Origin of the sequence: Vibrio nereis NBRC 15637 (assembly GCF_001591105.1) — a bacterium.
Lineage (GTDB): Bacteria > Pseudomonadota > Gammaproteobacteria > Enterobacterales > Vibrionaceae > Vibrio > Vibrio nereis.
Genome location: NZ_BCUD01000016.1, coordinates 1 through 57,241 on the forward strand (window position 1 = coordinate 1; position 57,241 = coordinate 57,241).

At 47.6% G+C, this 57,241-nt stretch carries 58 protein-coding genes, 1 pseudogene and 1 riboswitch (1 of these 60 cut by a window edge); of the genes and pseudogenes, 18 read left to right on the forward strand and 41 right to left on the reverse strand.

Annotated features, from left to right (window positions below):
- A partial coding sequence (locus tag VNE01S_RS14835) for a glycosyltransferase family 4 protein (protein WP_061781652.1) occupies positions 1-766 on the forward strand: 766 nt, incomplete at its 5' end.
- The gene (locus tag VNE01S_RS14840) at positions 759-1,343 is read left to right on the forward strand and encodes a YrbL family protein (RefSeq protein ID WP_053396305.1); all 585 of its coding nucleotides are present in this window, start codon (positions 759-761) and stop codon (positions 1,341-1,343) included. The genes VNE01S_RS14835 and VNE01S_RS14840, both read left to right, overlap by 8 nt.
- On the opposite strand, the gene VNE01S_RS14845 is transcribed toward VNE01S_RS14840, so the two are convergent.
- The 3 genes from VNE01S_RS14845 to VNE01S_RS14855 are packed head-to-tail and all read right to left on the reverse strand — an operon-like array spanning position 1,340 to position 4,037.
- Complete coding sequence (locus VNE01S_RS14845) at positions 1,340-2,038, reverse strand: 3-deoxy-D-manno-octulosonic acid kinase (RefSeq protein ID WP_053396304.1); 699 nt, start codon at positions 2,036-2,038, stop codon at positions 1,340-1,342. The genes VNE01S_RS14840 and VNE01S_RS14845 overlap by 4 nt on opposite strands.
- Positions 2,035-3,099, reverse strand: a complete 1,065-nt coding sequence (locus VNE01S_RS14850; protein ID WP_053396303.1) for a glycosyltransferase family 9 protein — start codon at positions 3,097-3,099, stop codon at positions 2,035-2,037. The genes VNE01S_RS14845 and VNE01S_RS14850 overlap by 4 nt, the downstream gene beginning before the upstream one ends.
- A 17-nt stretch (positions 3,100-3,116) precedes the next feature.
- Positions 3,117-4,037, reverse strand: a complete 921-nt coding sequence (locus VNE01S_RS14855; RefSeq protein WP_156309892.1) for a glycosyl transferase family 90 — start codon at positions 4,035-4,037, stop codon at positions 3,117-3,119.
- A gap of 149 nt (positions 4,038-4,186) precedes the next feature.
- On the opposite strand from VNE01S_RS14855, the gene coaD reads away from it, so the two are divergent.
- Together coaD and VNE01S_RS14865 are read left to right on the forward strand one after the other, a co-directional pair.
- Positions 4,187-4,675, forward strand: a complete 489-nt coding sequence (gene coaD / locus VNE01S_RS14860; protein WP_053396302.1) for a pantetheine-phosphate adenylyltransferase — start codon at positions 4,187-4,189, stop codon at positions 4,673-4,675.
- An 87-nt stretch (positions 4,676-4,762) separates the two neighbouring features.
- Complete coding sequence (locus VNE01S_RS14865; protein ID WP_053396301.1) at positions 4,763-5,743, forward strand: glycosyltransferase; 981 nt, start codon at positions 4,763-4,765, stop codon at positions 5,741-5,743.
- 131 nt (positions 5,744-5,874) lie between these two features.
- On the opposite strand, the gene VNE01S_RS14870 is transcribed toward VNE01S_RS14865, so the two are convergent.
- The 8 genes and pseudogenes from VNE01S_RS14870 to VNE01S_RS14905 all read right to left on the reverse strand — a co-directional run bounded on the left by VNE01S_RS14870 (position 5,875) and on the right by VNE01S_RS14905 (position 12,959).
- Entirely contained in the window at positions 5,875-7,779 is a 1,905-nt protein-coding gene (locus VNE01S_RS14870) for an acyltransferase family protein (protein ID WP_053396300.1), read from the reverse strand.
- Positions 7,780-7,855: 76 nt separating this feature from the next.
- A pseudogene (locus VNE01S_RS14875) lies at positions 7,856-8,146 on the reverse strand (transposase); the annotation flags it as partial.
- A gap of 204 nt (positions 8,147-8,350) precedes the next feature.
- Entirely contained in the window at positions 8,351-9,157 is an 807-nt protein-coding gene (mutM, locus tag VNE01S_RS14880; RefSeq protein WP_053396299.1) for a bifunctional DNA-formamidopyrimidine glycosylase/DNA-(apurinic or apyrimidinic site) lyase, read from the reverse strand.
- Positions 9,158-9,177: 20 nt separating this feature from the next.
- Positions 9,178-9,660, reverse strand: a complete 483-nt coding sequence (locus tag VNE01S_RS14885; RefSeq protein WP_053396298.1) for a hypothetical protein — start codon at positions 9,658-9,660, stop codon at positions 9,178-9,180.
- A 146-nt stretch (positions 9,661-9,806) separates the two neighbouring features.
- Complete coding sequence (gene rpmG, locus VNE01S_RS14890) at positions 9,807-9,977, reverse strand: 50S ribosomal protein L33 (RefSeq protein ID WP_004410866.1); 171 nt, start codon at positions 9,975-9,977, stop codon at positions 9,807-9,809.
- 13 nt (positions 9,978-9,990) lie between these two features.
- On the reverse strand, positions 9,991-10,227 hold the full coding sequence (rpmB, locus tag VNE01S_RS14895) for a 50S ribosomal protein L28 (RefSeq protein WP_004410867.1): 237 nt from the start codon (positions 10,225-10,227) through the stop codon (positions 9,991-9,993).
- Between the two features lie 276 nt (positions 10,228-10,503).
- On the reverse strand, positions 10,504-11,178 hold the full coding sequence (radC, locus tag VNE01S_RS14900; protein ID WP_053396297.1) for a RadC family protein: 675 nt from the start codon (positions 11,176-11,178) through the stop codon (positions 10,504-10,506).
- Positions 11,179-11,291: 113 nt separating this feature from the next.
- On the reverse strand, positions 11,292-12,959 hold the full coding sequence (locus VNE01S_RS14905) for a methyl-accepting chemotaxis protein (protein WP_053396296.1): 1,668 nt from the start codon (positions 12,957-12,959) through the stop codon (positions 11,292-11,294).
- A gap of 208 nt (positions 12,960-13,167) precedes the next feature.
- Between VNE01S_RS14905 and coaBC the strand changes: the two genes are divergently transcribed.
- The 3 genes from coaBC (at position 13,168) to VNE01S_RS14920 (ending at position 16,031) form a co-directional block, all read left to right on the forward strand.
- Entirely contained in the window at positions 13,168-14,373 is a 1,206-nt protein-coding gene (coaBC, locus tag VNE01S_RS14910) for a bifunctional phosphopantothenoylcysteine decarboxylase/phosphopantothenate--cysteine ligase CoaBC (RefSeq protein WP_053396295.1), read from the forward strand.
- Between the two features lie 110 nt (positions 14,374-14,483).
- On the forward strand, positions 14,484-15,074 hold the full coding sequence (gene slmA, locus VNE01S_RS14915) for a nucleoid occlusion factor SlmA (protein WP_053396294.1): 591 nt from the start codon (positions 14,484-14,486) through the stop codon (positions 15,072-15,074).
- Positions 15,075-15,080: 6 nt separating this feature from the next.
- A complete protein-coding gene (locus VNE01S_RS14920; protein ID WP_053396293.1) occupies positions 15,081-16,031 on the forward strand; it encodes a Kdo(2)-lipid IV(A) acyltransferase in 951 nt (316 codons plus the stop codon).
- A gap of 62 nt (positions 16,032-16,093) precedes the next feature.
- On the opposite strand, the gene pyrE is transcribed toward VNE01S_RS14920, so the two are convergent.
- Both pyrE and rph read right to left on the reverse strand, forming a co-directional pair.
- Entirely contained in the window at positions 16,094-16,735 is a 642-nt protein-coding gene (gene pyrE / locus VNE01S_RS14925) for an orotate phosphoribosyltransferase (RefSeq protein WP_053396292.1), read from the reverse strand.
- 87 nt (positions 16,736-16,822) lie between these two features.
- Positions 16,823-17,539, reverse strand: coding sequence for a ribonuclease PH (rph, locus tag VNE01S_RS14930; protein WP_053396291.1), 717 nt, complete (start codon positions 17,537-17,539; stop codon positions 16,823-16,825).
- A 168-nt stretch (positions 17,540-17,707) separates the two neighbouring features.
- Here rph and VNE01S_RS14935 point away from each other — a divergent pair, with 168 nt between their 5' ends.
- Positions 17,708-18,574, forward strand: coding sequence for a YicC/YloC family endoribonuclease (locus tag VNE01S_RS14935; RefSeq protein ID WP_053396290.1), 867 nt, complete (start codon positions 17,708-17,710; stop codon positions 18,572-18,574).
- A 37-nt stretch (positions 18,575-18,611) separates the two neighbouring features.
- Here the strand turns inward: VNE01S_RS14935 and VNE01S_RS14940 are convergent, their stop codons facing one another.
- From VNE01S_RS14940 to VNE01S_RS14980, 9 genes are all read right to left on the reverse strand, one after another.
- Positions 18,612-19,037, reverse strand: coding sequence for a phosphate-starvation-inducible protein PsiE (locus tag VNE01S_RS14940; protein WP_053396289.1), 426 nt, complete (start codon positions 19,035-19,037; stop codon positions 18,612-18,614).
- Positions 19,038-19,170: 133 nt separating this feature from the next.
- Complete coding sequence (locus VNE01S_RS14945) at positions 19,171-20,541, reverse strand: NCS2 family permease (RefSeq protein WP_053396288.1); 1,371 nt, start codon at positions 20,539-20,541, stop codon at positions 19,171-19,173.
- Between the two features lie 63 nt (positions 20,542-20,604).
- Positions 20,605-20,704, reverse strand: a riboswitch (purine riboswitch).
- Positions 20,705-20,804: 100 nt separating this feature from the next.
- Positions 20,805-21,728 carry a TonB family protein gene (locus VNE01S_RS14950; protein WP_082331708.1) on the reverse strand — a complete coding sequence of 308 codons (924 nt, stop codon included), beginning with the start codon at positions 21,726-21,728 and terminating at the stop codon, positions 20,805-20,807.
- Positions 21,728-22,159, reverse strand: coding sequence for a biopolymer transporter ExbD (locus VNE01S_RS14955; RefSeq protein ID WP_053396287.1), 432 nt, complete (start codon positions 22,157-22,159; stop codon positions 21,728-21,730). The genes VNE01S_RS14950 and VNE01S_RS14955 overlap by 1 nt, the downstream gene beginning before the upstream one ends.
- A gap of 13 nt (positions 22,160-22,172) precedes the next feature.
- Positions 22,173-23,066 (reverse strand): tonB-system energizer ExbB, encoded by an 894-nt coding sequence (gene exbB / locus VNE01S_RS14960; protein ID WP_169773950.1) that lies wholly within the window; start codon positions 23,064-23,066, stop codon positions 22,173-22,175.
- A gap of 129 nt (positions 23,067-23,195) precedes the next feature.
- Complete coding sequence (locus VNE01S_RS19725) at positions 23,196-23,477, reverse strand: surface lipoprotein assembly modifier (protein WP_082331707.1); 282 nt, start codon at positions 23,475-23,477, stop codon at positions 23,196-23,198.
- Positions 23,478-23,610: 133 nt separating this feature from the next.
- Positions 23,611-26,700: a TonB-dependent receptor gene (locus VNE01S_RS14970; protein ID WP_053396285.1), complete on the reverse strand. Its 3,090-nt coding sequence runs from the start codon at positions 26,698-26,700 to the stop codon at positions 23,611-23,613.
- A 96-nt stretch (positions 26,701-26,796) separates the two neighbouring features.
- Entirely contained in the window at positions 26,797-27,741 is a 945-nt protein-coding gene (locus VNE01S_RS14975) for a FecR domain-containing protein (protein WP_053396284.1), read from the reverse strand.
- A 2-nt stretch (positions 27,742-27,743) separates the two neighbouring features.
- Entirely contained in the window at positions 27,744-28,262 is a 519-nt protein-coding gene (locus tag VNE01S_RS14980; RefSeq protein WP_053396283.1) for a sigma-70 family RNA polymerase sigma factor, read from the reverse strand.
- A 444-nt stretch (positions 28,263-28,706) separates the two neighbouring features.
- On the opposite strand from VNE01S_RS14980, the gene gmk reads away from it, so the two are divergent.
- The 5 genes from gmk to recG all read left to right on the forward strand — a co-directional run bounded on the left by gmk (position 28,707) and on the right by recG (position 34,759).
- Positions 28,707-29,330, forward strand: a complete 624-nt coding sequence (gmk, locus tag VNE01S_RS14985) for a guanylate kinase (RefSeq protein WP_053396282.1) — start codon at positions 28,707-28,709, stop codon at positions 29,328-29,330.
- A 76-nt stretch (positions 29,331-29,406) separates the two neighbouring features.
- Positions 29,407-29,679: a DNA-directed RNA polymerase subunit omega gene (gene rpoZ, locus VNE01S_RS14990; protein WP_004410883.1), complete on the forward strand. Its 273-nt coding sequence runs from the start codon at positions 29,407-29,409 to the stop codon at positions 29,677-29,679.
- A 40-nt stretch (positions 29,680-29,719) separates the two neighbouring features.
- Positions 29,720-31,840, forward strand: coding sequence for a bifunctional GTP diphosphokinase/guanosine-3',5'-bis pyrophosphate 3'-pyrophosphohydrolase (gene spoT / locus VNE01S_RS14995; RefSeq protein ID WP_053396281.1), 2,121 nt, complete (start codon positions 29,720-29,722; stop codon positions 31,838-31,840).
- A 62-nt stretch (positions 31,841-31,902) separates the two neighbouring features.
- Positions 31,903-32,586, forward strand: a complete 684-nt coding sequence (gene trmH / locus VNE01S_RS15000; RefSeq protein WP_053396280.1) for a tRNA (guanosine(18)-2'-O)-methyltransferase TrmH — start codon at positions 31,903-31,905, stop codon at positions 32,584-32,586.
- 94 nt (positions 32,587-32,680) lie between these two features.
- On the forward strand, positions 32,681-34,759 hold the full coding sequence (gene recG / locus VNE01S_RS15005; protein ID WP_053396279.1) for an ATP-dependent DNA helicase RecG: 2,079 nt from the start codon (positions 32,681-32,683) through the stop codon (positions 34,757-34,759).
- Between the two features lie 63 nt (positions 34,760-34,822).
- On the opposite strand, the gene cysQ is transcribed toward recG, so the two are convergent.
- The 4 genes from cysQ to VNE01S_RS15025 all read right to left on the reverse strand — a co-directional run bounded on the left by cysQ (position 34,823) and on the right by VNE01S_RS15025 (position 37,746).
- Positions 34,823-35,650, reverse strand: a complete 828-nt coding sequence (gene cysQ / locus VNE01S_RS15010; RefSeq protein ID WP_053396278.1) for a 3'(2'),5'-bisphosphate nucleotidase CysQ — start codon at positions 35,648-35,650, stop codon at positions 34,823-34,825.
- Between the two features lie 25 nt (positions 35,651-35,675).
- The gene (gene nudE / locus VNE01S_RS15015) at positions 35,676-36,227 is read right to left on the reverse strand and encodes an ADP compounds hydrolase NudE (RefSeq protein WP_053396277.1); all 552 of its coding nucleotides are present in this window, start codon (positions 36,225-36,227) and stop codon (positions 35,676-35,678) included.
- 131 nt (positions 36,228-36,358) lie between these two features.
- Positions 36,359-36,946: a Fe-S biogenesis protein NfuA gene (gene nfuA, locus VNE01S_RS15020; RefSeq protein ID WP_053396276.1), complete on the reverse strand. Its 588-nt coding sequence runs from the start codon at positions 36,944-36,946 to the stop codon at positions 36,359-36,361.
- A 92-nt stretch (positions 36,947-37,038) separates the two neighbouring features.
- A complete protein-coding gene (locus VNE01S_RS15025; protein WP_053396275.1) occupies positions 37,039-37,746 on the reverse strand; it encodes an amidophosphoribosyltransferase in 708 nt (235 codons plus the stop codon).
- A gap of 56 nt (positions 37,747-37,802) precedes the next feature.
- Between VNE01S_RS15025 and bioH the strand changes: the two genes are divergently transcribed.
- Together bioH and VNE01S_RS15035 are read left to right on the forward strand one after the other, a co-directional pair.
- Entirely contained in the window at positions 37,803-38,600 is a 798-nt protein-coding gene (bioH, locus tag VNE01S_RS15030) for a pimeloyl-ACP methyl ester esterase BioH (RefSeq protein WP_053396274.1), read from the forward strand.
- 117 nt (positions 38,601-38,717) lie between these two features.
- Positions 38,718-39,188 carry a hypothetical protein gene (locus tag VNE01S_RS15035; protein ID WP_053396273.1) on the forward strand — a complete coding sequence of 157 codons (471 nt, stop codon included), beginning with the start codon at positions 38,718-38,720 and terminating at the stop codon, positions 39,186-39,188.
- A gap of 100 nt (positions 39,189-39,288) precedes the next feature.
- Here VNE01S_RS15035 and VNE01S_RS15040 read toward each other — a convergent pair whose 3' ends face one another.
- The 4 genes from VNE01S_RS15040 to lhpI form a co-directional block, all read right to left on the reverse strand.
- The gene (locus tag VNE01S_RS15040) at positions 39,289-41,610 is read right to left on the reverse strand and encodes a Tex family protein (protein WP_053396272.1); all 2,322 of its coding nucleotides are present in this window, start codon (positions 41,608-41,610) and stop codon (positions 39,289-39,291) included.
- 169 nt (positions 41,611-41,779) lie between these two features.
- Positions 41,780-43,063 carry an NAD(P)/FAD-dependent oxidoreductase gene (locus VNE01S_RS15045; protein ID WP_053396271.1) on the reverse strand — a complete coding sequence of 428 codons (1,284 nt, stop codon included), beginning with the start codon at positions 43,061-43,063 and terminating at the stop codon, positions 41,780-41,782.
- A 42-nt stretch (positions 43,064-43,105) separates the two neighbouring features.
- A complete protein-coding gene (gene nhaC / locus VNE01S_RS15050; protein WP_053396270.1) occupies positions 43,106-44,590 on the reverse strand; it encodes a Na+/H+ antiporter NhaC in 1,485 nt (494 codons plus the stop codon).
- A 133-nt stretch (positions 44,591-44,723) separates the two neighbouring features.
- Positions 44,724-45,683, reverse strand: coding sequence for a bifunctional Delta(1)-pyrroline-2-carboxylate/Delta(1)-piperideine-2-carboxylate reductase (gene lhpI, locus VNE01S_RS15055; RefSeq protein WP_053396269.1), 960 nt, complete (start codon positions 45,681-45,683; stop codon positions 44,724-44,726).
- A gap of 168 nt (positions 45,684-45,851) precedes the next feature.
- Between lhpI and VNE01S_RS15060 the strand changes: the two genes are divergently transcribed.
- Entirely contained in the window at positions 45,852-46,634 is a 783-nt protein-coding gene (locus VNE01S_RS15060) for an AraC family transcriptional regulator (protein ID WP_053396268.1), read from the forward strand.
- 28 nt (positions 46,635-46,662) lie between these two features.
- Here the strand turns inward: VNE01S_RS15060 and greB are convergent, their stop codons facing one another.
- Positions 46,663-47,136, reverse strand: a complete 474-nt coding sequence (greB, locus tag VNE01S_RS15065) for a transcription elongation factor GreB (protein WP_053396267.1) — start codon at positions 47,134-47,136, stop codon at positions 46,663-46,665.
- Between the two features lie 169 nt (positions 47,137-47,305).
- Between greB and ompR the strand changes: the two genes are divergently transcribed.
- A complete protein-coding gene (ompR, locus tag VNE01S_RS15070) occupies positions 47,306-48,025 on the forward strand; it encodes an osmolarity response regulator transcription factor OmpR (protein WP_053396266.1) in 720 nt (239 codons plus the stop codon).
- A gap of 69 nt (positions 48,026-48,094) precedes the next feature.
- Positions 48,095-49,402 carry a two-component system sensor histidine kinase EnvZ gene (gene envZ, locus VNE01S_RS15075; RefSeq protein WP_053396265.1) on the forward strand — a complete coding sequence of 436 codons (1,308 nt, stop codon included), beginning with the start codon at positions 48,095-48,097 and terminating at the stop codon, positions 49,400-49,402.
- A gap of 74 nt (positions 49,403-49,476) precedes the next feature.
- Here the strand turns inward: envZ and VNE01S_RS15080 are convergent, their stop codons facing one another.
- The 10 genes in view from VNE01S_RS15080 to gspE are tightly spaced (at most 46 nt apart) and all read right to left on the reverse strand, a layout consistent with a single transcriptional unit that may run on beyond the window.
- On the reverse strand, positions 49,477-50,241 hold the full coding sequence (locus VNE01S_RS15080; RefSeq protein WP_053396264.1) for a type II secretion system protein N: 765 nt from the start codon (positions 50,239-50,241) through the stop codon (positions 49,477-49,479).
- 3 nt (positions 50,242-50,244) lie between these two features.
- A complete protein-coding gene (locus tag VNE01S_RS15085; RefSeq protein WP_053396263.1) occupies positions 50,245-50,736 on the reverse strand; it encodes a type II secretion system protein M in 492 nt (163 codons plus the stop codon).
- 10 nt (positions 50,737-50,746) lie between these two features.
- Positions 50,747-51,958, reverse strand: a complete 1,212-nt coding sequence (gene gspL, locus VNE01S_RS15090) for a type II secretion system protein GspL (protein WP_053396262.1) — start codon at positions 51,956-51,958, stop codon at positions 50,747-50,749.
- On the reverse strand, positions 51,927-52,943 hold the full coding sequence (gspK, locus tag VNE01S_RS15095) for a type II secretion system minor pseudopilin GspK (RefSeq protein ID WP_053396261.1): 1,017 nt from the start codon (positions 52,941-52,943) through the stop codon (positions 51,927-51,929). Before gspK ends, gspL begins: the two co-directional genes overlap by 32 nt.
- Positions 52,930-53,577, reverse strand: a complete 648-nt coding sequence (gene gspJ / locus VNE01S_RS15100) for a type II secretion system minor pseudopilin GspJ (RefSeq protein WP_053396260.1) — start codon at positions 53,575-53,577, stop codon at positions 52,930-52,932. Before gspJ ends, gspK begins: the two co-directional genes overlap by 14 nt.
- Positions 53,564-53,920: a type II secretion system minor pseudopilin GspI gene (gspI, locus tag VNE01S_RS15105; RefSeq protein ID WP_053396259.1), complete on the reverse strand. Its 357-nt coding sequence runs from the start codon at positions 53,918-53,920 to the stop codon at positions 53,564-53,566. Before gspI ends, gspJ begins: the two co-directional genes overlap by 14 nt.
- The gene (gene gspH / locus VNE01S_RS15110) at positions 53,907-54,491 is read right to left on the reverse strand and encodes a type II secretion system minor pseudopilin GspH (RefSeq protein WP_053396323.1); all 585 of its coding nucleotides are present in this window, start codon (positions 54,489-54,491) and stop codon (positions 53,907-53,909) included. The genes gspI and gspH overlap by 14 nt, the downstream gene beginning before the upstream one ends.
- Before the next feature lie 45 nt (positions 54,492-54,536).
- A complete protein-coding gene (gene gspG / locus VNE01S_RS15115; RefSeq protein WP_053396258.1) occupies positions 54,537-54,980 on the reverse strand; it encodes a type II secretion system major pseudopilin GspG in 444 nt (147 codons plus the stop codon).
- Between the two features lie 46 nt (positions 54,981-55,026).
- A complete protein-coding gene (gene gspF / locus VNE01S_RS15120; protein ID WP_053396257.1) occupies positions 55,027-56,250 on the reverse strand; it encodes a type II secretion system inner membrane protein GspF in 1,224 nt (407 codons plus the stop codon).
- Positions 56,250-57,241 carry the 3' portion of a type II secretion system ATPase GspE gene (gspE, locus tag VNE01S_RS15125; protein WP_373278574.1) on the reverse strand. It continues 493 nt past the right edge of the window, so 992 of the gene's 1,485 nt are visible here — the last part of the coding sequence; its start codon lies beyond the right edge, outside the window; the stop codon is at positions 56,250-56,252. The genes gspF and gspE overlap by 1 nt, the downstream gene beginning before the upstream one ends.

Below are 57,241 nucleotides of genomic sequence, written 5' to 3' on the forward strand. Positions count from 1 at the left end.
TCGTATTAACCACATCATCGAAAGTAGAGCGATGGCTCCAGGTGCTTATTACCACGTCATCAGCAATTCTCATAAAAGTGCTCTCGAAATCCAAGAGGCTCATAACGTTCCTAGTGACAAAATTACCGTTATTCACAACTTTGTTGATACGAAGCGTTTCGATGCAGAACGAATCCAGCAAGATGCAGCTCAACTAAAACAAAAACTAGGCGTAGATGATGGTAAACCTGTGTTCCTTTTCTTGGGCACTGGCTACGAGCGTAAAGGGCTAAAGCAGGCCCTCACTGCTTACTCTAAGTTGCCGTTTGAGGCGCACCTTTTGGTAGTTGGCCGAGAAACACACGAAGCTGAATACGTAACATTTGCCAAAGAACTTGGCATATCTGAGCGTTGCCAATTCTTAGGCTCAGATAGTCGCCCTGAGCTCTATTTCACCTTAGCAGACTGTTATATTCTTCCAACTCTATATGAACCATTTGGCTTTACCGTTATAGAAGCGCTGGCATGTGGAACCCCAGCAATCACGACCGATAATTGCGGTGCAAAAGAAGTACTTAATCCGCAAGTTGCAACCGTGATTAGTGCTGAAGTAAATCCTGACGAGCTTCTTTCAGCAATGATTAAATGGGCGGATAAAAAACGCACTACCGATGTGAGTATCACTTGCAGAGAGCTTGCATTGACTATGGACGTTGAAGTCGTTCTAGAAAAAAACTACCAACAACTGTTAAAGGTATATGAGATGAAAAAGGTCGACCATGCTTGATTTTCTTAACTGGCCGATCGTAGGTTCTGGTGCAGAGCGAGTATGCTACCGAGACCCTAAAGATCCATTACGCTGTATTAAGGTTAGTAAAAAAGGCCAATCTAAACAGACTCGCCGAGAACTCAAATACTATGAGTATTTAGCCAAACGACAAGTCTCCTATTCTCATATCCCGAAGTTTTATCGTAGAGTCGATGAAGGTGACTATATTGGACTGGAAATGGAATATGTGTGTAACCCCAATGGTGACAGCGCTCCGGATCTACACAAATACCTAAAACGACCATTAACAGAAACTGAAGTCCATCACTTCTATCAAGCACTTACTCAAATAAAACAGTACCTTATCATCAACAATATTGTGCCTTGCGATTTAGTCCTAAGTAACTTTCTAGTGCTAACTCGCCCAGAGGGAATCAAAATTATGATGGTAGATGGTCTGGGAGGCGCTGAATTTATCCCTTTTGCCAATTACATCCCGTACCTAGGCCGCCGAAAGATAGAAAGAAAATGGCAAAAATTTATGGTTGAGCGCATCGAACCGACTATCGAGGGATACAAAGTACAACCGACCTAGCCGCCCGAAAGCAACAGTTTAAATTCATCGGCAGTCCAATGTATCTGCCGTTTTTTTTGTTCTTTTTCGAAAGAGCGCTTTAATCTATCCCAGTTATCTTGCTTCCATGCATCCCCACTTTGCTGATAGCACTTATCAAAGTCAATCAGCCAGACTTGCTCATTATTGTCCAGCAAAATATTGTGAATATTTAAATCGGTATGGTTAACTTGCGCATGATGCATCTTTCTGATCTCATCTCCGATTTTACGATAAACTGCCGCATCCAGCGGTCGCTCTTCTAGTATTGAAACCAAATCACGGGCATTGGGTACTTTTTCACTCAGCAAATCAGCCCGATAACTAATACCTGACTTTATCGCTCGAGCAGCAATAGGTCTAGGAACCCTAATGCCTTGCTCTCGCATCAACGCTAACAGGTGCCACTCTTGGAAACAGCGAGTCTTTCTCCAGCCATGAAATAGGTAGCGATCAGAAATCAGCTTACCAAACAAACCTCCACGCCGATAATGGCGTAAAGCAGCTTGTAAAGCATCTAATTGAATAAACCAAGTTGTACCTCTCCCCTGAGCACTACCCACTACCTTCTTTTGCTGCTGCCAATAATTAATATCAAAGGCATAATCAGCCTCATTTGGGGAAAGTAACTTTTCATCAAACCAAATCATCTGGTTTTTCTTTTGTATGGTTTTCATTGATTATCCTTAAGAAGCTTCAATTCAACCAACAATTTGTCCACCTGCCTAAGGACCATTTCCACCGTTATATCAGCCATCAAATGGTCACCCTTCGCGCGAGTCCCCCACGCTAGATCAGCAATAGGCTTTCCTTGCTGAGCCTCTACATGCTTCTCATAGACACTAACCACTTCATCCTGGGCTAGATATGGCCCTGTGCGCTGAGGGTTACTATGGGCATATAGACCAACCACCGACGTCCCCTGTGTCGTCGCAAGATGAACTGGCCCAGAGTCTGGAGCAATCACTATATCAGCCTGTTTAATCACCGCGGTCAGTTGCTTAAGGTTCGTTTTACCTACCAAATTAACAACAGGTGAGGCACATAATCTTTGGATTTTATCTGCAATTTCAACCTCACGAAGAGCTGGAGAGCCGCAAAGTACTACCTGAATACCCTTTTCCTCGACATACTGAGCTACTTGCGCATAACGCTCTATTAACCAATTGCGCGAATCCTTACTCGCAGCAGGGGATATCACCAACGTAGGTTTATCCGCTAGAGCTTTCAGAGCAAACAGTTCATCCTCTTTTGAAACTGGAATATCCCACTCAGGTGAAACAAAAGGGACTCCAATATAGCGAGCAAACTCAGCCATATTGTCCAGGACATGCAGCGCATCAGTATTTGGTAAATGCTTGTTCGTAAATAACCATTGACCTTCTCGAGTACGATTTTTACCAAAGCCGACTTTGTATCTCGCTCGAATTCCCCAAGAAAGAACACTTGCGCGCAACGCTGCTTGCATCTGAAGTAGAGCATCAAACTTCTTTGCAGACAGTTGGCGCCATATTTGAAGCATACCTTTAAGCCCTTGTCGTTTATCGAAAACAACAACTTCAACCCCAGGCAGATCGCCAATTAACTGCGCTTCAATCTTACCTGTAACCCATGTTATGTGTGTTCTAGGCCAGTGCTTTTGAATTGCCTGAACAACAGATATCGCATGGCAAACATCCCCTATCGCAGATAAGCGCAAAATACAGAGTGACTCGGGCGCCTTGGAAAACAATGGCATGATTAACCTCTCGATATTCATTTCTGTTGACATATAGAAAAGTATTTTTCTAGTGTCTTAATACTTACCCAGTCTTCTCGTTTAGAATCCAGAAACTGTGCAACATGCCGATGCGCATTATCGAGTATTTTTTCCGCTTCTTCTGGGTTATCTAAGTAATAACGAATCTTTTCTTCAAAGTCAGACCAGTCATCTTCGACTTGAATAAAGTGAACGCCAGGCTCAAGGGCCCCTTCCATAAACCAAGTTTCAAAACGCATTTTAGGGGTGACTACAATTGAATTTGAAGACATAGCCCATTTTAGGTTTGATGCTACATCGTTTCCTTCAAGGCAAATAAGAAACTTATATTGAAGCTGCTCATCAACTGTCATAAACGGCTGCCGCCATTCTGGGTGCTCTTCAGATGAATTTGACTGGCCAGCATCAACCAGGGAGTGACCAAACATCGATTTCATAAAGCGAATACGATGCTTCTGAGTAACACGTCCACGAAAAACAGCCATATCTTTCTTTGCGTGGAAAGGGGTCTCATCTTTTATAAAACGAAAGTGGCGCATTTTATCGAGTTTGAATAAAACTGAGTTTTGGTTATCACCTTGTGTTGGGCGGGCTTTGTAAATAGTTGGACAAGACTCAACGGCGACTTGGTCGCCAAAGTAGTAGCAAAACTTAAAGTGTTTGGGGAAGTAGTAAAGGTACTGTTTCAAGTCATAGTAATAGGCACTTTTGTCCCTTAGCTTATAATTACTCGCACGACTCTCCGCTGTATCATTTAACTTTTGGGGTAGGTCAAGTTTACAGTAATAGTCTACACGACGCTGAATCGCTTCTGACTCATCGCTAAATTGTGCTTCTAACTGTTTCTTATATCGTTCAAAAAGGTATGATGGAACAAGATTAAGTAGCAAATTATTTACGTAGTAGAGTAGCTTCATCGTTACTTTGCCTAAACATGGTGACATTAATTCCTGAATGCCTAGTTTAACGCGTTTATTCAATTAATGTGTATTCTTTCACATTTCACTGTTTATGATATCTTTAGAACACTCAACTTTTCCAAACATCATAACCTTACGAGCGATATATGTCCCCAAAAAACCAAACTCGTGTTATCTATCCTGGCACTTTTGATCCTGTGACTAATGGTCATCTAGATATCATCCAGCGAGCCGCAATGATGTTTGATGAGATAGTGATTGGCGTAGCGGCTAGTCCTAGCAAAAACACATTATTTACCCTTGAAGAGCGTGTAGAGCTTCTCGAGAAGTCTGTTATGCACTTTGATAACGTATCGGTTAGTGGCTTTAAGGGACTGTTGGTTGACTTTGCAAAAAAAAACAATGCCAATATTCTCGTTCGCGGCCTTCGCACTACGGTAGACTTTGAATACGAATTTGGGTTAACTAGTATGTACCGTAAACTACTACCTGGTTTAGAAAGCGTATTTCTAACTCCATCGGAAGAGTTCACCTTTCTTTCATCCACAATCGTTCGCGAGGTCGCAATCCACGGTGGTGACATCTCAGACTTCGTTCCAACTGTGGTAACCAAAGCTCTCCAAAACAAAATATAACCTTACCGACACAATTATTTTGTCTAACACTTTAAAACCTCAATACCAAGCTATAATAGCGACCAAATAACACCAAAGGCAATTTAAATGAACATATTGATGGTCTACAAAGGCGAACTACCTCCTGTAACATATGGAGGAACTGAGCGGGTAATCTGGAGCCTGACAAAAGGCTTAGCTCAGTTAAACCACAATGTGTACTTACTTAGCACAACACCTGTAAAATGTTCATGGGCAAAAACAATTCCTTTTGATGGGCAAAAACCCTTAGATGATCAGATTCCTGACTTCATTGATATTGTGCATTTTCACACTGGAGGAAAAACCGAGAGTAAGCCCTATGTCCTAACTCGCCATGGCAATCGCAGCGTAAATCAACAAAACGACCCTAATTCCATCTTTGTCTCGCACAAACATGCGCTAAACCACGGTTGCGAAGCATTTGTTCACAATGGCCTAGATTGGAGTGATTATCGCCTACCTAACTTAGAGCCTAAAAAGCGCCTAAACCGCTATCACTTTTTGGGCAAAGCTGCGTGGCGCGTAAAAAACGTACAAGGAGCTATTGATATTACCAAGAAGGCAAAAGTCAAACTGGATGTTCTTGGCGGCTTTCGCCTCAACTTCAAGATGGGCTTTCGCCTCACATTAGATCGACATGTTAAGTTCCATGGCATGGTCGACAATGACCACAAATGTGATGTCCTAGAGCGCTCCAGCGGCCTTATTTTTCCAGTAACATGGGAAGAACCATTTGGTCTAGCAATTACTGAAAGCCTCTTTATGGGGTGTCCTGTATTTGGTACGACATACGGTTCATTGGCAGAGATCATTTATTCCGACGAATTCGGTTTCCTTGCCAATCAAGAGTCGGAATTAGTTCAAGCCGTTAAAGAGAATCAAGTTAATCCGCAACACTGTCATGAATATGCACGTGATACTTTTGATCATATAACTATGGCAAAAGGTTACCTTGCAATGTATGAGAAGGTTATCGCTGGCCAAGTATTGAATAAATTCAATGCCCAGCCGTTAGAGAAGAAAAAAGGACTAATCTATTATAGATAAGTAGATTTGGGCATTTATTTCTTAGCAATATATTTGTTAAGCACCTTATACATTTTTTCCAAATACTTTTGGCTGTGGTAACTCTTGATGCTGGAGAAAAAGAGTAGCGTATCCTGACTCGGAGCTTCTTTCTAAAGGGTACTAGATTTACTCTTCTCTAGCTTCTTGGAGTACTGCTCTAGCAGCAACTCACCTACCTGCTTGGCACCAAGCAATGATAGGTGGTCATCATCTCGATATAGCGGTATAGCATCACGAATAGCGTAACAACTGACGTTGTCACAAAATATCTCTCTAATATCAACAAAATGAACATTAGAGTATTTAGAACTAATTGCTCTTAATCTCTCAAAAGAGTACATATTTCTTCTTATTTGATAATTAATTTCATTAGCAAATAGGTTGTCTAAGTTGATACCTTTTATATAAGCTTGACCGATCAATGAATAGATATCCTGACCCATTTCTGGAACACCTGATATTAGCCATATATTTTTTCCACTACGAGAAATTTCAGATATAGCAGTCTCTACATCAGTAAAAAAGTCATCTCTATGTTGTTCACTATAGTGATTAGGTAAATTAGGGTAATCCAATTCATTTTCCCCAAACAATCCAACGTTGTATCTATTTATCATAACAACATTTTTAACGTCAGAGTTTTCACCAATTAAATCAATAGCTTTCAAACGCCAATCTGCGCATTCTTTTTTATATAGTTTATTATATAGTTTATTATCAGGATTAGTAATTATAGGGCATCCTGACCGAGAGTATTCAATCACTCCATCGCCAGATTCTTGCAATAGCTCCCCTAGCGAATAAGCCAACTCATATGAGTGACTATCGCCAAAAACCACCCATGATGGGTTACTGGAGAACAGCTTGCATGCATCCTCAACCTCTCTTTTTCCACACTCTTTTCGAGGTGTTTCACTGATATTTGAGTATATATTTCTTATTTCTTCTGACATCGTCCATCGTTCCGGCATACCATCGGTTCGAACATATGACGAGAATAGGTAGACAAATAGCAAGGCAATGAGTACATATAAGCTGTTATTTTTAACCTGGCCAATTGGTTCAATAAATTGGTAACTCAAGGCACCTAGGGTAACAGATAATAAAATACCAATAAGAATCCAGTAATCACTCATATTAAAATAGCTTAACCCAACTACAATCGGCCAATGCCACAAATAAATTGAGTATGAGTATAATCCCAATCTTCTGGTAACTTTAGATTTAGATAGTGCACCCTGTGAGTTTGACAATATAACAAGTAAAGCACCAAAAACAGGGATTAATGTCAACAAACTAGGCCAAAGATAGGATTCATCAATAAAAATGGAGGAAGTGATGATCAATACCCACCCTAAAGTCCCGAATCTCTTACTTACTTTACTCTGAAAAAAGTAACCAAATGAGCCTAGCAGCAACTCCCAAGCTCTAGAAGTTAATTGATAATAAACAGAATTGGGATCTGAATATCCTAAGTATAGGCACCACACAAAGCTAATTACCGTTAATGCTGTAATTATCTCTCTTAACCTTCCACCTAGTTTTAATTTTGATATAGATAATAATAAAAGTGGATAAATTAAATAAAATTGCCATTCAACAGATAGCGACCAGGTGTGTAAAAACCATTTACTTTTTGCTTCTTGATCAAAGTATCCAGATTCTTTTTCATAAGTATAGTTAGATATAAACGTCACACTATCTCTAGCATGTTTTCCTAACATTTCATAGTCTTTAGGCAACAAGATAAAAAAACCTAGTAATAGAATCACTCCACACATAAATACTAAAGCAGGAATAATACGGTTAACCCGAGAGGCATAAAATTGCTTCAAGCTGAATTGTTGATTTTCAATACCTTTCATAATAATACTGGTCATTAAAAACCCAGAAATTACAAAAAAAACATCAACTCCAATAAAACCACCTTTTAGCAAACTCGGAGTAAAGTGGAATAAAACAACAACTAGAACGGAAATTGCTCTCAGAGCATTTATATCTTGTCTAAATTTCATGATGGTTTAAAAGCATACAATAAGATGAATGGGAGGGGTAGCCCATATGAATTGTGGAGTATTTTACTATACCCGATTAACTTGAAGATGCAGGTTTCAATAACTGAAAACTACCTGTAGTTCTAGGCATCAGTGAATCTGTAATCTCAGGTAACGTTGAATCGAAAAATGCTTTAATGGCAGATATAAATTTTATCTTCGAGGAAAAGTAAACATTATTCTGAACATGCTCATTCATTACTTTCCGCAGTCGCTCTATTGGATTTAAGTTTGGACTGTATAGCGGTAAGTAGTGAAACTCGATATTGAGTACTTTCGCTGCAGTTATCACTAGTTCTGTTCGGTGATAAGCCGCACCATCCAACATGCTCTGACTCCAGCCTTCAGAAGCGAGTAAGACGACTTTGATTCGATCGCGCACCCGACCGTCACTATCTGAATCGTGCATTTGTTCGAGTTGCAGTTTCTGTTGGGGAGTCAGTGTTATTTTCATGGTGCGTAGCATGATCCTGATTTCGTCGGAAATAAAGCATCTTCAATGATCACAGGGCTAGAGTAATTGTATCACTGTTTAATCCTGACAACTTTTACAAAAAAACGTACTCCTCTGCCCTATCTTCTGCTCTGAAATCGGCACTTCACAGCTTGGACAAGGCTCACCCGCTTTGCCATACACTTGCAATTTCTGAGCAAAATAGCCCGGTTTTCCATCGGCTTGGGCAAAGTCTTTGAGGGTTGTCCCACCTTGCTTGATTGCAGTTTCAAGTACTTGCTTAATCTCACTGACAAGTAATTCCCACTCTTTACGACTTATTTTACCTGCTGGGCGTGTTGGGTTAATTCTGGCACTAAATAAAGACTCATTGGCGTAGATGTTCCCTACCCCGACCACCACTTTGTTATCCATAATGAACTGCTTCACTACGACACGCTTACCTTTTGCTTTCTCCGCAATGTAGTCTGCATTAAATTCATCAGTCAAAGGCTCTGGCCCCATTGTTCCGAGCGCAGTATGATTACCATCTTCAGTCCACAACCATGCGCCAAAGCGTCTCGGATCGTTGTAACGCAAAACCTTGCCATTGGTGAGTTTTAGATCCACGTGATCATGTTTGGCTGGCGTTATTTCAGCATCCAGCACTCTAAGTGAGCCAGACATACCAAGGTGGACAATCGCAGTACCAATATCGGTTTCAATCAGCAAGTATTTGGCCCGGCGAGAAATATTTCGAATCACCTGACCTTCCATCTGTTTTAGCTCTTGAGGGATATCCCAACGCAATTTGGGAGTACGAAAAGTCAGTTTGGCTATGGTTTCACCAATCAAATGTGGTGAAATTCCCATACGACTGACTTCAACTTCCGGTAATTCTGGCATGACAAGATCCTGTGATGTTGCTATTCAGGCATAAGATAACGAGGTTCAACAGAGATTGCTATCCACTTATCTTGCCAATTCTTCAATAGCCAAAACTGTGGCGTTTGGTAAACAGTAATCCTCTGTGGCTCTTCTTGATCAACATACCACACTTCAATAGTTTCAGGAGAATCTAGCTGAGGCCTCAAACTGTCAAAACTTTGTTGATTGACTTCAGTACCCACCAGTTTTTGCCAACGCTTTACAAGTTCAGACTCTGGAATCGCGCTAGGGGTAGAGCTTCGCCAGCGACCTTGGGTATTTTCTAACGACCAATTAGCAAAGTGCAACGCTTTAAGTTCTTGAGCTGGATTGAGTAGATAAGGATACTCACTCACAACTACTGGTTCATCGATAAGATAGGTTTTAATTAGCGTTGGCAGATTAAGCAGGCCAATAAAGGCAATAATGCCTAAGATCAGAATGTTGTTCCAGCGCCTGCGACGAGCAGGTGACACGCGCATATCACTTCCTTAGCAGACGCTATCGCTGCTTAAGTATTTGAATTAGATATACAGAGTATAAATTGCAGGCAATAAAAAACCCAACTATATCGCTATAGCTGGGTTTCTAATTCACTCTTCCAAAAGGAAGTTCAAAGAAGAATCAATTACTTGATCTTAGCTTCTTTGTACATAACGTGCTGGCGAACTACTGGATCAAACTTTTTGATCTCAAATTTGCCTGGCATGTTACGCTTGTTCTTATCAGTTGTGTAGAAGTGGCCAGTACCTGCAGAAGATACTAGACGGATTTTCTCACGAACGCCTTTCTTTGCCATTGTCTATTTCCTCTTAAACGTTTTCGCCGTTTGCACGGATATCAACAAGAACAGCATCAATGCCCTTCTTATCGATGATGCGCATACCTTTAGCAGATAGGCGTAGTTTAACAAAACGTTTTTCGCTCTCTACCCAGAAACGATGAGTTTGTAGGTTCGGCAGAAAACGACGCTTAGTAGCATTGCGTGCGTGTGAACGGTTGTTACCCGTTACTGGACGCTTACCAGTTACTTGGCATACTCGTGACATGAATGTCTTCTCCAAAATCGTTTCAGCTCGATATCAACCTTGGTGGCCGAACCTCTCTAGTTCTCTAAGAAGAATGTCGAGGTCTTATACCGCTATGGAAACCCATACAAGGCTATCAAAGGTCGCGCATTATACTAACTTGATTAGCATTGCTCAAGACCCGAACAGATCCTTTTTACAGGTTTTCGTGATCTTTTTTAGGCAGAGCTGATAATAGTTCAAAAAATGTCGGGGGATTGTATCAGAAAACCAGCAACTCACAACCAGTAATATGATTTATATCCATCCCCTTTCTGCAAATGAAATAACTTCACCGTCGCCCACCACAAAATGGTCCAGTATTCTGATATCGACAAGTGCTAATGCATCCGTGATTCTACGCGTGATTCTTCGGTCTGCCTGGCTTGGCTCAGCAACGCCTGACGGGTGATTGTGAGCCAGTATTAGCGCCGCTGCATTATGCTCTAGAGCCCGCTTAATCACCTCTCTGGGATAAACAGAGGCGGCGTCGATGGTGCCTTGAAACAGAGCCTCACCGCAGATCACGCGATGTTGGTTGTCGAGGAAAAGCACAAAAAACTCTTCTCTCTGCTTATCTCGTAAAAGACCAGAGAGGTAAAGCTTGGTTTGTTGAGGGCTGGTGAGAGCCTCGCCACGCTTAAGAGTTTCTGACAAATACCGCTGGGTCATTTCCAGTACAGCTTGTAGCTGAACATACTTGGCTTGCCCAAGCCCTTTGTGACAGCAAAAATCTTCTTGCGATGAGGAAAACAGTGAGCGTAACGATCCAAAATGGCTCAGCAAGTGACTCGAAAGCTCAAGAACATTCATTCCCTGAGTTCCGGTTCTTAGGAAAATCGCCAGTAACTCTGCATCTGTGAGCGATTGAGGACCGTGACTCAAAAGCTTCTCTCTAGGCATGGATTCAGAGGGAAAACGCTTCAGGCTCATTTGTGGTTCCAAATTGAGGAAGGGAAATGTATGAACCCAAATAAAAACGAAGGCCGCAAGTGGCCTTCGTCGTTTATCGGTTGAGATCAACCGAATATGAAAGAGTAGTGTCGTTAAAGTTTGAAGTTTCCGACCAAATTCCCCATATCCTGACCCGATGCAGACAGCTGAGAGCTAATCGTTTGTGAGCTTTGTAAGTTATCGCTCAGCTCGTTGACGATCTGTTGAATCGACACGAGGTTTTGGTTGATATCTTCGGCAACCGCACTTTGCTGCTCAGCGGCCGACGCTGTCTGTATGCCCATATCATGAATAGAGCTCACCGCATGCTGAATACCCGATAATGACGCTTTAATATGCTCTGATTCATTCACCGTCTTCTCGCCACGCTCTTGGCTGGCATTCATGGTGGTTACCGCACGAGCGACGCCAGACTGTAGCTGTTTGAGCATATCACTGATCTCATGGGTACTATTTTGTGTGCGACTGGCTAGCGTGCGAACTTCATCCGCCACGACAGCAAACCCTCTACCTTGTTCACCGGCACGCGCGGCCTCTATCGCCGCATTCAGTGCCAATAGGTTGGTTTGCTCAGCAATTTCACCGATGACCTCAAGCACTTTGGTAATTTGATTGGTGTGCTCGCTAAGCTCTTGAATCGCGTCTGAAGTTAAGTTGACTTCTCCAACGAGTTTACCGATACCTTCTATTGCTTGAGATACCTCAACCTGCGCCTCATCAATCTGGCGGTTCGCCGTTTCTATCGCCTGCGCGGTTGAATTGGTGTTATTCGCCACTTCACGCGCTGTGGCACTCATTTCAGTCACAGCGGTTACCACTTTGTCCGTTTCCAAACAGTGGTTTTGCATCATGCTGCTCGAATTCGACGTTTGATCATCGAGATCGTGCGCGGCATTTTGTACCGTTTGCGCCGATTGACGTATCTCGCTAATTAAAGGGTGCAGCTTATCCATAAACTGGTTAAAGGCTCGGGCTACGTCTCCCACTTCGTCTTGAGTTTCAACTTTCAAGCGCGCTGTCAGATCACCGCCGCCAGCAGCGACATCTTCCAATGAGGCCGCTATATGCTGCAGAGGCAACGTCGCGCGTGACACCAAAACGCTGACGATAATGGCGGTTAGCGTCAATACACCTAAAGACAGTCCGGTGGCAAATATTGCTTGCTCGTGCATAGACTCAACTCGTCCAGCTTCATAGTGCGCCACTTGGATATCGATATCATCAATGTAAATCCCCGTGCCAAGCACCCAGTCCCACTTAGACAGATACTCTGCGTAGCCCAACTTTGGCGCCTGCGCATTTATCGTCGGCTTATGCCAAGAGAAGTGAAGAAAACCATCGCCGGATTTTGACGCATCGATCAAACCTGCGATCACCGCGACCCCATTCTCATCTTTCAAACCATACAGGTTCTTCCCTTCTAGCTGCGGTTTAATCGCATGCAGCGTATTGATGCCTTGTGAGTCATAACCAAAAAAATACCCGTCTTCATCAAAGCGCATTGATTTTAAAATAGCTTTCGCCTGCTCTTTATTCTCACCATTCACATCAGCATCATAGAGCGGTTTAATCGCCGTAACGCCCATCATCAAGAATGCTTTTAATTCACTTTTGCGCGTTTCAACCAGTTCTTGCTTGTAAGTGTTTACTTCGTCTTCCAGTGCGCGAAGTCCGCTCCAGTAGTAGACAGAGGTCACCATTGCGGTGATCGCTATCAGTGGGAGCAACGTTAATATCAGGAGTTTAGTACGGCTTCTCATTCTACACCTTGGTATCTTTTGATTGTTATACGGCAATGATGCCGAAGTTCGATAAAATGTCTGTGAGTAATACGGTATTTTTATTAAGTGAAGCGCCTCGCAAACTCGCTTCATACCGCTTATTTGCCTTGTGGTTGATATAGAGCAATTCACTCAAAGAGTTATGGTAAGATTGAGCCAGTTTTGACAAATTGGTATGGATAGCGACATGCAAACACTCGCCGGAAAAAAAATCCTACTCGGGATCAGCGGAGGCATAGCAGCCTATAAATGCGCCGAGCTGACTCGCCGCTTGATTGAACGAGGTGCAGAAGTTCAAGTGGTGATGACCACGGCCGCAAAAGAATTTATCACCCCACTGACGATGCAAGCCGTATCGGGTAGACCCGTTTCAGATAGCTTACTAGACCCCGCAGCAGAAGCCTCCATGGGCCATATCGAGCTAGCAAAATGGGCGGATCTTGTGTTACTTGCGCCCGCGACTGCCGATCTCATCGCACGCATGGCGGCAGGAATGGGCAACGACCTGCTCACCACTCTGGTTCTGGCGACCGATTCACCCGTAGCGGTGTCTCCTGCAATGAATCAGCAAATGTATCGCAACACTGCCACACAAGAAAACATCCAAACCCTAGCGCGTCGCGGGATGAATATTTGGGGGCCAGCGGCTGGCGAACAAGCGTGTGGCGACGTCGGGCCAGGCCGAATGTTAGAGCCAATGCAACTCGTCGAGCACTGCGAACAGTTCTTTGGCGAGAAGCCACTGCAAGGCAAATCCATTGCCATTACTGCGGGTCCAACACGTGAAGCCATCGACCCTGTCCGCTATATTTCCAATCATAGCTCGGGAAAAATGGGCTACGCTCTCGCTCAGGCAGCTAAGCAGCTCGGCGCGGATGTGACCCTAATTTCAGGTCCGGTATCACTTACCACACCGCAAGGCGTAAAAAGCATTAACGTCAGCAGTGCTCAGCAGATGCACGAGGCGGCGATACAAGCAGCACCGAGCAATGATATTTTTATCGCCTGTGCTGCCGTTGCCGATTACCGCCCTCAAAACGTCGCCGAGCAAAAAATCAAAAAGACCGATGATAGCGATCAAATGACCATTACTATGGTGAAAAATCCCGATATCGTTGCCTCGGTTGCCGCGCTAGACACCTCTCGACCATTTACTGTTGGCTTTGCCGCCGAAACGCAAGATGTCGAACATTACGCTCGCACAAAACTGGCTAAAAAGAATCTAGATATGATTTGTGCTAACGATGTCTCGGTTGAAGGACAGGGCTTTAATAGCGACGAAAATGCGATCACCGTATACTGGAAAGATGGTAAGCAATCACTTACTCTTGCCACAAAACAACAAATTGCCACTCAAATTATGGCAACTATTGCCGACAAACTAGAAGCTTAAGGCTTCGTTTACAATCATAACCACGTAAAAGTGGATTGTCAGACTAAGGGTTCGTGGTTGTCCGAACTCTTAGCCTTTTATTTCAGAATGGTACAATGAGGAACGCGTTCATGGCCGGAACAAGAAAAACCAACCGCCGAGATGAAATTTTGCAAGCATTGGCACAAATGCTGGAGTCCACGGAAGGGGCATCGCGTATTACGACTGCAAAACTCGCCAAACAGGTCGGGGTTTCTGAAGCCGCGTTATATCGCCACTTCCCAAGCAAAGCGCGAATGTTTGAAGGACTGATTGAGTTTATCGAAGAGTCTTTAATGTCTCGCATCAACCGTATTCTTGATGAAGAAAAAGACACCTTGACTCGTATTCGTCTTGTATTACAACTGATTTTAGCTTTCTCTGAACGCAATCCGGGGTTAAGTCGTATCCTGTCAGGGCACGCGCTGATGTTTGAAAACGAGCGACTGCGTGAACGCATCAATCAGCTGTTTGAACGGATTGAAACCTCGCTGCGCCAAATTTTAAGAGAGCGTAAGCTACGTGAAGGCAAGGCATTCCCGGTTGATGAAAGCATTCTCGCCGCACAGTTACTCGGTCAGGTCGAAGGCAGTTTAAATCGCTTTGTGCGTTCTGACTTTAAATATCAACCTACCGCGAATTTTGATGAATACTGGGCACTGCTGAGTGCGCAGATTAAGTAAAGAATCATGAGCAAAGATAAATACACACAGCCAGAGTTTTCCTTATCCCTGCTTCATCCTCGCAACTGGGGGGTCTGGCTTGGCTTTGGGCTTTTGGCACTGGTGGTCAACCTACTGCCTTACCGTATCCTGCTGTCACTAGGCCGAAAACTCGGTCAGATCGGTATGCGTTACGGAAAAAAACGCGTTCATGTCGCCAAGCGTAATTTAGAACTCTCTTTTCCAGACAAATCTGAGCAAGACATTCAGTACCTAGTGGAAGAGAATTTTAAAAACACTGGTATGGCGCTGATCGAAACCGGGATAACTTGGTTTTGGCCGACGTGGCGTTTTAAAAAGCTCATTGTCGACAAAAATGTCCAAGCGCTACGTGATAAAGCGGCAGAAGGCAAAGGCGTACTATTGTGTTGCGTGCACGCGTTAAACCTTGAAATCACCGCCAGAGCATTTGCGATCTTAGGTGTGAGTGGCTATGGTGCCTTTCGTCCGCACAACAACCCTGCGTATAACTTTATTCAATACTGGGGACGAACGCACAACGGCAATAAACTGATTGACCGTAAAGACGTGAAGCAGATGATTCGCGTCCTGCGCAGTGGTGAGCGTTTGTTCTATTTGCCCGATCATGACTACGGTCGCAATAAATCGGTTTTCGTGCCGTTTTTCGCCATTGAAGACGCATGTACCACCACGGGAACCAGTATTTTAGCCTACACATCCAAGTGCGCGATCATTCCAGGCTCTGGCTTTAGAAACAGTGACGGCAAGTATGAGATCATCGCAGACAAGTGTATTGAAGCAGATTACCCGCAAAAAGATGAGAAAGCGGCTGCCGCTTACATGAACAAGTATGTAGAAGAACTGATCTTGCGCGCGCCTGAGCAATGGATGTGGCTGCACAAACGCTACAAAACCATGCAAGATGAAACAGCCGAAAAAGGCATTCGCTACAAATAATTGAACTATAAAAAATGGGCGCCTGCATCGACGCCCATTTTTTACAAACTCAATAAAGCGAATTAGATACCATACTCAGCTCGGTACGCTTTTACCGCCGCAAGATGCTCATCTGCGTCGCCTTTTTCTTCCAAATAAGTGACCAAATCACCCAGGCTAACGATAGAAATCACTGCACAACCAAAGTCACGCTCGACTTCCTGAATCGCAGACAATTCGCCTTTACCCTTCTCTTGACGGTCAATGGCAACCAAAACGCCAGCCAAATCCGCGCCATTCGCTTTGATGATTTCCATCGATTCACGAATCGCTGTACCCGCGGTGATCACATCATCCACTAGCATAATGCGGCCTTCGAGTGGGCTACCAACCAAGTTGCCACCTTCACCATGATCTTTGGCTTCTTTACGGTTAAAGCAGTAAGGCGTGTCGATATCATGGTGATCGGCCAGCGCGACTGCGGTGGTCGTTGCGATAGGAATACCTTTGTAGGCAGGGCCAAATAGCACGTCAAACTCAATACCAGAGTCCGCCAGCGCTGCCGCGTAAAAACGACCTAAGCGTGCCAAGTCACGGCCAGTATTGAAAAGACCAGCGTTAAAGAAATAAGGACTTTTACGACCTGACTTTAAAGTAAACTCACCAAATTTCAGTACTTTCTTTTCTAGTGCAAACTCAATAAATTCACGCTGGTATGCTTTCATTACTTTCTCTCTAAATTAAGGTTCACTCTCAATGCCTTTTATAAAGGCAAAAAAATAGCTTCCGTGTGAGGGAAGCTATCATAACAATTAATTTTCTAACGCCGTTTTCTGCGCTTCAACGATATCCGCGATGCCTTTCTTCGCGACAGCTAACAAATCCATCAGCTCATCATGTGTAAACGGTTCGCCTTCCGCTGTGCCCTGAATTTCAATCATACGGCCGTCTTCGGTCATCACGACATTCATATCGGTATCGGCTGCTGAGTCTTCAACATACTCTAGGTCACACAGAATATCGTCACCCAAAATACCCACTGAAACAGCGGCAACGTGGCCTTTCATTGGGTTCGCTTTCAGCTTGCCATTCTCAACGAGATATTGGAATGCGTCCGCCATAGCAACGCTGGCACCTGAAATCGACGCAGTGCGTGTACCACCGTCGGCTTGAATAACATCACAGTCTACTGTGACCATAACCTCACCCATCGCTTCGAGATCAACAACGGCACGAAGGCTACGTGCGATCAAGCGTTGGATTTCCATTGTGCGGCCACCCTGCTTACCACTTGCCGCTTCACGGCGCATACGCGAATGCGTTGAACGTGGCAGCATGCCGTACTCAGCAGTTACCCAGCCTTTACCTTGACCTTTTAGCCAACGTGGCACATTTTCTTCAACGGTTGCGTTACAAAGAACTTTGGTATTACCGAACTCAACCAGCACAGAGCCTTCAGCATAAGCAGTATAGTTACGAGTAATTTTTATTGGGCGAATTTGATCCGCCTGGCGGTCGTTTGGACGCATGGGCATCTACCTTATTGTTCTATCTAGTGATAGGGGGAGACGAATTTGGTTGGAGCAGGAGTATAACGGAGTTTGTAAAACAAAGCTATGCGCATTACTTTCTAAGAGAGGCTTTGTGCTACTATGCCCTAGCGTTATTTTCAAAGCTTAATAAATAGGAAAATTCGAATGATTTATAGTATGACAGCCTACGCTCGCAAAGAAATCAAAGGCGACTGGGGCAGTGCCATTTGGGAAATTCGCTCGGTAAACCAGCGTTATCTAGAAAACTACTTCCGCCTACCAGAGCAATTTCGCGGTCTAGAGCCGGTTCTGCGTGACCGTTTCCGTAAAAAACTGGCACGCGGCAAAGTAGAGTGTGCGCTGCGATTTGAAGCCAACCCAGCAGCAAAAGGCGAGCTGACCATCAATGAAACGTTAGCGGGCCAAGTGATTAAAGCCGCTGAACAAGTGATGCACATGACAGGTGAGCTTAGCCGTATTAACCCTTTCCAAGTGATGCAATGGCCAGGTGTGATGGAAACACCAGAGCAAGATATGGATACGGTCAATAAAGAATTGCTGGCGGGTTTCGACGAAGCGTTAAGTGAATTTATCGAAGCACGTGGTCGCGAAGGCGAAAACATGAAAGCGCTGATCGAACAGCGTTTAACAGCGATTTCAGATGAAGTGGCCAAAGTACGCGCGCGTATGCCTGAAATTCTAGAGTGGCAACGTGAGCGTCTATTCACTAAGTTTGAAGAAGCCAAAGTAGAACTAGACCCATCGCGCGTAGAACAAGAACTGATCCTTCTGGCGCAAAAATCTGATGTTGCGGAAGAACTCGACCGCCTAGATTCTCATGTGAAAGAGACCACCAGCATCTTGAAAAAAGGTGGGGCAGTTGGTCGCCGTTTAGACTTTATGATGCAAGAGTTCAATCGTGAGTCGAACACACTCGCTTCAAAATCGATCAGCACGGACATCACCGCGTCAGGCGTGGAACTCAAAGTTCTAATCGAGCAGATGCGCGAGCAGATCCAAAACATCGAGTAATATAAATACGAAGCCCTGCAAATGCAGGGCTTCGTATTTATTCATCTTTCTCTTGCGTCTTTCTGTCCACATACGGCCAATAATGATGACCAGCGCGAATCAGAAGTGTCGCCGCCGCTAAGATAAAAGCAGCAGTAGACAGCCATACGACTAAAACTGCATCCAACTCTTTCATCCCTAATGTGATGTAACGCGCAATCGCCATCATCGCAATGTATATAGGATATCGAACCGGAATCTTACCATTCACCACAAATTGCTGAACCATCGCCAGCACTTCCAGGTAGATAAACATCAGCAGAATATCGGTTAGCAATACTCTCTTCTGCTCATACATATGGATGAACTCTTCCACCATGGCAAATACCGTAGCCAAAGTGATAGCAACCAGAAGCAAAGCCTCCAATACATGAAAGATTTTTAGAAATGGACGACTAAATGATGGAGGTAACTGAGAGGGCATTCCTTGTTCCACAATCGATATGATATGAACGAAAGATAGTAGCATGGCTTTAGTCAGAAAAAATGGCTCTGCCGAAACAGAGCCACCGAATTCATTTAAAGATTGATGAAGTTGGCAATATAGCTTGAGATGTTTACAGCAGTATCAAGTAACTGAGGAACAATGCACACAGAACAAAAATAACTGGGTGTACTTCTTTACCCTTACCCGCAACAACCATTGAAAACGCGTAACTGATAAAGCCCATCGCCATGCCATTGGCCGGAGAGAAACTCAATACGGTAAACATAATGGTGAAGAACGCGGCAATGCGAGACTCTTTTTGCTCCCACTGAATATCACCCAAGCGACCAATCATATAGATACCGACCACGACCATTGCTGGTGCTACCATTGCAGCAGAGAAAATCGAGAACAGTGGATATAAGAATAGCGAGACCAAGAACAAGCCAGCAACGACCACGGCCGCCAGACCGGTTTTTGCTCCTTGAGAAGACGCGATACCGGACTCCGAAAATGCAGTGATGGACGTTGTTCCCAACACTGAACCAATCACCGTACCACCCGCATCTGCAACCAATGCTGAACGCGCGTTTGGCACTTTGCCATCTTTGTCGATGATGCCTGCATCGCGCCCTACGCCAACTATCGTGCTTAAACCATCAAAGAAATCGACAATCAGAAAGATAATCACGATAAAAAGCAGATCAAACAGCTTATCTGCGGTCAAACCAGAAAAGTTAAATACCGCTGCAAAACTGCCAGAAAGGCTCGGGGGTGCGGTAATAATTTGCTCTGGGATCGGCGCGTTATTGGTGCCTAAGAACACATCGGCCAACGCGGTCAGTAAAATAGCAGAAACAAACGAAATGAAAGTTGCCAGCTTGATGTCGCGGATCATGCAGCCCAGCGCAACGAAGATACTGATGTAAGCAATGATCACCTGTGGGTCAGCGATATTGCCCATACTGACCAAGATGATCGGATTGGAAACAATAATGCCTGCATTCTTTAGTCCTAAAAACGCAATAAATAGACCCAGTGAGACGGTAATGGCGAGTTTAAGGTCTTCAGGTATCGACTCGATCATCGCTTTGCGAATATTCGTCATCGATAAAATCAGATACAACACACCCGACAAGAAAATACCAAACAGCGCTTCGTGCCACACCAAGGCTACCGAGCCACTTAACAGCATCCCTTTAAAGAAGCCATTCATGCTCATGCCTGGTGCAAGCATGACTGGGTAGTTACCCCAGATACCCATAATAAGCGTCGCGGCCGCAGCAGCCAGAGCCGTCGCGGTAAATACTGCACCTTTATCCATACCCGGAATACTGCCTAATATGGCGGGGTTCACAGCAAGGATATAGCTCATCGCAAGGAAGGTAATAAAGCCAGCGTACAGCTCGGTGCCGATCGTCGTCTTGCGCTCGGATAGTTTAAACACAGATTCAAGAATGCCAGAGTTGCTCTGGGCTTTAAGGGTGGTGTCGAGACTCACAGCGAAACCTTTATAGTGGGTAAATAACAACGTGAACAAATGCTGTGAGTGCGAAAATAGAGCTAGGCTACACCGAAAAACTGTAGTCACCAAGATAGGCTCGGTGGTAGAGACTTCTAGTCCAAATCACTAGAGATATACAGCATTTAATCGTTTGCGCGGATTGTAAGGATCCTGAGTGAAATCTCAATGATTTTGTGTACATTTAGCAAACGTTTGCTTTAAAAGTAAGATAACGTCGAATTCCAACTAAGAACAACGCGTCACCGCACGTAGAAACGTACTGGTACCGTCCATGTTAAAGTAGCTCCCGTCACTTCATCGGGCGGCGTAGGCAGAGGCATTGCCCTGAACACCAAATCTAATGCTTCTTTATCTAAGGCCTCCGTCCCACTGCTAAGCACCAACTTCGCCCCGAGAACTTGTCCCGAGCGATCCATGGTGAAAGAAATCAGCGGTGATCCCTGCTGGCGCAGTCTTTTCGCTCTTCTTGGGTAGCGTTTGTGTTGTTCAAGGTGCACGACCAATTGCTGTTTCCAACTCAATTTGAGCTGTTGTACATGCTGACTCAAAGCGCCTGATACCCCCTGAACCTGCTCTCGCTTGTTGATATCAAGCTGAGGAGCACTGGTTTCAACCTGCGCTGCAGAATTGAGCTGATTGGACGCGTCGGTAGTTTGCTTTTGCGTCTCTACCTTCTGCTTTTTTTTGCTAGCCTTACTTGTGTCTGTCACTGCCTGATTTGTTTTCCGTGGTGTCGGTTTAACAGCTGCGATTTCAGACGAATGAGAAGATTTAGCGGCCGTTACCAAAGGTCGTTCCAATTGTGGCTTATTAGATATCGGTTGCTCAGAACTAGGGGCTTCAGAGGTTGGATGAAACGTATCAGGATGAGCAACAGACGCAACCAAATCCACGGCCTCTTTTTGTTCAGGACCAATATTAGTTATCGGCTTTTCTGCGCGCGGCGCGGCTAATGGGGCTGCAAAAGCAACACTGACAGGAATGGCGGCAGGAGGCTGCACCACCTCAGACATGGGCTGATACAAGTAATGAGCCGCAAGGCTAAAGTGGAGCAATACACTGAGCACCACCCCGGGTAACAACCAAACTCTCAGTCGGTCACTTTGTAGTGTTGTTTGATGCACCGCGATGTTTTGTAGCGTGTGATTTTGACCGTCGCGCATCATGTTCCTACTTGTTCAGGCTGTTCCAGTCCCACCAAAGCAATTTGCCTGTACCCTGATGCCACTAGGCTATTCATTACCTTCATCAAACTTTGATAGTCCAACGTTTTATCAGCGCGCAGATAAATACGTTGCTCTGTATCGGGTAATATTTGCGGTAAAGATTGCGGCAACTGTTCGAGCGAGATGGTTTTCTCTTCGCCCAGAGTCAAAGTAAGGTCGGTACTCACGGTTAAATAGAAAGGTGAATTAGGCTGAGGTGTCGGCTTGGCTGATGATGTGGGCAAATCAACTGGCACATTCACCGTCGCAAGTGGGGCCGCCACCATGACAATAATCAGTAGTACGAGCATGACATCAACAAAAGGGGTGATATTGATGTCATGATTCACAACCAGATCGTCCTGCTGTGAAGACACTTTAAATCCCATTACTTCTCTCCAGTCAGGCTGCCAATCTTTTTTCCGTGATGGTGAGCGACTCTCGATCAAGGTCTCGACTGACTAACACCATTAACGCCGCAGAGATATCGGTCGTCAGTGCGCGATACTGACTCACTCCACGGGTAAAGTGGTTATACAGTACTACAGCAGGAATAGCGGCAACCAAACCAATCGCGGTGGCAAGCAAGGCTTCGGCAATTCCAGGCGCCACAACCGCCAAAGTGGTACTTTGCGAGTTCGCAATCCCCACAAAAGCATTCATAATGCCCCATACTGTGCCAAAAAGACCAACAAAAGGCCCGACGGAGCCCACCGTAGCCAATACTCCTGTACCACCCGCCATGTTGCGGCTTAAACCCGCTTGAACTCTTTCTAACCTGAGCTGCAGGCGCTCTTTCAAACCGTCATCACGCTCTGCCCGTGCGGACAATTCCAACTCCTGCTGCGTGGCCGCGATCAATCCAATACCGGCACCTTTGGCATTATCACAACGCAGTTTCCCTTCAACTAGAGTTTCTGAATCCAACAGTTCTCCAAGAATATATCGTGCTCGACGACTAGCAACAGCAAGCTGAATCTGTTTGGCAATACCAATCGCCCAGGTGATACCCGAGGCAGCTAGCAACAGTACCATAACGGCTTTCACCACCCAGTCAGCCGCCAGGTACATTCCATAAGGGGATAAATCGTGTTGCTCAGATAGTGCCACCGTATCTTGCGGCGAAAGCTTACTCGCAGCTGGCATCACAACTTGTTGGAGTTCAGCTGTTTCTCGCTCGCTCGTCATCTGTGGCATTGCGGTAGAAAGATCCGCTGCTGACGTAGTTTCAGCCCAACTAGTAGGAGCAACGGGAAGAATCAAAAAAATCAGTAGTAATTTGGATAAGCATTGCATGGTTTTGCTCGCATTCGGTTTATTTTTGCGTCCGTGCCTCACCAAACACGTGCGCCTCTACCAGTAACACCGAACCAAAACGTCAAACCCGTAAAACTTTTTTCACTTCACTGAGATTACCACGCCCTATCAGAACCTTTTTTCTAACTTTATCCCGTACTGGTTCTGCCTATAACTATACGCCCAAGCAACGTTGCTATCGGTATAATTGGCTTTTACTTCGATTAAAGGCCGAATACCTAACGCTATCTCAGGTAATGTCACCATCAAGGTATAACTTTGTTCCCGATCCTCTCGTTGCTCTCCCAACATAGCATTGTAATCGCCATACAACCGCTGCCGCTGTGATGCAAACAGAGTAAGCTCCGTTCCGAAAGAGGGGAGCCTTTTGTTGTTCCTTAATTCGGCGATAAGTTGTCTTCAGCTACTTAGAGGACGGTGTCCTTCTTTTTGAAGTAGCTTCATTCAATACACCGGATAACATTAGAAAAGCCTTAACCTAAATAGAAAAAACCGCAGCAAAAGTTGCGGGGGCATAATCAGCCTAAAATCGACCTGTTAGTTTGAGGCTGACGGTTCGGCCCGGTGCCGGTATACCAGCCACGGCTCCTGGCTCTAAATAATAGATATCCGTCAGATTGCTGCCGCGTAGCTCAAATTGGAGATGTTGATTAAAGCGATAGCCAACATACGCATCGAGTGTCGTGACATTATCTCGCTTAACATAATCGTCAGGATGACTGCCAGAGGCATAGTATGTTCGAGCCCCCGTCACCAATTTATTGTTGAAGAAGCGGGCCCCAAAATGCACGCTACCGCTAATTTCTGGCGGCACTTTGTTAGCCAAATAACTACTATTGCTGAAACCGCCACGACGACAGCGCTGGTACTCTGGTACCCCGCCATCCGCTAAATCAGCCATAAAACGCTGAGCGGCCGCATTTTCGTCACACATTTCATTTTCAAGGTTGTAGGCGATCGACAGATCACCAAAATAATAGCCATCGTCATAATCCGCCTGAAATTCTAGACCACTGGTCGTCATTTTTTCTAGGTTGCTAAAGCTGGTCGTTAACAACGATGTATTCCTGTCCATAACGTTTTCAATGACTTGGTCAAAGTACGTCAGTTTTATACTCGCGTCGTCAAAATACTGGATATAGCCAAGCTCAAACAATTTGGAACGCTCCGGCTCCAGCGGAGACGAAACCGATGGCACCGCCGAGAATCCGAGCGTACTCTCGAACATACTTGGGAAACGCAGCGATTCGGCATAGCGCAGGTAGCTGCGACTATCGTCCGTCATTAACCACGTCAAAGATGCCGACGGCATCCAGCCGTGCGCGCTGGATTCCGTATTGCGGTAAATACTGGTCGCCGAGGCACTCAAAGATTGGGCCGCACAACTTCCGGCGACATAGTTAGGGTCACCTACTGCGGCAATACAAGCGTTGTCCTCTGCGTTGTAGTTATTCTGACCGTCATGGCGCCATTCTGCCTCATGATCCTCAACATAAGAGGTATGCTGCGCCGCTTCTGCCAATCGTTCTTCCACTATCACATCCTGTTCTGCGATAGCCGCGTTGAGCTTTTCTTGCGCCATTGAAATCAGTGGGTGCCCTTCGGGCAAGCCGTTTAGTAAGTTACTCCAGCGTTCAATCGTTGCGTTGGTTTCACCGCGCACCGACTCTTCCACCCCGCTCAGGTAGGTGTCGCGATTGACATCGGTGATTGGCACATTCATCTGATAAGTGAGTTTGTAGCCATCGTTGGAATATTGCGTTAGCGACTGAGTATCGCCAGCCGCAAGTCGGTTTTTTACGTAGTTATCGACCGTTTTCGAGTAACCATAACGTGCTCCCGCATTGAGAATTAACGAGTCGGTTGCCCGCCATTCAATATTGGCACTGCCGTGGTACTCAGTCCGCTCACCTGCCCTCACTTGCTGGAACTCTTCAATTGCCGCATTCAGATCGCCTTTAGGTGCCAACTCATGGTGCTGATAGTTGCCAGATAACGTCACATCGACATCCGATCCCAGCAGCATTTTGTTGCTAAAACTTAAGCCATAGCGGTCTTCTTCAGCGTTAATCCGAGCGGTATTACGGATAATGTTTGACCCAGCGACCAAGCTGTTTGGCGACCCTGGTCCAGAATTGGAACTGACATCCGACAAGGTCACCCACAAGTTGGATTTAAAATTGATAAAGGGATTAGTCGGATTAGAGCGTAGCTTGAGGTTGTAGGCCTGTAACTCTGTCTTATTGAGTGGCCACTGAGCAACACCAGACATAAACCTGGCCTCAGCGCGGCTGGCAAGGATTTCACCGTGAATGCTTCTGGTGTAACGCGCGCCCAATTCCATTTTGGTTGCAGGGTTCAGGTGAACCGCGAATTTCCCAAGGAAAGACTCCATCTCTGACGAGGTATTGGGCACTTCCTGCCCAGGGTGATACACCAACGCAATATGCTCAGGGCTGATGGCGACCTGTCGCCCTCCCAATTCTTCACCGCTTTCTAAAGCTTGCTGGTAGAAGCCCGCATCGTGTTGCCCTGAAAAGTAGTTACCTCGATTACGGTAAGCATAAGCCGCCAACCATTCCGCTTTAGGGCCAACTCCCGATATGGCCAACCGATAGGCTGTATCTTCACCATTCAGTGGGTTGTCATCGCGATCATCATCTGGATTGATCAGCAAAGCTGGGTCACTATAAAGCAGATCTACGGCCGGGTTTTCTAGGTTTTCATATTCAGGGATGGTGCTGAAGTCTTGCCCAGTATATAACCTAGGACTTCGTGGAGACGTCGAATTACTGCTGCTTTCGACAACCAACTCCATGCCAAAGGTTTCGCCAGGAAGCACGATATCATGCGGCGACAAAGTGGTAATTTCTACTGCCCCACCAACAGACGTGTTCACATCTGGGTTAATCTGCGCCCCTTTGTGCACCGTCATACCGCCAATCAGGTTAGGGTCGATAAAACTACGATTTGACGCACCACGGTAGCCATTATTGACGGTTATCGCTTGTTCCGTCCCATCAATGACAACAGGGACCCGGCCCGGCCCTTGAACTCCGCGAATATTAGGGTCTATTCCCCCACCATTACGCGCATCACCACTATGAACGTTGGCCATACCTTTGAAAATGTCAGAAGCATCCGCACCTTTAAAGCGTTCAATTTCCTCTTTACCACGATATTCAGTCGCGACATCTTTGTCGTAAACATCAGCCTCGCCAAGTTCATCCCGCTTAACACCACCATTCAAACTGGTGCCAACTTGAATAGCGTCCAGTTCCCATTCTCCTCCTCCATTAACGAGATAAGAGCCATCCACTTGTTGATAAGCATTCAAACCTGCTTCAGCCAGCAAAAAGCGAAATGCCTCATCCGGTTGATAGTTTCCCTGTATCCCTTGGCTGTATTGGCCCTGACTCAAGTTGGCATCAATGGAGTATTCAATGCCAGCCTGCAAAGCGAACTCATTGAGTACGGAATCTAGGTCCCCCGCTGGAATATCGAACGTTTGTGCGTGAACAGAAAACGCAATGGCTGGAAACACTATCCCGACCATTCTGAGCTTGGCCCGGATAGCTAGCGACAATAAATTCGAAGAAAAGGGAGACTGCACGTTAATGTCCTTATTCGTTTGGTTAACTAATAGCTACACCGAACGAAAAAGCAAAAGCCTCAATACAAGAGAGACAAATCTTTAGAACATAATAAGTTACGCCTTGCTCGCGACGATAGTGACCCAGAAACGGGTGCGGAAATTCACCTCAATCGGCAAGGTTTGACGCAGGTTTTCCAGCGTCTGGTCTGTATTTCGAGTAGAGAACACTCCTGAGACTCTATGCGATGATAGTTCAGGCGACATATTAATCACGCCATGACGATAACGTGCCAGTTCAGCGATAAACACTGGCAACGGAGTATCATGAGCTAGGATTTTCTGTTCCAACCATAACGCATCCGCCACGTTCAAAGTCTGTTTAGCGGCTAGATGATTTTCCGTAAAACGACTTTGCTCTCCAGCCAACAATCGGCCACCTTTCACTGGCTCTAGAGGCTGAGCCATCACTTCACCTTCAAACACACTCACCTGCGTTTGATTTTGTTCAAGACGAACGCTAAATCGGGTTCCAATCGGCGTCACACTTCCTTGCGGGGTGATCACATGAAAGGGGGTACGGTGATGGCCTGTTGTCACCATTATCTCGCCTTCAACTAAACGGATAACACGCTGGCCTTGATCAAAATCGACCTGGATGCGGCTCGCGGTATTGAGTACGACAAGGGTGCCATCAGACAGCTGGACTGGCTTGATTTCTCCCACTGAAGATGCGTACTGTGCCCCTCCTTGTGGCATCGCTGCATCACTCGACACCACTAAACTCATTGTCAGCAGCGAAACGCCTCCCCAAATCAGCACTTGCCTTCGAGACACACGGCGACGATAAGTACTTAAAATCTTACTCCCTGATTGAGGGTCAGGCAGGGAAGCAAACTTCTGCTGTAGCGACTCCATCCGCTGCCAAGCCTGTTCATTATCGGGATGACGAGTACGCCATAAATGCAAAGCGTGCTTATCCTGCTCTGTCACATCGTCTGACCACATCCTTGCCATCCATAACGATGCCTGTTCGATGGACTTTCGTGATATCTGATCCATGGTCAGTAATAGCCTTTCATCGCAGCCAACATGCAGCTTTGTAACGCTTTAGCCACGTACTTTTCTACCGAAGACACCGACACTTCCAATCGCTGGGCAATTTCCTTATAACTCAAGCCTTCCATCTGCCTCAAAATTAGAGCCTGACGAACTTTGAATGGCTGCTTATGTTGCATGGCATCGATTTCCACCAACACTTCAACCATCATAGTTTGTGTTTCTGGCGATGCCGCAACCTCTTCCGGTACCCGTTCCAGCAACTCAAGGTACGCCGCTTCAATACGACGACGGCGATACGTATCGACCACCAACCCTTTTGCAATATGAGTCAGGTAACGACGAGAATCTTTACGCTCTGGCAGTTTCCCACTGACCAATAACCGCAGGTAAGTATCCTGAACCAAATCGGCACTAATATGAGGGCAACTCAACCTGCGCTGAATAAACAACGAAAGCCAGCTGTGATGCTCTCTGTACATGCTGTCGACTTCGTTAATATCCATGGGGCTGATAGCCGTCATAATTTGCCACTCCTTCTCGGTTGCATAACATTTTAAATGAAAATAATTATCATTAAAATTTACTTATACGCAACGATTATTCAAGAAAAGTGTGCTACTCGATGGCATTAGATCTGTTTTATATAGAGCTAAATCAGCTATTTATCTTGGAAAAACAGCAAAAAAACGATACCGCTATTTTTTATCGTAGAGTGGTATACCAATAAATTGATATTTCTGGCCCTACAAAAAGCACATCCTGTACCTTGAGAAAAACGCACACTTTCGCAGAGCACTCTCACAACAACGCAAGGGCTTGTGATGATCCTTAAGATCATGATACTCTTCGCCTCCATTTTTCTGACCTAATTTTCACCAACTCGGTGATTCAACACGGTCAGTGCTATCTTTAAATATGTCGAATTCTCTTTTCGACCACATCAAACCAAACGTGGAATTGTACCTATGGGCAAAGGCACTCTTTATATCGTATCTGCACCGAGTGGCGCGGGAAAATCGAGCTTGATTTCAGCCATGCTGGAAACAAACCCTACTTACGCAATGAAAGTGTCTGTTTCGCATACCACACGCGGCATGCGTCCAGGTGAAGAAGATGGTGTGCATTACCATTTTGTTCAAAAGGAACATTTTGAAGATCTGATCGAACAAGGTGCATTCCTTGAGTACGCTGAAGTATTCGGTAACTACTACGGTACTTCACGCATTTGGATCGAAGAGAACCTAGAGAAAGGCATCGACGTATTTCTAGATATCGACTGGCAAGGTGCGCGTCAAATTCGTGAGCAAATGCCACTGGCGAAAAGCCTCTTTATCTTACCTCCTTCAAATGGCGAGCTAGAACGTCGCCTAAATACTCGAGGCCAAGACAGTGAAGCCGTTATCGCCAAACGCATGGCAGAAGCAAAGTCAGAGATTTCTCACTACAACGAATACGACTACGTGATCATCAATGATGATTTCGACACTGCGCTGATGGACTTTAAAGCCATCATTCGTGCAGAAAGATTGAAGCAAGACAAGCAAACTGCTAAATATAAAGGCATGCTTGATGCGTTGTTGGCGGAGTAAGTCCTAGACACTAGGATTACTCACGCTGTATAATTTCTCGTCATACAAAATTTTAGATAACTAATTTGGAGTCCTCATGGCACGCGTAACTGTTCAAGACGCTGTTGAAAAAGTTGGCAACCGTTTCGACCTAGTTCTAATTGCGGCTCGCCGCGCTCGTCAAATGCAAACTGGCGGTAAAGATTCACTAGTGCCAGAAGAGAACGATAAGCAGACGGTTATCGCTCTACGCGAGATCGAAGAAGGTCTTATCACGAAAGAAATCCTAGATGCTCGTGAGCGTCAGGAACAACAAGAGCAAGAAGCAGCAGAATTAGCAGCCGTAAGCAGCATCGCTCACAGTCGTTAATCTGACTCTCTTCATAACAACTATCTTCCAGGCCTAAAGTTTGTATCTATTCGATAGCCTCAAAGACGTTGCCCAAGAATACCTAACAGAGCCTCAAATTGAGGCTCTGCGTCAATCTTATGTGGTAGCGAAAGATGCCCATGAAGGGCAGACCCGTTCAAGCGGGGAACCTTATATCATCCACCCTGTTGCGGTTTCTCGCATCTTGGCTGAAATGCGCCTAGATATTGAAACACTGCAGGCGGCACTCCTGCACGATGTCATCGAAGACTGCGATGTCACCAAAGAAGAGCTCGAAGCGCAATTTGGTAACACCGTAGCCGAACTCGTTGATGGCGTGTCTAAGCTGGATAAACTTAAGTTCCGTGATCGCAAGGAAGCCCAGGCTGAAAACTTTCGCAAAATGGTGCTTGCCATGGTGCAAGACATTCGCGTTATCCTGATCAAGCTGGCGGACCGAACTCACAACATGCGTACACTGGGTGCTCTACGCCCAGATAAAAAACGACGCATCGCCCGTGAAACTCTGGAAATCTACTCTCCCCTTGCCCACCGACTTGGTATTCACAACATCAAAACAGAGTTAGAAGAGCTCGGTTTTGAAGCGCTGTACCCGAATCGCTACCGCGTACTCAAAGAAGTGGTCAAAGCCGCTCGTGGCAACCGTAAAGAGATGATCCAACGCATCCACAGCGAGATCGAAGGACGCCTAGAAGAAGTCGGCCTAGACGCTCGTGTGGTTGGACGTGAGAAAAACCTGTTCTCCATCTACAACAAGATGAAAACCAAAGAACAGCGTTTCCATACCATTATGGATATCTACGCGTTCCGTGTGGTCGTCGAAAGTGCCGATACTTGTTATCGCGTGTTAGGTCAGGTACACAGCTTGTACAAGCCACGTCCGGGTCGCATGAAAGACTACATCGCGGTACCGAAAGCCAACGGTTACCAATCTCTACATACCTCTATGGTTGGCCCTCACGGCGTACCTGTCGAAGTACAAATCCGTACTGAAGACATGGACCAAATGGCGGACAAAGGTGTGGCGGCGCACTGGTCTTACAAAGGCAACGGCGAACGTACTGGCACCACCGCGCAAGTCAAAGCGCAGCGTTGGATGCAAAGCCTGCTTGAGCTGCAGCAAAGTGCAGGTAACTCGTTTGAGTTCATCGAAAACGTCAAATCAGACCTATTCCCGGATGAGATTTACGTCTTCACGCCGAAAGGTCGTATTGTCGAGATGCCAGTGGGTGCGACAGCGGTCGACTTCGCTTATGCGGTTCACACTGATGTGGGTAACACCTGTGTCGGTGCTCGCGTAGACCGAAACCCATACCCGCTTAGCAAGGCACTAAAGAACGGTCAAACGATCGAAATCATTAGCGCTCCGGGTGCAAGACCAAACGCAGCATGGCTCAACTACGTAGTGACCTCGCGTGCGCGCACCAAGATCCGCCAAGTACTGAAAACCATGCGCCGTGAAGAATCGATCACGCTGGGTCGACGCTTACTCAACCACGCGCTGGGTGAACTGTCGATCACCGACATCAGTGAAGAAAACATCAACCACGTCTTGGCTGAGCTAAAGATCGCCTCGCTTGACGATTTGCTCGCGGCGATTGGCCTTGGTGAATTGATGAGTATCGTGATAGCTCGTCGCTTACTCGGGGATGCCGAAGAGCTGACCGAAGTCATCGGCACAGATGGTAAACCGAAGAAGAAACTACCAATTCGCGGTGCAGAAGGACTATTGCTGACCTTTGCCAATTGTTGTCACCCGATTCCAGACGACCACATTATTGCTCACGTTTCTCCGGGACGTGGCCTGGTGGTACACCGTGAAACGTGTCCAAACGTGCGTGGTTACCAGAAAGAGCCAGATAAATACATGGCCGTTGAATGGTCGGAAGAATATGACCAAGAGTTTATCGCCGAGCTACGCGTCGATGTACAAAATCGCCAAGGTGCTCTAGCCGAACTCACCAACGTGATCTCAAAGACCGGCTCCAATATTCATGGCCTGTCGACAGAAGAACGCGATGGCCGCCTGTACACAGTCACGGTGCTATTAACCACCAAAGACCGAGTCCACTTGGCGAGCATTATGCGCAGAATTAAAGCGATGCCGCAGACTTTAAAAGTCCGCCGACGCAAAAATTAATGCTTTCAATCTAACCAGAACGCCCTTGAAATACGCCATTTCAAGGGCGTTTATTTTGAATTATGAACCTAGAACGCTACCAACGAATTCAGCAAGTCCTTAAGACTCGTCAAACCGACCTCACTCTCTGCTTGGAAGAAGTCCATAAGCCTAACAACGTCTCCGCGGTGATCCGCACGGCGGACGCGACCGGTCTGCACAAAGTCCATGCAATCTGGCCAGATGAAATGCGCACCCTCAGCCACACGTCAGCAGGGGCACGTAACTGGGTTGAAGTGGATACCCATGATTCCATTTCCGATGCGATCCGCGAACTGAAAAGCCAAGGTATGCAAGTGTTGGTCACCAACCTATCCGATACCGCGGTCGACTTTCGCAACATTGACTACACCAAACCAACCGCCATCATCTTAGGCAGTGAAAAAGTCGGCGCATCTGAACAAGCCAAAAAGCTGGCCGATCAAGATATCATCATCCCTATGATGGGTATGGTGCAATCGCTGAACGTTTCCGTGGCCAGCGCCGTTATCCTGTATGAAGCCCAACGTCAGCGCGAAGCCGCCGGCATGTATGATAATGAAAACAGTGCCCTTCCAGAGGACGTAATTCACCGCATATTATTCGAGCGTGGTCATCCGGTGCTGGCAAAAGTCGCGAAGCGTAAAGGGCTCCCTTACCCGCCTTTGGATGAGGAAGGCCAAATCGTCGCCGATGAAGCTTGGTGGAAGGAAATGCAGAAAAAATAGCGAGCCGCTCTGCTCATATGTGATTTTTCCTGTACAAATACACAGCTGGGTGGTTAACTATCTCGAGTTCATTGAATGAGTTACGAGTTTTGTTATGTCCCAGCTTTTATCAGCGATCCCACTTACTTCTCTCTCTGGCGTCGGTGCCAAAGTCGCAGAGAAACTCGCAAAAGTTGGCTTAAACTCCGTTCAGGACCTGCTGTTCCATCTACCACTTCGCTACGAAGACCGCACTCGCATTTACCCTATCATCAAATTGCACGCTGGCTTATGGGCCGCGGTGCAAGGCAAGGTGATGAGCGTCGATACCATTTTCGGTAAACGTAAAATGCTGGCGGTGAAAATCAGTGACGGTAACGGCACCATTACGCTACGCTTTTTTAACTTTTCGGCGGGAATGAAAAATAACTTCGCCGAAGGTAAAACGGTTTACGCTTACGGCGAAATCAAACGCGGGGGATTTGGCCTTGAGATTGTTCATCCCGATTATAAGTTTCACTCCCCCAACCAAAAAGCCGACACTGAAGAGACCCTGACCCCCGTCTACCCCACTACGGATGGATTGCGTCAAGCCACACTGCGTAACCTGACCGATCAAGCCTTAGCGCTGCTCGACAAAGCGGCGGTGCAAGAGTTACTGCCCTCAGGTCTCTACAACCATCAAATTACTCTCGCCCAAGCGCTGCACACTATTCATCGTCCGCCGCCAAACATCAACTTGGAAGAATTTGACGAAGGGCAACACCCAGCACAGGTGCGCCTGATCATGGAAGAGCTGTTAGCGCAAAACTTGTCGATGTTGTCGGTGCGCAGCAAAGGGCAAAAAGACGTGGCCCTACCGCTACCAGAGAGCAATCAGCTCAAACAACAACTGCTGGCGCAACTGCCATTCTCACCGACCAACGCACAAAACCGTGTGGTGCAAGAGATCGAGCAAGACTTGGCTCAGCCTCACCCAATGATGCGTTTAGTACAGGGTGATGTCGGCTCGGGTAAAACCTTAGTTGCGGCAATGGCAGCGCTGCGTGCTCTAGAATATGGCTACCAAGTGGCGCTGATGGCACCCACCGAACTGCTGGCCGAACAACACGCGATCAATTTTGCCAACTGGTTTGAGCCAATGGGAATTAAAGTCGGTTGGTTAGCCGGTAAGCTGAAAGGCAAAGCCAAAGAGGCAGAGCTGGAACGCATTGCCAGTGGTGATGCACAAATGGTGGTTGGTACCCATGCACTGTTTCAAGAGCACGTTAAGTTTAATCACTTGGCACTGGTGATCATTGATGAACAACACCGATTTGGTGTCCACCAGCGTTTAGAGCTGCGTGAAAAGGGTGAAAAGCAAGGCGCTTTCCCACACCAGCTGATCATGACAGCCACGCCAATCCCGCGTACGTTGGCCATGACGGCGTATGCGGACTTAGAAACCTCTGTAATTGATGAACTGCCACCAGGCAGAACGCCAATCCAAACTGTCGCTATTCCAGATACCAAACGCGACGACATCGTCGAACGTGTGCGTCATGCCTGTTTAACCGAAGGCAAACAAGCGTATTGGGTGTGTACCCTGATTGATGAATCTGAAGTGCTGGAAGCGCAAGCGGCGGCTGATACTGCCGAAGAGCTGCAACGCAAGCTGCCGGATGTCAAAATCGGTTTGGTGCACGGGCGCATGAAACCCGCCGAGAAACAAGCCGTGATGCAGGACTTTAAAGACAACAAACTGCATTTATTAGTGGCGACGACGGTGATTGAAGTCGGCGTAGATGTACCGAATTCCAGCCTGATGATCATCGAAAACCCAGAGCGCCTTGGCTTGGCTCAGCTCCACCAGCTTCGCGGCCGTGTTGGCCGAGGCAGCGTGGCGAGCCACTGTGTGTTGCTCTATCACGCACCACTATCAAAAACCGCGCAAAAGCGTTTAGGTGTTTTACGTGAAAGTAACGATGGCTTTGTGATCGCGCAGCGTGACCTAGAAATCCGCGGTCCCGGAGAGCTACTCGGCACCAAACAAACTGGTATGGCTGATTTTAAAATTGCCGATCTCGTTCGTGATCAACGCTTAATTCCGGAAGTCCAACGCATTGCACGCTACATTCACGACAATTACCCAGATAACGCGATTGCCATTATTGACCGTTGGCTAGGTGACAGAGATGTATACGCCAAAGCCTAAAACGACAAAGGGTTGATACCTCAGTATCAACCCTTTTTGCATCTACGGCTGTTTTAGCCACCGCTAGTCTTTAATTTTTAAGATCTCATCCCACGGTAGGCCTTCATCACCTAATACGATGAAGTTGGGGTTTTCCAACGTATCGCGTTCGTTGTACGACAACGGTTCCAGTTGGGTACTCAAGATACGCCCGCCCGCTTCTTCGACAATACATTGCGTCGCGGCGGTATCCCACTCACCCGTTGGCCCTAAACGCAGGTAGCAGTCCACCGCCCCTTCAGCCACCAAACACGCTTTTAGCGCGGCTGAGCCCAGCGGGACTAAGTCATAGTTCCACGCGCTGCTCATGCGGCTGGTAATACGATTGATATCTTGACGGCGGCTAATCGCGATGGCGATCGGCGACGATTGCCCATCGTGATTATGGCTGTGAATCGCGACTCTTTCACTCATATCCGGGATCTTCCACGCGCCTTTGCCTTGATAAGCGTAATAAGTAACACCGGATACTGGGCCATAAACCACACCCATGATTGGCTTATTGTTCTCAACCAGCGCGATGATAGTGGCAAAGTCACCACTGCGGGCAATAAACTCTTGCGTGCCATCGAGTGGGTCAACCAACCAATAGCGATCCCACTGCGAACGCTTTTCTAAGCTGATATCGGCATCTTCTTCCGAGAGTACCGGGATATCCGGCGTCAACTCTGAGAGCTGTTCCGTAATAAATTTGTGCGCAGCAATATCGGCACTGGTGACGGGCGTTTCATCACTTTTGGTAAACGCTTGGTACTCTTTTTTCTCGTAAATATCGAGAATAAGCTGCCCAGCCGAGCGGGCAATATCAATCACTGCATCAATGTGATGGGAAAAGTCTTCTGTTATTGGCATAGTAAATCCTTTACGCCCCTACTGCTTATTGTGCTTCTAGTGTTCTTAGGGCGAGTAACAACGCGGTGATACTCCGTGCTTCGCAAAAATCGAGATGGTTCAATAGCTCCGCTGCTTGTGCCAAAGGCCAGCGAATCACTTCCAAAGGTTCCGGCTCATCGCCTTCTAACTGTTCTGAGTATAGATCTTCTGCAATAAACAGAGTCATTTTACTAGAGAAATAAGACGGTGCGAGAATGACCTCTTTTAACGGCGTCAGCTTTCGGGTACCAAAACCAATTTCTTCTTTTAACTCACGATCAGCGGCTTGCTCCGGTGTTTCCCCTTCATCGATCAGCCCTTTGGGAAAACCAAGCTCGTAACGCTCAGTGCCTGCAGCATACTCACGTACTAATAAAATATCGCCCTGCTGCGTCACAGGAACCATCATTACCGCATTGCGGCCGCGCGGTTTCATGCGCTCATAGGTACGCTTTTCGCCATTACTAAAGCGCAAGTCGAGTGCTTCAATGGAAAACAATCTAGATTGGGCAACGGTTTCTTTTGCCAGAACTTCTGGTGGTATTCGCTTGGCCACACGCTTACTCCCTAGTAAAAGTTGAACCTCCTAATATAGGAGAAATCCAACGGGTTTGAAATCAAAAAAAGGGCTGACAATAATGCCAACCCTTTGCGTTCTTATACATGAATCACAGGACTCGAAATTCGTTAGTAGTAAGAGTGCTCACCACGATCGTGTTCTGTTGCATCACGAACAGCGGTCAATTCTCCATTAAACTCTTGAAGAAGCTGCTTTTCGATGCCTTCTTTCAAGGTCACGTCTACCATTGAACAACCATTACAACCACCACCAAACGAAACGATCGCAATACCGTCTTCAGTAATTTCTACTAGGTTAACGTTACCACCGTGGCTCGCTAATTGAGGGTTTACTTGAGTTTGAATAACATACTCAACACGTTCAATCAGAGGTGCGTCATCTGACACTTTACGCATCTTCGCGTTTGGTGCTTTTAGAGTCAGCTGAGAACCCATTTTGTCTGTCACGAAATCGATTTCCGCGTCTTCAAGGAACGGTAGGCTTAGCTCATCTACGTACGCAGAAAAACCTTCAAACGCGAATTCCGTATCAGTTCCTTCAACCGCCTCTGGTGGGCAATAAGAAACGCCACATTCAGCGTTTTGCGTTCCTGGGTTCACAACGAATACACGGATGTTAGTGCCTTCTGGCTGTTGGCTCAAAAGGTTAGCAAAATGCTTCTGAGCATTTTCGGTAATAGTAATAGGATTTGACACGACGAATACCTGAGTAAAATTGTAGGCTATTTAGTCACCATTCTACTCCTGATTTTTGCAAGATCTAGCCCCTCGGTATGAAAACTCGAGATCTAAGGCTTATCTGTGGGCTCAGGAGTCCGGCAGATGCAATAAATATCAACGGTTTTCACGCCCGCTTCAAGGAGTAATTTACATAAATGCTGCACAGTGCTGCCTGTGGTGAGTACATCATCAACAATTGCAACATGGCTAACGTTAACAGGTTGAACTAATTGAAAGGCGCCGCGCAAATTACGCATTCGCTGTGTACGATTTTTTCCCTGCTGAGCCGACGTAGCCCGCGTCCGCTTGAAGAGATTTGCGTAGGGTCGGTTGAGTTGCTTTGCCAAACTTAACGCAATAAGTTCACTTTGGTTGAACCCTCGCTGCCAATGCCTTTGCCAATGCAGCGGAACGGATGTGAGCAGCTCAGCCGGTTGTATGATCCTTGGCGCAAGCACGCTGGCGAGCTTTCCCGCTTGCCAAAACTGCCGTTCGTATTTGAGCTTGTGTACGTATCCTGAAATCGGCTGTTGATAATCCCCCACACAATACACATGGTGCCAATCCGGCGGGTCGGTCAAGCAGCGCCCACAGACTTCCACCAGCATTTGGGTGGGTAAACCACAGCACGCACACCTAGGCCTTTCTACTATATAGCGCTGACAATGCTCACATAACCAAGACAGCCGAGCGTCAGACTCTATGTCGAGCTGACACACTTCACAATGTGGCGGTAACAGGTCCGTTGTGTATTTCTTGAGCCAATGAGCTAACATATCCACCTCTGCGCAAAACCGAAAAACATTGTGCATGGGTTGGAAACAGCGAAAGGATGAAAAAAGTGGCAAAAAGTGAGAGCGTAAATTCACCACTCTATTGGCAAACTTCCGGTGAAGGGGATGACATTGTCTTGCTTCATGGTTGGGGAATGAACGGAGCAGTCTGGCACCAAACCGTCGAGGCACTAAGCCAACATTACTGCGTCCACGTCGTCGATTTACCCGGGTTTGGCCATAGCCATCAAGCTCACTTTGACTCGATTGAACATATGGCCGAGCTGGTACTGGCGAGCGCACCGAGTAAAGCCACTTGGCTTGGCTGGTCACTGGGTGGCTTGCTGGCCACACACATTGCGGTCCATCATCCTGAGCGGGTTGAAAAACTGATCACGGTTGCCAGTTCACCAAAATTTGCCGCGGAAAAACCGTGGCGCGGCATCCAACCAAACGTACTCAGCGCCTTTACGGACCAGCTGGTCGAAGACTTCCAGCGCACCATCGAACAGTTTATGGCACTGCAAGCGATGGGTAGCCCATCGGCACGCCAAGACGTCAAATCATTAAAGAAAGCCGTCCTGTCTCGCCCGTCACCGAATCCAAAATCACTGCTTGCTGGGCTCAACTTGCTGGCTGATATCGACTACCGTGACATGCTCGGTGCGCTGCAACTACCAACACTGCGCCTGTACGGCCGATTAGATGGCTTGGTGCCCGCCAAAGTTGCCAAGGATGTCGACCAATTAATGCCACACAGTGAAAGCTTTGTATTCAGCGCTTCTTCGCATGCTCCCTTCATGACCGAGTTTGATGAGTTTTGTCAGCAAATCACGCGTTTTATTCGTGATAGATAACAAATTTATCAACCTCTGGTGCTAAATGTTTGAGCAACATGGTCGATAAATAGACGAGTCAGGGAACTTCGTTCTATATTGCGAAGCAGACTTGACCGGGCGTGAGGAGGTTTAACGATGCTCGTATCACCTACGAACGTAAGTGTGCCGCTAATCGCCCCATCGGTGAATGTTCAAACGGAACAGACAGCTCGTGACAATAAAGTGCGCGAGCCGGTTACTCCAACAATGGCATTGGCCAAGAGTAATGCAGAGCGAAAAGTCAAAGCAGACGATAAACGGCGCAGGCAGTCATCATGGGATCCGTCAGAGCATCCAAGCTATGACACTGGAGAGCAAGATGACGTCAGTGCAACTTATCAGGAAGATCCCGAGAGTGACCTTGACCGGATATTCCAACTGCTCGCCCTAGACAGCTATAGTCAACATCAGGGCAAAGGCTACGCGATGCGCTTTCGGTTACCCAAACGTATAATCGATGCGGCGATAACGGAAGGCAAAATGGCAAAACGCAGAACCGTGATTAAGTTTCACTACGGCCAAGCTGTCGCGCCGAACACGCCATCCGATGTCATTGCGGTGTTGTAGTACCTAATGTTCGACACTTTAGAATGTAGGAAATACCGAAAAAAAATCCCCGCGCCTTTTTACAGGCTGCGGGGATTTGTATTTTTAATCGTCGTTAAGATTAACGCTTCGCTTTAGCAAAAGCAGCAGCAAAGGCACCGCCCATCGCACTGTTTGACGATTCATCGCGGCGACGCTGGCCACCTGAGTTGGACTGATGTTGTTGACCACGCGGCGCAGAACTACGTTGCGGGCGGTTGTCTTGTCCCGGTTCATCGTTCAAACGCATTGAAAGTGCGATACGCTTGCGCTGCACGTCCACTTCCATCACTTTGACTTTGACTATATCGCCCGCTTTCACCACTTCACGTGGGTCTGAAACAAAGCGATCCGTCAGTGCAGAGATATGCACTAGACCATCTTGGTGCACGCCAATATCAACGAACGCACCAAAGTTCGCTACGTTGGAAACCACGCCTTCTAAAACCATGCCCGGCTCCAAGTCTGACACCTTGTTTACCCCGTCGGCAAACGTCGCGGTTTTAAATTCAGGGCGCGGGTCACGGCCCGGCTTGTCGAGCTCTTTGATGATGTCGGTCACCGTTGGTACACCGAAGTTTTCATTGGTGTAGTCCACCGCATGCAGATTGCGGAGGAAGTCGGTATCACCAATCAAAGATTTAACGTCTTTGCGATTTTTCTCAGCGATCGCTTTCACCACAGGGTAGGCTTCTGGGTGAACCGATGACGCATCCAACGGGTTTTTACCATCCATAATACGCAAGAAACCGGCACACTGCTCGAACGCTTTAGGCCCCAAACGCGCGACTTTTTTCAGCGTGGTACGCGCTTCAAAGCGGCCATTTTCGTCGCGGTAATCGACGATGTTTTGCGCGATGGTGCTGGATAGGCCCGCCACGCGAGTCAGTAGCGCAGGTGAAGCGGTATTCACGTCTACACCCACCGCGTTTACACAGTCTTCCACCACCGCGTCTAGACGCTTAGCCAGCATAGATTGGCTCACATCGTGTTGGTATTGACCCACACCGATCGATTTAGGGTCGATTTTCACCAGCTCCGCCAACGGATCTTGCAGGCGACGGGCGATCGATACTGCACCACGCAGTGATACGTCTAAGTTTGGAAACTCCTTCGCCGCCAATTCAGACGCCGAATACACAGACGCGCCCGCTTCACTGACCATGATCTTCTGCACTTTGAGGTTGTTACGCTTAATCAGATCAGCAACAAAGCTGTCGGTTTCACGTGAAGCGGTACCGTTACCGATCGCGATCAGATCGACGTTGTGTTTGGTCACTAGGCTCGCCACAACCTGCGCGGCTTTGTCGTATTGGTTTTGTGGTGGATGTGGATAGATGGTGTCGGTTGCCAGCACTTTACCAGTCGAGTCTACAACCGCAATCTTCGAACCCGTACGCAAACCTGGGTCAAGACCAAGTGTGGCACGTGGGCCCGCAGGCGCCGCCATCAGCAAATCTTTTAGGTTAGTAGCAAACACTTCAATTGCTTCGATTTCTGCGCGCTCTTTCAGTGCGCCCATCAGCTCGGTTTCCATGTGCATCGACACTTTGATGCGCCATGCCCAACTGATCACCTGTTTGCGCCATGTATCGGCCGGCGCATTGCTGAGTGAGATACCGTAGTGGTCTGCGATGATGGTTTCGCAGTATGACTGACGCACACCCTCTTCTTGAGCTGGGTCGGCGTTCATTGCCAGCGTCAGGAAGCCTTCGTTGCGGCCACGCAGCATAGCTAACGCGCGATGTGAAGGCACTTTGCTTAGCGGCTCATTGTGCTCGAAGTAATCTTTGAACTTCTCGCCTTCACGCTCTCTGCCTTCCACTACACGAGCAACCAGCTCGGCGTTGCGGTTGAGATGATGGCGGATCTTTTCCAGTAGGTTGGCATCTTCTGCGATGCGCTCCATGACGATCGCACGCGCGCCATCCAATGCAGCTTTGGTATCGGCGATGCCTTTATCAGCATCAATGTATTGCGTGGCTTCGCTTTCTGGTTCGGTTTGCGGCTCGTTCCATAACTTATCCGCCAGCGGTTCCAGCCCCGCTTCAATTGCGATCTGACCTTTGGTACGACGCTTTGGTTTGTAAGGCAGGTACAGGTCTTCTAAACGCGTTTTGCTGTCAGCTTGGTTAATTTCTGCTTCCAGCTCTGCAGTCAATTTACCTTGTTCGCCGATCGACTTCAGAATGGTTTGTCTGCGGTCATCCAGCTCACGCAAATAGGATAGTCGACTATCTAGATTACGTAACTGGGTATCGTCCAGCCCCCCCGTCACCTCTTTACGGTAACGGGCAATAAATGGCACTGTGTTGCCATCATCAATCAGGTTAACAGCGGCGATGACTTGCTCAGGGCGAACATTGAGTTCCTGGGCAATCGTATGACAGATAGCTTGGCTCATCCGTTGAATCTCTAGTTTTACGTTGATGGCCCCATTCTACGGAGTAAACAAGCACAGGCAAGCGGTGATATGTCAATGATGTGCAAGTGTGAATCGATATGTGAGGCGACCAAAACCCACTCCGTTCGACGTGCTTTTTTATCACGCTACTGTCTGCTGTCTTGGGGTCTTAAAATCGGTCTACCCGATACGGCTTCATGTCAAACTCAGGCTCCACTTGGCGCAATAGGCTAATAACCAACTCTGCACTAATGGCGGCTTGAGTCAGCCCTAGGTGCTGATTCCCAAAGGCAAACAATAACCGTGGATGACGCGGGTGCTGGTCTATCACTGGCAACGAATCCGCCAGGGTCGGTCTATGTCCCATCCATTCACTCACTTTAAGAGCAGGGTTGTTTAATCGTGGCAATAGTTGCCTACTGTGATGACGCAGCACATTAAACCTGCGAGCAAACTCAGGTAAACGCAAACCACCTATTTCCGTGATCCCAACCACCCTTAAACCAGACGCCAAAGGGCTCATCACAAATTTACGCTCCGCAGAGCCAATCGGATGTTGGAGTGGCGGCGTTTTCATGTCGGCAGTCTCTATCGTCAGGTGGTACCCGCGCTCAGCTTCAAGTGGGACAGATATCCCTGTTTGTTCTAACAGAGGCTTACCCCAAGCGCCGGTGCAAAGCACCACGTGCTCGAACTTATTTTGACTCGTCGCTGTGACCACCCCAACGGCGTTCTCTTGCGGAAGAATTTCACTCACTTCTGTTTGTTCAAAACACCCACCGCGCGCTTGAAAAACCGCAAACAGTTGCTTCGACAGTAAGTAAGGATCTTTCACTCGACACGCATTAGGGAAAAACAGAGCGTGACTGACAGTCTCAGCCAGCTCTGGCTCTTTTTCCCTCAGTTGTGCGCCCTGCAGTAGGACACTTTCTATGTCCCATTGAGCAAGGTAAGCAGCATGCGTTTTGACCTCGTCTAACTTATTTTCTGACTCCCATACCAACAGGTAACCTGACGGAACAAGATATTCTTCGGCCCCTATATCAGCCAAGCAGCGTTGCCAAGCAGGAACGGCCGCTTGATTGAGTTGGTAGAGCGCTTGTCGACTGGCCTCCACGCGTGCAGAAGAGGCCGAGCGAACAAAACGCGCCAACCAAGGCAAGGCTTGGGGTAAATACTTCCAAGGAAGGGCCAACGGCCCCTTGGGATCCAGCCACATCCTTGGCGCGGCAGCCAGTGTCTTTTTCGTTGCCAGAGGATCAATCAGTTCTGTAGCTAAATAGCCAGCATTACCAAACGAAGCGCCTTCACCCGGCAAACCCTTGTCAAACAAAGTGACTTGAAAGCCATGACGCTGTGCTTCTAGGGCGGTACAAAGCCCCACCACTCCAGCCCCCACTACCGCAACGGTGGGCTTATCGTTAAAAGGGGCATGTTTCGCGGATTGTGTCATGTTTTACCTACTGGCTTAGCTAAAGAATGTATTGGGTATGGTTTAATGGGTACTGCTACTCGCTGGTGAGACAGGCTCTGTGCTTGCCGTCGCCTCTTGCTCCACACGCTTTGAAAACCACCCTGTCTGGGCGTATAAGATGCCAATCGCTGGTGATAACCAACAAGCAAACGCCAACGGTGCATACAACAAAGCACTGTAATCGCCTGGTGCGACAATCAGCCCCAAAGTTCCCATCACAAATGCACCACCCGCATTCCAAGGGATCAATGGCGAGACTAAGGTTCCCCCTTCTTCAATCGCTCTGGAAAGGTTGAGTCGGCTATAGCCCAACTTGTCATATTGCGGACCAAACATACGCCCAGGTAAAGCAATCGAGAGGTACACATCACCCGACACGGCGTTGGTTGCAACAGAAGTAAGAATGGCGTTCGTTTGTAACCCTTTGAAACCTCGTGTCGACTTCATCACGGCATTCACGACCGACTCCAAACACCCAGTCCGCTCCAGTGCACCACCAAATGCCAACGCAAACATCATCAAAGTGATCACCCAAGTCATAGAGGTAACGCCACCGCGATTTAGCAAATTATCCAACGCGTCCGATCCGGTCTCTATCTTGTATCCACTGTGGGCAAACGTGAGAATGTCATTCAGGTTGTAGTCATAATTATGAACCGCGACACCAGCGCCGAGAACAAAGCCAATAAACAGGGCTGGGATCGGTGCTATTTTGTAAAACGCCAATAGCATCACCACCAAGAGCGGCAGTAAAGGCAACAAACCGAGTGAGAAATGACTCTCCATGCCCGATTGAATCGCGGTGATTTGTTGTAGCTGTTGTTGAGCGTCAGAGGTCGCATCCCCCATCACTGCACCACCAAGAATCGAGTACAGCGTCAAAGCGATCAGCATGGCTGGAATGGTTGTCGGCATCATATTACGAATATGAGCGAATACATTGGTTTCGGTTACGGCGGCAGCAAGGTTAGTGGTATCCGACAACGGAGAAATCTTGTCGCCGAAAAAAGCGCCTGAGACAACGGCACCCGCCGTCCAATATGCTGGAATACCAAACGCAAAACCGATTCCAACCAACGCCAGGCCGACTGTGCCCACGGTTGTCCAGCTCGAACCAATCGAAAGAGATACCAAAGAGCACAACAGCATGGTGGCTGCCAAAAACCACTCTGGTTCAATCAAGACTAAACCGTAATAAATAAGAGTCGGTACTGTGCCACTGGCTATCCAGGTACTCACCAGCATCCCTACCACAATAAGGGTCGCAATGGAGGGCATCGCCACGTGTAAGACACGAAATGCGCCGGATTCGATGTCCTGCCAACGTAGCCCTTGGTACCAGCCAACTAACGCGGTAATAGCAAAACCAATCGCTAACGCGATATGTGGAGTAAAGTCGTCATAATAAAAAATCTGTGTCGCTAACAAGCCAATGGTGAGGATAATCGGTACGACCGCCAAGCCTAGTGGTGGCGGCGCCGTATAATCTGAGTTCTTTTTAGTCATAGGTCTTTTTCCAAATCACGTCGCGAGGGACCGCACCTGAAAGGTGCGGCGCGCATGGAAAGCCTGATAGCGGATAACAAAGCCGCAAGCAGGGCAAAAGAAAAGCCAAGATATGCGTCGGCCTGATTACGATTTACGCACCCTGTACTGACTGATAAGCCAAAATCGCACCCGCCAGATCTTCACGAGAGTCGCCAACCGATTTAAACAGCGTGATCGCCGTTTCTGGTTCGTCGAGCTCTGCACGTCCTGCATGTTGGCCACGACACAACACCGAAAAGTCCGCTAAAATCTTCTCTTCGGTAATCGCTCCATCACGGATAGGCATGATCAACTCGCCCGTTTCAACCAGTGCCGCCGCCTTCACATCCACGAATACATTCGCTCTCTGCAATGCTTCGTTGTCGGTCTCGCGCATTGTCGGCGTAAAGCTTCCCACCAAGTCTAAGTGCGCGCCCGGCTTCAGCCACTCACCTTTAATAAGGGGCTCGGTTGAAAGCGTGGCACAACTAATGAGATCGGCTTCGCGCGCGACCGTTTCCAGTTGCTCATCGGAGCATGCAATGGCATCAACGCCCTCATCACGCAATTCTGTCGCCAATTGCTCTGCCGCAGCCGGATTAATATCCCACACATGAACAGTTTCAATTGGACGTACACTCATATGGGCTGGTACTAGGCGTCGTGCAACGCGTCCTGCCCCAACCATCAACATTTTGCTGGCCGTTTCACGCGAGAGGTAACGAGAAGCCAGTGCCGAGGCCGCCGCAGTTCTGCGCGCGGTGAGCTCATTGCCATCGATCCGAGCCAGCATTTGCCCTGTCTGACCACAACTCAGTAAATAGTGACTGCTGAGTCCAGGTTGATTACGCGCAGAATTCCCCGGAAAGACATTCACCTGTTTTACGCCCAAGTACTCGCCTTCAATCCATGCCGGCATTAATAACAAGGTCGCGCTAGGGTCTTGCGGCACATTCATCGTGTGATGGTGACGAATAGGCGCCGTTACATCACGGGTAAAAATATCTTTTAAAGCGTCGACCAATGGTAGCCAAGCTAGTGCATCGCGAACCTGTTGCTGGTTAAGTTGCATGTCATTCTTCCTTCCTTGTTAATATATTGTTATTTTATCTATTAATAGCGCCATTCATTTGCCCGAGACTCTGCGGTATTTAACCCAGACTCCGGAACTGAAAAACTTTGGGAAAGGAAAAGCTACATTGGGCAAACTAAGCGCGCGGATACAAGTAGGAAACTCACTGTGAATCAAACTCAGATAAGAAGAAATGTTATTGCCAGACGCCAGGGCCAACACCTGCACAGCTACGCTCAGGTATTGTTAGGCTGGCGAGGCACAATGGCGTGCGAGTTTGAACGCGAAAGTGGAAATATAGGCCATGGCACAGTGGCGATAGTGCCCGATAATGCCCCCCATTTTTATAATGGCTTAAGTGAAGATAGTGAGTTATTAGTCATCGACTTAGCGCCAGCTGATCCTTACATCCAAGCGCTGGAACAAGCGTGTAACTTGTCATTAAAGGAATCGGTATTTCAGCAGCCTTACTTCCTAGACTTGGGTACAGAAAGTCAGATATTGCTGGATTTTGCTGCGCAGAAAGTCAGTCAGGGGCAAATGTCACCACAGATAAACTGCCAGCTCGTGTCATTATTTTTAACGCAGCTTGGGCAAATGTCATCCAGTGTCACACCACCAGCCTCGCATCGTCGCTTAGAAGCCAGCCATTTGAATACGTATATCGATCAAAACATTTCAACGGCGTTAACCAATGCTCAGCTAGCTCAGGCGATGCACCTCAGTGAAAGCCATTTTTACTGCTTATGCCAAAGGCAGTTTGGAGTGACACCACAAAAATACGTGATGCAGAGACGCATGCAAAAAGCACAATTTTTGCTGCGTAACAGCCATATGCCTATGACAGAACTTGCCGCCGAAGTCGGGTTTGCGCAGCTGTCGAGTTTTTCTCGTGCCTACAAACGCAGCTTTCAGCATTCGCCTAGTGACGTACGCCGAAAGTCGCGCTAAACGTGGTACGCCCATAGGCTAACCTCATTTATGAGTAGCGAATGGCGTTCACAAACCACTCTTTGTAACCTTCTGGGGTTTTGACGCTAAACTCATCGTCGACCTCTTTTTTCAGTAACGCACGCGCCATCGGGGAGTCGATAGAGATATACCCTTTCGCGTCGCCGTAGATTTCATCAGGGCCGACAATGCGGAATACTTTTGTATCGCCGTCTTCGTTTTCTATCTCGACCCAAGCGCCAAAGAACACTTTGCCTTCTTGCTGCGGCGAGTAATCGACCACTTTGACTTGTTCAAGGCGTTTTCGTAGGTAGCGCACGCGGCGATCGATCTCACGCAAACGCTTCTTATTGTACTGATAATCCGCGTTTTCGGAGCGATCACCCAAACTTGCAGCCCAGGTAACTTTTTTGGTCACTTCAGGACGTTCTTCTTTCCATAAAAAGTCGAGTTCTTTTTTAAGCCGATCAAAGCCTTCACGTGTGATTAGGTTTGTTTTCATATTTCTAATGTGACTGGATTGAAACTACTGTATACATTAGCTAAAAAGGAAATAAACGTTAACAATTCTTTGCGCCACTTTAGTAAGAACAGTGTTACATTTCGATTAGTCAAAAAGGGTAGAACGCCCGCGCATTGGCGCAGATACAGCTATTAGGTGGAATCATTACATGCAAGAAAATCACAAGATCTTAGTCGTCGATGACGATGCACGCCTGCGCGCGTTGCTGGAGCGTTACTTGTCTGAACAAGGATTCCAAGTACGCAGTGTGGCCAACAGCGAGCAAATGGATCGCCTGCTTACGCGCGAAAACTTCCACCTAATGGTGCTCGATTTAATGCTGCCAGGTGAAGACGGTCTTTCTATCTGTCGCCGCCTACGCAATGCCAACAACACGCTGCCAATTTTGATGCTGACCGCCAAAGGCGACGAGATTGACCGCATTGTCGGCTTAGAAGTCGGCGCGGATGATTATCTGCCAAAACCGTTTAACCCACGTGAATTACTGGCACGCATCAAAGCGGTACTGCGCCGTCAAACGACCGAGCTGCCAGGTGCACCGAGCACCGAAGAGCAAGTGGTGGAGTTTGGTGAATTCCGCTTAAACTTGGGGACACGTGAGATGTTCCGTGGTGAAGAGCCGATGCCTTTAACCTCGGGTGAGTTCGCGGTGCTAAAAGCGCTGGTCACCAACGCTCGCGAACCGATGTCACGCGATAAACTGATGAATATGGCACGTGGCCGTGAATACTCGGCAATGGAGCGTTCCATCGACGTGCAGATCTCACGCCTACGCCGTATGCTTGAAATCGATCCCAGCAAACCCCGCTATATCCAAACCGTATGGGGGTTAGGTTACGTTTTCGTCCCGGACGGCAAAGAAGCCTAATTAGAAATTTGCTAAAGTGCGAGACAATGTCTCGCACTTTTTGTTTCCACTCTGACCAAGGTGGCTGTTATGCGCATTCGCAGCTCATTTACTCAATCTATCATCATTTTCCTGACCTTGTTGATTGCTAGCCAAATCTACTCCTACTACGCCGTATTCAACTACGCGTTAATGCCAAGTTTGCAGCAGTTTAATAAAATTCTTGGCCACGAAATCAATCTCATGCTGAGTGATTCCGATAATTTAGAAGACGGTTTAGGCATGGATGACCCGTTGCGTCGGCGCGTACTAGAGCAACTGGGTGTCACGATTCACAGTGAAGATAGCCCGATCGCCGATGAATTCCATCATGCCATCACGATTGACTTAATGAGTGAGGAGATGAGCAATGAGCTCGGTTCGGCGACCGATGTACGCATGATGCTAGGCTCTGAAAGTTACATCTTATGGCTAAAAACCGATGCCCTGCCAGGATCGCTACTGCGCATTCCGCTGTCTGAACTACAAGAAGAAGACTTCGCCCCGCTGTTTCGTAATAGCTTGATCATGGCGCTACTGATCATCGCGGGCGGTTGGCTGTTTATCCGCTTGCAAAACCGCCCTTTGATTGCATTAGAAAAAGCCGCCAAAGGGGTGGGCCGTGGCGAGATCCCACCGCCACTGCCAGAGCAAGGGGCATCAGAAATTCGCTCGGTGACACGCGCTTTTAACCAGATGTCGAAAGGCATCCAAGCTTTAGAAGAAGATCGCGCGCTGCTGATGGCGGGTATTAGCCATGATCTTCGCACTCCCCTAACGCGCATTCGCCTCGCGACAGAAATGATGTCACCAGAAGATAGCTATTTAGCGGAAGGCATCATCAGTGATACCGAAGAATGCAATGAGATCATCAGTCAATTTATGGACTACCTCAAACCTGTGAACAAGCAGTCGTTTGTTGAAGTAGACCTGAATGAGATCGCAAATGATGTCGCTATGTCGGAAGGTGGCTATGAAGTTGAAATCGAAACGGACCTCCACCAGCCGATGAAGATGACGCTGGGCAGCCCCATTTCAATTAAACGTGCTGTCAGCAATTTAGTCGTCAACGCACTCCGCTACGGCAATGGCTGGGTCAAAGTCAGCACCGGCATCACCGCCGATAGCAAGCTGGTTTGGGTATGTGTGGAAGACAATGGCCCCGGCATCGCGCAAAACCAAATCGGCAAGCTGTTTGCTCCCTTTACCCGCGGCGATACTGCGCGTGGCAGTGAAGGAACGGGGTTAGGATTAACGATAGTAAAACGTATTGTCAGCCAGCACAGTGGCACCGTGGTGGTCAATAATCGCAGTGGTGGTGGTTTAAAAGTCCAGGTTAGCTTTCCTACAATGAAGTAAGAATATCAGGCGGCAAGCCATACTAATCAATCCAATAAAAAATGGGCGCGGTATGTCACCGCGCCCATGCTGTATTAAAGCCTACCGTTGTAGGAAAACTGATACCGTCCGGCGTTGTCAGGGTCAGGCAACCAGCCAAGCTGCTCGCTGAACGCCTTAGGAAACTCACTGCCCGGTTTAAACCATGCTTTACTTTGGTAACGGCGGTTAGGTTGCAGCACCACTTCTGCCGAGCTTTCAACTTGCTTGCTTTGCTGTCCGCCATTTAAGGTAATGGTGCTTTCTAGACACGTGAAATCCGCGATCACCGGACCAACCAACAGTTCGTCGATTGGGGTACCTATTTTATCGGTATTCCATACCACTGTGCCCTCAGCCTCGCGACAATATGGGGCAGCATATTCAAGATGTCTGACGGTTAGCTCAACATGGCCATTCAAAGTCAATGGAATAGGCATCGGCGGTGCCATCTTGACGACCTGACTGACAGGCAACGAAGCAACGAGGTTTTTCGCGTACGGCACGCCATCAAGACCATAACCCACCACGCCACGACCAGTTAACTGCATATCACTACCGTGCCCAAACCGAACCTGCGCTTCTGCCTTACCAGAAAGTAGCTTAGACGGTAGTAGTTGCCAGTGAACTTGACCAAAATTATCGGCCTGCCAACTGACGCTTTCTGCGCTGCCCTGCCAAAGGCTGCCTTCAACGCCAGCGAGCTTTAACTGCCTGGGTAATGGCGCGTTGTCCACCACAATTTGTGCCGGTAAATGAACAATGGCACTGGCCACAAATACCAACAACAGACCAATACTAAGCAGAATGATTCTTTTCACCGTTTACCCCTTTGTGAACTGTAATCGCTTAATTTCGACGACACCGTCTTGAACGCCTTTATCAATATCGAGAAAAGTCGCGGAGATCCCGTGGCGATCTTGCAGAAACGCCATCCACTCTGCAAAACGATTAAACGGTAAGGGTGTTATCCAAACTTGAAGCTGCTCACCACGTGGCTGCACACGAATCAACTCGATGTTAAAGCGACGTGCCGAAGAAGACACAGCCTGATTCAGCGGCGTGTTTGATACAACCTGGCCAGTTTTACTGCGCAGCATAGTGATCTCGTCCGCTTTGTCTTTTACCCAAGTCAGCAGTTGTTTTTCACTTTGAATGCGCATCTGGGCAGTTTCAGCTCGTTGAGCAACTGGCTGAATCACTCCCCAATACAGTGCGCCGAAAAACAACAATATGGCACAAACGATCACCAGCTTTTGCTCCCGGCCCGAGATCTGACGCCACCAATTTTGGATCGACATAAGTAATGTGCTCATCTGGGTTACCTCATAATGGCTTCAGTACGAAGGAGCCATTGACCAGCTCTCCTGAGCGGCTAAGTTGTCCTTGCTCGACATTAAATTTAGACGCTAAAACTTCCCGCGTTTTTTCGAATGTTTGGAAATCGTCGCTTTGTGCTTGCAGTCTAACTTCTCCTCTCGCCCCGTCGTATTTAAAGCTGGTGAGATTCAGCGTCGGCACCTGTTTCAGCAGTGCTGGCATATCTCCCATCCATTGCAATAGCGACTCATCACCGCCATTGCCTGATAGACGATTGGCTTCGCGAGCCATTTCTCGCTTCAAGTAACTCACGGTTGGGATTTTCGTTTTGCCTGGCAAGGCTTGACGGAAAATACGTTCACTCTCGGCGCGATATGTCTGCGCCTGAGACTCGTATTTTTGAATCGTTAGCAGATGATCGGTTATAACAACCGCCATCAGCACCACCGCGGCAATGGCGACTTTTTGCCAAACCTTCCAATAACGCGAAAATGATGATTTCGGCTTAAAAGTCCCCGTTAACAGGTTCACTTTACTGCGGATTGCATGCTCGGCTAATAGCTGCATGACCAAGTGCGGCTCACCGTTGGCCCACGGTTGCTCTTCCGCCAAAGGCAGATCGGGCAGTTCAGAAAACGCAGTCAGAGGTAAGTAGTTCTCACCATCTTTCACCCAATCGGACTGGGCAATGATTGGCAACCACTCACGACTCACGGATACCCCGCTGTAAGGCGTTTTCTTTAGCAACCACTGGTCATCTAACTCGACCGCCGCAATGCCTTCGACCTCCGGTAACGCCAGCACATCAGGCAGTACCGATTGCACTTGGCACCCGATATCGCGCAGCGATAACAGCGACTTCTCCAGCCAGACTTTTTCGACTGCGCAGATCTTAGCTTTGCCTGCGCTCTTGTCCAAGATAGAAAAATGCAGTTGTTCGACATCCTGAGCCAGATCATCCTCAAGCAGGAACGGCAGCATGCCCGCAAACTGGCGGCTTGCGCCTGCGGGGATCTCCACTTCTGTTAACACAAGGCTAGCGGCAGAAAGTAACACGATGGTTCGGCGGTGTTCGGCATAGGCTGCAAGCTCTGAAATCGCCTCCCAGCCAGCCAACTCGCCACTGGCGATCACTTCCTTTTGCTGCTCTGACCAAACAATCCATTGAATGGCCGACCCTGTATTGTTACTCAGTCGAACGATCAGATACTCGTTCACCGATACCTCCAAAGCGACGGCTGACTACCGTTGCAGTTTTTCGATTATTACTAAATATTAGGCTACGAACTCGCACTCTAGAGTCGCCGACTAATATTTCTGCATCTAATTCAAAGTAAGCGCTGTCTACTGCCAAGTAGCCTTTGATCGGGTTCAGCGCTTCTTGCTTAATATTGGCTAAGTCGCCTTCGTTTAAAAAATCTTCCACACTGGCCCAACCGTCATAGGGACGGTTTTCCAGAATGTCTTTTGCTTGCTGCGTACTGATATGTGGCTGAAACAAAGCGCTGAGCAGTTCGGCGTGTTCAGGCTGAATGGTATTCACATTCAATTTAAGGTCCGTCGTTGGCAGTGCGCAGACATAGCCCGCGAGCTTTTGCATCACTTCACCCGACACTTCATTGACCGCCCTCAACTCAGAGCTGTCGGCCAGCAAAGTGTTCGCCGCCACGTACGCTGGCGACATGGACTCGTAATAGCTGTCTTCTACGCCCACCACCGAATTCAGCACATTGTTACTATCGACGTAATCCCACAGTGACTGTGAGATCACTTCTGCCTGATAGTTTTCAACCTCAAGCTCCTCCATCATGAACTGAAACGCCTCGACCAAAAACGGCATGCGATCGGACCCTGATGTTTGCGTCACAGCAGACAAAGCATTGAGGTTGAAACACGCTTGTTGGTCAACGATATGGCCAGATAAGGTGCCATAATCCAGCGGGTACGTTTGCTCTTCGAGCGCCCAAGGCTGCGAAAGGTTGATCGTGTCTGAATCTTTGTAGCTCTGCTCAATACCCACTTTCGCCAAGACTTCAGCGCCAATGCTGTACCAGTAAGCTTGTTGGTAATTGATCTGATTGGTCGCCCGTTTGAACTGACCAAATAAACGATCAGCCATACTGGCGGCGATGCTGACCATCACAGCAAGCAGCAGCAAGACGACGATAAGTGCGACTCCGCGCTGAGGCTTAACTGGTTTCATCGTCTGCTCCAGTCAATTTAAGCGAGCCACCACTGATCAGATAAACGCGTTCAATTTTGCCGTAATCTTCCAGTTCAAGCTCTACCGTGACGGCATGGGGTAACGTGTTGCTGTTTTCCCAATTACCTTTCCACTCTTTACCATCATAAAAGCGCAAGTTGAACGCCTTGAGCTTGTCAATCAGAGGCATCACTAACATTTGTTGGCCTGCTGGGGTATCTGGGTAGCGCCACCAAAGACGCTCTAGCTGGTCGTCTTTAATCCGATAGCCCACTTTGGTCACTTCACCGCGTGGGAATTGCTGCTCTGGGTTATGCCACCCCGCGCGCGCAAACATCACACCTTTGGCGTCTGAATCGAGCAAATAATCTTGCCAATGAATTAACTGTGACGAAGGCCCTTCCCCGTTAGTTCGGGTCTTCCTCAATGCCATTTGGCGAAAGTCATTATTCAAGAACACCAGTGCACGTTGTAAGGTTTTTAGTCGTTCACTGCGATCCATCGAGAATTCGTTACTGCGCTGCACCTGGTTAAGGACTTGGTACGCACCGACACTCAAACTGGCAAAAATAGCGATCGCCACCAGCACTTCAATCAAGGTAAAGCCACGCTGCGCGCGTCTATTTCTTAACATAGCTTCTTACCGTGACAATCGCTGAACCATTCTCTTGCGCTGCAACTTTGACATCAAAGGCTTGCAACAAATTACCCGCGGTAGCAACCGGCTCTATCGACCAATACCATTCAATACCCGCCAGCTCTTCTTTTCCCTTCGACTTGGTTGGCTTTCGCTCAGATAAAATCACTTTGGCCATTTGATTATCGGCCACCATCGATGCGAAGGTTTTTTCTTCAAGATAACTCAGTGTATTTATGTGTTGGCTGACGGAGCGGATAACAGCGATGGCAGCGGTCGCAAAAATGGCTAACGCGACCAAAACTTCCAGCAGAGTAAATCCTGACTTACGCTTCTTCATCGCTCTCTCCTGGAGCAAGAATGATGATCTGTCCATTTTCTTTTGCTACTACTTGCCAGGCATCTTGCTCAACGCTGAGGTTTTGCGGGTAAATAGCAATAGAAAATGGCGTTAACTCACCACTCGACATAATAAATACTTGCGGGGTCGGCACTTTTTTTTCGTCCTCTACTTCGGAGAACATGTCTTCATCAAACAGGCTACCAGGCTTAAATAATCGGTCTTCATCTTTCCACACACCACCTCCTAGCTGCAGCACCATCGCCAGGCCGTCTGGCAACGCGGTATGCTGTGGTAACTCGTCATCACTGAGCTTCTGCCATCCTTCTTCACTTAAAGCGAGCAACTGATAGCTACTCCGCTTTTCATCAAAGCGCACACCATAATCCTTACCGCTCAAAATTGCCTCTTCGTTCAACAGTTGTAAACGGTGATAAAGCGCCTGCGCTTGCTGTTTGGCATCATCCGAGCTTTTCTGCGGCAACGTCGAGATAACCGCCACCGATGCGACCGACAGCAGCACAAGGACTAACAAGATCTCGATGAGGGTGAAACCCTTTTGATTCTTCATCATAAGTTTGGGACGGCTTTCGCCGCCCCTATCCTCTGGATTCGCTTATTGGAAATCTTGAATATTCCAGTTACCGATATCCGTATTGGCACCTTCACCGCCTTCCTGGGCATCAGCACCCAGTGTGAAGATGTCTGTCGCGCCTTTATCACCCGGGCTTAAGTACTGGTACTCGTTACCCCATGGGTCATTGGGCAGACGCTTAATGTAGCCGCCGTCACGGTAGTTACGTGGTTCTGGGTTAGATGGCTGAGTCACCAATGCTTCTAAGCCCTGATCCGTCGTTGGATAAACACTATTATCCAGTTTGTACATGTCTAACGCGTTTTCTAACGCCACGATATCGGTGATCGCTTTTTGCTGATCCGCCTTCTCTTTGTTGCCCAATAAGTTAGGTACAACAAAGCTTGCTAGAATTCCCAGAATAACGACGACAACCATGACTTCTAAAAGTGTAAAGCCAGACTGTTTTTTCGTTCTCATTTTCATTATGTTCTCCAAACCACATACTCAGAGTAAAACTAAGCCAACAGCCTTAGCCACTCATTAAATTATTCATTTCTAAAATCGGCATTAAGGTTGCCATAACAATAAACAGCACCAAACCTGCCATTAACGCGATCAAAGCTGGGGTAAAAATACCTAAGGCAATATTTACCGTCGATTCAAAGTTAGAATCCTGATTGTCTGCTGCCCGGGTCAGCATGCTTTCCAACTCCCCACTTTGCTCACCACTGGCGATCATGTGTAACATCATCGGTGGAAAGAGTTTGGTTTGTTGCAGAGCCTTCCTCAGGCTGGCCCCTTCACGCACATTTTCGCGCGCTGTCATCACCTGCTGTTTAACAAAATGGTTAGACATGACGTCTACCGCCACTTTCATGCCATCTAAAATCGGGATGGCACTTGAAGTGCAGATCGATAACGTGCGAGCAAAGCGAGAGGTATTCAGCCCGCGGGAAATTTTACCAATCAGCGGCAGAGACACGACTCTTCGGTCCCAGTTAAGGCGAATTTCCGGTGATCGCAGCAGCAACTTAATGCCGTAAACCAAGGCAACCAATACCAACAACAGTTGGAGGCCCCAATTTTGAATAAATTCACTCGATAAGAGCAAAAATTGCGTCGACTTAGGCAACTCTTGGCCCATTTGGACAAACTGCCCAACAATCTTAGGCACAACTGCCGCCAGCAAAAACGCAACGATACCCACAGCAAACACCACCAGTACAACAGGGTAAATCATGGCCTGTTGCAGTTTAGAGCGCAGTTTTTGTCGGTTTTCTGCGTAATCCGCCAGACGTTCCAGCACCGAGTCAAGGTGACCCGAGCGTTCACCAGCTGAGACCATCGAACGGAAGAGATCGTCAAAGATATGGGGGTAATCGGCCAAGCTGTCAGCCAGTGTGTAACCTTCGACCACTTTCGAGCGTACCGCGAGCAACATGCTACGAATACGTGGCTTTTCCGATTGCTCAGACACCGCCCTCAAACACTCTTCCAAAGGCATACCCGATTGCACTAAGGTAGCCAGTTGGCGGGTGATTAACGCCAAGTCCGGCGTGCTAATGCCACGCTTAAACGCCATGGAAGGTTGGGCATTTTGCGTTTTTTGCTTTTGACGCGTCTCACTTACCTCAACAGGCACCAAGCCTTGCTCTTTTAAGCGCACCCGGACCTGGCGAGCGTTATCACCTTCAATCACCCCTTTCTGGGTTTTGCCTTTGGCATTTAACGCTTTGTATTCAAACGCAGCCATCAGTTTTCCTTAGTCACTCGCATCACTTCTTCTAAAGAAGTCACACCATTGAGAACTTTGGTTAAACCATCATCACGAATGCTCGGTGTACGTTGACGTACCGACTTCTCGATGGCTTGTTCGCCCGCTTCGCTGTGAATGAGCTCCTGCACGGCTTCATCCACCACCAATAATTCATGGATACCAGTTCGGCCGCGGTAACCCTTCTGGTTACATTTCTCACAGCCTTGGGCACGATGCAGCGTCAACGGCTCGCTCGGCTCAAGACCAAACAGCTTTTTGGTTTCTTTATCGGCCTCATACGGCTCCTTGCAATCTGGACACAAGGTACGCACCAGACGCTGCGCCAAAACACCAAGCAAAGAAGAGGAGATGAGGAAAGGTTCAATGCCCATATCGCGTAAACGCGTGATCGCACCGACTGCCGTATTGGTATGCAGGGTCGACATCACTAAGTGACCAGTCAACGACGCTTGAACCGCGATTTGTGCGGTTTCCAGGTCACGGATCTCACCGACCATCACCACATCTGGGTCCTGACGCAAAATGGCACGCAGCCCCCTCGCAAAGGTCATATCGACTTTTGGGTTAACCTGAGTTTGTCCGATACCGTCAATATCAAATTCGATGGGATCTTCAACCGTTAAGATATTGCGCTCGTTGCTGTTGAGCTCTTGCAGGCCAGCATACAAGGTGGTGGATTTACCTGAACCCGTTGGACCGGTCACCAAAATAATGCCGTGCGGACGACCAATCATGGTGCGGAAACTATCGTGGTTGGCTTTGGTCATCCCTAAGCTGTGCAGATCGAGGCGAGTGGCATTTTTATCCAGCAATCGCATTACCACGCGTTCGCCATGGGAAGACGGCATCGTCGATACGCGCACATCCACCGCTCGACCACCGATGCGCAATGAGATACGACCATCTTGTGGCACTCGTTTCTCGGCAATATCGAGTTTGGCCATCACCTTAACACGCGATACCAATA

What these genes read in the sequence shown, in the direction of transcription:
- gspG (WP_053396258.1), bottom strand. Translation starts at nt 54,980, where the DNA reads ATGAAAATGAGAACGAAAAAACAGTCTGGCTTTACACTTTTAGAAGTC.
- VNE01S_RS14865 (WP_053396301.1), top strand. Translation starts at nt 4,763, where the DNA reads ATGAACATATTGATGGTCTACAAAGGCGAACTACCTCCTGTAACATAT.
- VNE01S_RS14940 (WP_053396289.1), bottom strand. Translation starts at nt 19,037, where the DNA reads ATGCCCTCTCAGTTACCTCCATCATTTAGTCGTCCATTTCTAAAAATC.
- VNE01S_RS14870 (WP_053396300.1), bottom strand. Translation starts at nt 7,779, where the DNA reads ATGAAATTTAGACAAGATATAAATGCTCTGAGAGCAATTTCCGTTCTA.
- pyrE (WP_053396292.1), bottom strand. Translation starts at nt 16,735, where the DNA reads ATGAAAGCATACCAGCGTGAATTTATTGAGTTTGCACTAGAAAAGAAA.
- VNE01S_RS14955 (WP_053396287.1), bottom strand. Translation starts at nt 22,159, where the DNA reads ATGGGATTTAAAGTGTCTTCACAGCAGGACGATCTGGTTGTGAATCAT.
- VNE01S_RS15045 (WP_053396271.1), bottom strand. Translation starts at nt 43,063, where the DNA reads ATGACACAATCCGCGAAACATGCCCCTTTTAACGATAAGCCCACCGTT.
- VNE01S_RS14920 (WP_053396293.1), top strand. Translation starts at nt 15,081, where the DNA reads ATGAGCAAAGATAAATACACACAGCCAGAGTTTTCCTTATCCCTGCTT.
- VNE01S_RS14845 (WP_053396304.1), bottom strand. Translation starts at nt 2,038, where the DNA reads ATGAAAACCATACAAAAGAAAAACCAGATGATTTGGTTTGATGAAAAG.
- gspH (WP_053396323.1), bottom strand. Translation starts at nt 54,491, where the DNA reads ATGAAGAATCAAAAGGGTTTCACCCTCATCGAGATCTTGTTAGTCCTT.
- VNE01S_RS15085 (WP_053396263.1), bottom strand. Translation starts at nt 50,736, where the DNA reads ATGAGCACATTACTTATGTCGATCCAAAATTGGTGGCGTCAGATCTCG.
- envZ (WP_053396265.1), top strand. Translation starts at nt 48,095, where the DNA reads ATGCGCATTCGCAGCTCATTTACTCAATCTATCATCATTTTCCTGACC.
- gmk (WP_053396282.1), top strand. Translation starts at nt 28,707, where the DNA reads ATGGGCAAAGGCACTCTTTATATCGTATCTGCACCGAGTGGCGCGGGA.
- VNE01S_RS14850 (WP_053396303.1), bottom strand. Translation starts at nt 3,099, where the DNA reads ATGCCATTGTTTTCCAAGGCGCCCGAGTCACTCTGTATTTTGCGCTTA.
- VNE01S_RS14840 (WP_053396305.1), top strand. Translation starts at nt 759, where the DNA reads ATGCTTGATTTTCTTAACTGGCCGATCGTAGGTTCTGGTGCAGAGCGA.
- VNE01S_RS14855 (WP_156309892.1), bottom strand. Translation starts at nt 4,037, where the DNA reads ATGAAGCTACTCTACTACGTAAATAATTTGCTACTTAATCTTGTTCCA.
- VNE01S_RS15035 (WP_053396273.1), top strand. Translation starts at nt 38,718, where the DNA reads ATGCTCGTATCACCTACGAACGTAAGTGTGCCGCTAATCGCCCCATCG.
- rpoZ (WP_004410883.1), top strand. Translation starts at nt 29,407, where the DNA reads ATGGCACGCGTAACTGTTCAAGACGCTGTTGAAAAAGTTGGCAACCGT.
- coaD (WP_053396302.1), top strand. Translation starts at nt 4,187, where the DNA reads ATGTCCCCAAAAAACCAAACTCGTGTTATCTATCCTGGCACTTTTGAT.
- exbB (WP_169773950.1), bottom strand. Translation starts at nt 23,066, where the DNA reads ATGCAATGCTTATCCAAATTACTACTGATTTTTTTGATTCTTCCCGTT.
- gspI (WP_053396259.1), bottom strand. Translation starts at nt 53,920, where the DNA reads ATGAAGAAGCGTAAGTCAGGATTTACTCTGCTGGAAGTTTTGGTCGCG.
- slmA (WP_053396294.1), top strand. Translation starts at nt 14,484, where the DNA reads ATGGCCGGAACAAGAAAAACCAACCGCCGAGATGAAATTTTGCAAGCA.
- ompR (WP_053396266.1), top strand. Translation starts at nt 47,306, where the DNA reads ATGCAAGAAAATCACAAGATCTTAGTCGTCGATGACGATGCACGCCTG.
- VNE01S_RS15025 (WP_053396275.1), bottom strand. Translation starts at nt 37,746, where the DNA reads ATGTTAGCTCATTGGCTCAAGAAATACACAACGGACCTGTTACCGCCA.
- rpmB (WP_004410867.1), bottom strand. Translation starts at nt 10,227, where the DNA reads ATGTCACGAGTATGCCAAGTAACTGGTAAGCGTCCAGTAACGGGTAAC.
- VNE01S_RS14935 (WP_053396290.1), top strand. Translation starts at nt 17,708, where the DNA reads ATGATTTATAGTATGACAGCCTACGCTCGCAAAGAAATCAAAGGCGAC.
- nhaC (WP_053396270.1), bottom strand. Translation starts at nt 44,590, where the DNA reads ATGACTAAAAAGAACTCAGATTATACGGCGCCGCCACCACTAGGCTTG.
- VNE01S_RS14885 (WP_053396298.1), bottom strand. Translation starts at nt 9,660, where the DNA reads ATGCGCGTGTCACCTGCTCGTCGCAGGCGCTGGAACAACATTCTGATC.
- bioH (WP_053396274.1), top strand. Translation starts at nt 37,803, where the DNA reads ATGAAAAAAGTGGCAAAAAGTGAGAGCGTAAATTCACCACTCTATTGG.
- VNE01S_RS15040 (WP_053396272.1), bottom strand. Translation starts at nt 41,610, where the DNA reads ATGAGCCAAGCTATCTGTCATACGATTGCCCAGGAACTCAATGTTCGC.
- rph (WP_053396291.1), bottom strand. Translation starts at nt 17,539, where the DNA reads ATGCGTCCAAACGACCGCCAGGCGGATCAAATTCGCCCAATAAAAATT.
- rpmG (WP_004410866.1), bottom strand. Translation starts at nt 9,977, where the DNA reads ATGGCAAAGAAAGGCGTTCGTGAGAAAATCCGTCTAGTATCTTCTGCA.
- trmH (WP_053396280.1), top strand. Translation starts at nt 31,903, where the DNA reads ATGAACCTAGAACGCTACCAACGAATTCAGCAAGTCCTTAAGACTCGT.
- VNE01S_RS14950 (WP_082331708.1), bottom strand. Translation starts at nt 21,728, where the DNA reads ATGCGCGACGGTCAAAATCACACGCTACAAAACATCGCGGTGCATCAA.
- recG (WP_053396279.1), top strand. Translation starts at nt 32,681, where the DNA reads ATGTCCCAGCTTTTATCAGCGATCCCACTTACTTCTCTCTCTGGCGTC.
- radC (WP_053396297.1), bottom strand. Translation starts at nt 11,178, where the DNA reads ATGAGCCTGAAGCGTTTTCCCTCTGAATCCATGCCTAGAGAGAAGCTT.
- gspK (WP_053396261.1), bottom strand. Translation starts at nt 52,943, where the DNA reads ATGAAACCAGTTAAGCCTCAGCGCGGAGTCGCACTTATCGTCGTCTTG.
- VNE01S_RS14905 (WP_053396296.1), bottom strand. Translation starts at nt 12,959, where the DNA reads ATGAGAAGCCGTACTAAACTCCTGATATTAACGTTGCTCCCACTGATA.
- mutM (WP_053396299.1), bottom strand. Translation starts at nt 9,157, where the DNA reads ATGCCAGAATTACCGGAAGTTGAAGTCAGTCGTATGGGAATTTCACCA.
- gspF (WP_053396257.1), bottom strand. Translation starts at nt 56,250, where the DNA reads ATGGCTGCGTTTGAATACAAAGCGTTAAATGCCAAAGGCAAAACCCAG.
- VNE01S_RS14980 (WP_053396283.1), bottom strand. Translation starts at nt 28,262, where the DNA reads ATGACGGCTATCAGCCCCATGGATATTAACGAAGTCGACAGCATGTAC.
- gspJ (WP_053396260.1), bottom strand. Translation starts at nt 53,577, where the DNA reads ATGTTAAGAAATAGACGCGCGCAGCGTGGCTTTACCTTGATTGAAGTG.
- coaBC (WP_053396295.1), top strand. Translation starts at nt 13,168, where the DNA reads ATGCAAACACTCGCCGGAAAAAAAATCCTACTCGGGATCAGCGGAGGC.
- lhpI (WP_053396269.1), bottom strand. Translation starts at nt 45,683, where the DNA reads ATGCAACTTAACCAGCAACAGGTTCGCGATGCACTAGCTTGGCTACCA.
- greB (WP_053396267.1), bottom strand. Translation starts at nt 47,136, where the DNA reads ATGAAAACAAACCTAATCACACGTGAAGGCTTTGATCGGCTTAAAAAA.
- VNE01S_RS14975 (WP_053396284.1), bottom strand. Translation starts at nt 27,741, where the DNA reads ATGGATCAGATATCACGAAAGTCCATCGAACAGGCATCGTTATGGATG.
- cysQ (WP_053396278.1), bottom strand. Translation starts at nt 35,650, where the DNA reads ATGCCAATAACAGAAGACTTTTCCCATCACATTGATGCAGTGATTGAT.